A 49,879-nucleotide genomic window follows, 5' to 3' on the forward strand; every position below is an offset into this window, starting at 1 on the left:
TAATACTCCCAGGAGAATTGCCACAAACAGAATCCCCAGAGAAAAAACTACTATATTTATAATAGTATTATTGATCCGTTGATTCAGGGGCTGTAGAGAAATACCCACATTAACACTGCCGGCTTCCATAAAATCAGCTTCAAAAGGAATGGATACATTTAGCACCGGCACTCCCTTATCAGTCCTTGAAACAATAGCGGTAGTGGCGGAGGTCAGAGCATCAATTCCGCCTTTCGCAGGCTTTGTTCCAGTAGCTGAAGAGGTTGCTTCAAGAGAAGTATCCCCTGAAGCAGTTGCTCCGGTAATTGCATCTGTTCCACTGGCACTCCCATAATCAGAGGAAGCAACAACATTATACCGACTATCTGAAAGGGAAATATAAAGCAGATTGCCATTGCTCGCTTGCTTTAATCCGAAAAATTGCTCAGATATCCGATTAAGGTCCGTAAGCTTACGTTCCAAAAGCTCTTGACGTATAAAAGCAGCCATGGCTCTGCCGTCATTTTCCATCTGCTGCATCACCGTTTCTCTGACCTCATATATGGCAATACCCGTAAAAAGAAAAGAACTTATCAGAACGATTCCTGTAAAAATGCTCAAAATTTTTTTGAATAAAGAATTGAACACATATAATCCTCCCCCGTATGCTTTTATTCTAGCCAAACCGTATATAGATTTAAGCCTTATTAAAAACCAATTTCATTTATTATAGACCAGTTTCGTTATTAATGAAAGCAAAAGATTGTTAACAAATAATTAATTTTTATAATATATATCTAAGTTTTTCTATGTTAATCTCTTCTTAAGTATCTTCCGTGAAACCTTTGTGATAAGGCATATTTTATTATCCTACTTCGTACTATCTTTTAAATATGCCGGCATAAAAATGACGTCAACCGGATCAAATGGTTGACGCCACGAAATTTTTTTCTTTCTAAATTTATATTATTTTTGTCCCAAATTCTTACGTTTCTTATTTTCAAGTTTTCGTATTTTTGTTTTTATTTCTTCCGTACAGGAATCCAAACTTCACTATAAGCGTAATCTTTTTTATCTCCATTCATTTTAGTAAAAGAAAAAACAGGAGCATTGATTACTTCGTAATTGGAAGAAGGAAGCCATTCTGAATATATTTTTGCCATTGTTTCTTGTAACGCAGAGGGGAATGATCCTTCATTTGGAAATACTGCCCAAGTATAGGCTTCGACTGGAACCTTTGCTAATTGATCACTTACTTGATTTTCAGTCGTTAAAATACCTATCAGATGAGTTAAATCTCCTTCTTCTTTTAAGAAATTAGCATCAGCCTCATAAGAAGCATTGACAATTTCATAAGGCTCAATATTTTGAAGAGAATGCATTTCTTCTTTTTGTTCATCCGTTATGCTTTCTGCAAGCTTTACAATCTCGTTATTAACACCTTCAAATTGTATAGGGACACGTTTACTTACACCGACTAAATTAAACGCTGGTTTGTCTTCAATTCTAAATTCCATAGTGATTCCTCCCTTGACGGTTATTATGAATGAAAGTTTGGGAAACGATTTGCTTATGCCTTTTTTTATTACATCTGAGGGTAAAAGCCCACTCCACTTTTTAAATGCTCGAGTAAAACCGTCCATTGACTGATAACCATATTTCAAAGCAACATCCGTTACTTTTTCTCCATGCAATAAATCCATACTTGCTTCCGACAATTTTCTGTTTTTGATATATTCACTAAGGGTCAACCCTGAAAGATAAAAAAATATCTTTCTAAAGTTATAGTCAGAAACCCCGGCATATTCAGAAATTATTTCAAGAGACAGATCATCGGTTAAATGCTCTTCAATATAGTCAATTACATGATTTAATTCGTTTAACATTATCTCCCTCCTTCATATCTAGATAATACCAAAGCTGCTTTTACTATGCTCGACTTTTTTAACATAAAGAATATCGAATCGTTATAGATGCGGTAACAATGCTTTCCTACCTTTGATCAACCAAGCCTGAACCATCTTTCGATTGATCTATTATGGAACACTCCTTACAGCCTGCTTAATATTTCTTATTCAGATAGTTAAAAATTAAAATCCCTATGGTATATTGGAATGCAAAAAATCCGGCTAAATATGCTATTATCAGCGTTGAATTTTCTATTATATTAAGACTGCCTATTATAGAAAAGATTACAACCGACACAGAGATTACAATCAGTCCAATAATATATGCATATCTGCCGGACTTATCCCGCAAAATTATTTTTCTTTCGTCTTGCAATTCAATTTTCTCATTCTCAATTTTTTCTTGATATTTGTCTTTATTTCCCGGTCTGGTCCAATAATAATATTTCCATAAGATAACTGCTCCACTGCCAATCCCTGCTCCTGTCCACCCAAATAATAGGCTTTCTAGTCTTGACTCAAAATTCAGCCCAATAACTAAGCAAGCAATTCCTATAAACAAAAACATCAGCCCTATATATAAGTTACTCTTTTTCATTCTCCCCTCTCCCTTCATAAATAAATATTTCCTCGATTGATTTTTGAAAGTAAGCTGAAATTGCAAAGGCTAATTCCAGCGAAGGGTTATACTTGCCTGTTTCTATAGAACTAATTGTTTGTCTGGAAACTTTAAGCGCCTTTGCCAAATCTTCTTGATTAATGCCAATAAGCTTTCTAAGCTCTTCAACTTTATTCTCCATGTAACCGCCCCTTTTTATGACAAGGTTCCTTTACATCTATTGTAAAGATTTTATATCATTTTGTCAAGTTTCCTTTACATCTATATAAAACCTTTTTTCGCATTATTGAACACCTCATGAAAAACTAAATATACTTGCTCGCTTCACGGATACTGAGCCGCGTCATTTTATCCTTGTGCTTATTTGTAAAATTACGAGGCCAGATATTGATACTCACGTTCCGGCTGTTCCCATCTCTTGAAAATAAACACCCAATCAATAAACATCCTATTTATGGCATTGTGGTAGGGTCAATAGTAATTTTCAGCAAATATAAATCTATCCATTTGTTGCCTATAATATCCTGCAAATTCTTACTAAAGTCATTATCAGTGTTCAAAAATGCTCTCAATAATAAAGTAAGGGTATTATCCCTTAAAATTATCAAGAGCAATACCCTTACTTTATTTTTTTGCTTAATCTTTCAGACACTTGTTACTGGTGATGAATATGTATACTAAGTTAATGCACTCATAAGCAACCCGAATAAAATACTATAAATTACCATTTCCATCTGAAATTTCAATAAATATTTTTTTATTAAGTAATCTTTTTTAAAATAGACAAAGCCTTCTATGTTATCTATAAATGGTGATACAGCAGCTATATGAGTATATATAAACATCAGGCTGCAAAAAAAAGTAAATTTTAATGTAAAAGGGAGTTCCCTGATAGTATTTAATACTGGAAAGAGTACAATTGACATTAAAAGTCCCCTCAAAATTTGAGCAGGCAAAAACATTATTTGAACATGTTTACTTTCTTCCGGGTCTGACATATCCCTTAAAAAATTACAATGTCTGTTTTTACTTTCATAAATATCTTTACTGATTTTTAAAGCCAATACCCCTGCAACAATATATGACACTCCATGAATCACGATAAATAACAGACTAAACTTTATATAATTCATCTTCTCTGTCCTCCTTCCTTATTTAATCACTTTTATTCCTGTGCCCATAAGTATTCCTTACTCTTGATATATAAGCCTCTTCAAGCTTTTCACTAATTTTTAACTTACTTCTGGCTGTATTCGCCCATTTTGTCCTTTATATTCGCCTGGGCTGCTGCTAGTAAAATAGACCAATTGACCTTTCTTTGCATTATGGAACACTTTATTGGTAAAACAGTATATAACGTCGACTTTATTTATAAGCTATGCGGCTTCGCCTTTATCTGCTTTAGTACACCGTTCTTCCTGGTCATTTGACGCCAGCCGATATTTCCGCCTATTTTGTACAGGAATCGCGGCATCTTCGGTGTTACGAATACATCTTCACACTCTTTTGAGTTTTCAGCCGTTATTGCGTCTCCCATATCGCGCAGCGCGGCGTATACGTTGTCCACAGGTCCTTTTTTCATTTGCGCAAGCACTCCTCCGCAGCCAATGCCGAGACCGTATCCATAGCCCGCCCCTATTCTCTTTACAAAAGTACGGGTCATTTTTAAAGCGAGGCTATTGTGTTCCGCCTCGTAAAAGCCGCAGTTACATATGGTGTAAACCGTTGGAAGTGATGAGCCACAGGCTTTTGCCGCCTGCTCAATCTGCGTTAGCAGTTTCAGAAGCGAAGCGGGCAGCGAATCGACATAGAGCGGAAATACAATAAGCAAATCGTCGGCCTTTAAGATATCGGCTATGACCTTATGAGCGTCTTCCCGCCGTATAAGCTCAACGGCCTGGAATGTGTCTACTATGGTACCTATATATTCTTCCAGTATTTTTATTAGCATGCCGGATGTGCTTTCTGCCGATTTCGGGCTGCCGTTTATGGCTACTACACGCTTCATGCGCTCACCTCCTCTGTGAAGATTCTCTTAAGCGCCTGCAAAACATCCTGGCATTCACCAGCACTTTTCGCCGTAAGGCAAAAATGTTTCTGTGGACGCAAGTTGAGAGCGTTGCGCTCGGACAGCTCGCGAAAAATTTCAAGCTCGCTTTCCAAACTATCTCCGTACCCAACAGCTATCCACCAAGGGAATCTGCCGTAGCGCATCCTATGGTGCATTTCGTCGCGATAAATTTCAAAATACGGCAATATATTCGGGATACTGCGGTCGAGGAAAGCCTTTAAATCAGGGGCAAAACCGCCGTAAGTAATATGGGTAAGCAGTACCACTGCATCCGAACGCATAAATATGTGGGATATGTCGTTCGCGCAGTCATTTGTGATGACACAAAGCCCTGGAGTCTTGACCCAGCAGCCGAAGCAGCCGATGCATGGCTTTATTTCATCGCTGTTCAAAACGATTGTCTGTACCTCGCAGCCCACCTGCTTAAGAGTTTCTTCCGCGTGCAGGCTCAGGTTGAAGCCGCTCTCTGTGCCGCTTTCTCTATCGCAGAGAATAAGTATCTTCATAATCATCGCTCCTTTTCAATTTGCTCGATGCAGTGTTTTGCCCATTCAGCCGTCGCTCGCGCATTGGCTGCGCCGAAGTCCAGCGTCATCAGCCAATATTTGCTCTTTTCCACCCCATCCGGCATAACGCGCGCGTATTCTTCTATATTCCTGCGTATGTCGGAACAATTATCTTCAAGCTCGCTCAGGCATTGCTCCAGGCATTGCCTGAGCATAACAAGCGTCGCTTCAGTGTCGTCCGCGCCGAAGAATACGCGCATAAGCAAAGAATTATGCGGATTTTTCAGTGCTGGCTCAGCCTTGCCCAGCCAGTCCGTAAAAGCTTTTCTTCCGGCTTCCGTCACGGTATAAACGCGCTTGTTCGGACGGGTGTCCTGGATAACGCTTCGTGAGGTAACCAGTCCGTCAGATTCCAAACGACCGAGCTCCCGATAGATTTGACTGCTCTGCGCATGCCAGAAGTTGTTAAGCGAGTCCTCGAAAATTTTGGTCAAGTCGTAGCCTGTGCTTTCTTTGTACGCCAGCAGTCCCAGAATTCCATAAGGTAAAGACATTTTATTCACCTCGTATTATATTATACTGGTATAATATAATACGAGGCGGTATTTTGTCAAGCGCAAAATATAGAAACAGGATACCACGCAATTGAATGCGCAATACCCTGTCTGTTGTTGATTGAATCCCTCCGTCAAGCTGCGCCTGACATCTCTCTTTAGCTTTAAAAACTACCCCTTTATCGCCGCCTGGACCATGGCAAGCAAAATAGGCCTATCCCCGGTTTTTTCATATTATGAAACGCTTTTAAACAAATTGGGATTTGTAAGTTTCCGGTTATGCTCAAACCAAGAAGTTACTCTAAAATAAATAATTCTTCTATGGTCGTATCCAATAATCTAGCCATTTTCATAGCTAATTCCAGCGTAGGATTATATTTGTTGTTTTCTATTGCAATAATTGTTTGCCTTGAGACATTTAATAAGACAGCCATATCTTCTTGTCGTAAACCTTTGTCTTTTCTTAATTGCTTAATATTATTCTTCATTTTTATATCCCAGAAAAGACTATCCAGGCGCCAATCGAAATAATAATTGCAGCGACAATTACACCTACTACGATAATTTTAAAAATTGGAGTAGCATCTTTATATTCATCATCAACTTTTACAGCTCTTTTTTGTAACACGAGTTGTGATAAAATTAGTACAGAACTGGTAGTTACTAATAAAAAGCTGGGTACTGAATTGAGAGATGTGTGTTGTGTATACACTTTGAAAGATTCGTAGAAAGACCATATTGCTAGAACCAATAAAACATAAATTAAAGCATTTCTTTGTGCTTTAAGGGCAATGTCCTTCTCCATTTCATCCATTTTACGAAAGCCTAATTTTGAAAAAAATGATTTCATAATATACCTCCGAATGTAAATAACTCTTAACATTTATTATATATATGAAAGTCAAGAATGTCAAGAACGTTTTACATTGGTTGTTATAAGAAATTCTCTGCATATTTCATCATACAGAGAATTATATAAATTATCTCCCCGATAAATTCTTATTTATCAAGACTACTATACAGCAATTTGTGATAATCTAGTTGAACAAAATGAGAAAACAGGGTAATGCAGGTTATTTCACAAATGAATCAATATGTTCTTCTATATAATTAAGAGGTATATTATTGCTTTCTTTGTCTATTAACACCTCATACACCTCATAAACAACATTTTGCGGAATTTGTGTATGTTCTAATATCAACTTTGCATAATTTTCCATTACTACCTCCGATTATTTTACTATACTTCTTTTCCAATTATCCACTGAATAGCTTCTTTCAATTTTCGCTTCAAAGCAGTATCCGTTTTGGCTTCCTCTATAGTATCGAATGCACTGTCCTGCTCGACTTCAAGCTTCTCATTGCAGAGAAAGACATAAATTAATTTATCATTCTCATACTGGCATATAGCAAGATATTTTACTGGGACTGGTTTTACTTTATCTAAATCACAAGATTTTTCTATAAGTTTGCAACGACCTGCTTTGATTAATTCCTGAAGATATCCCAAACAATTTAAGTAATCGACTGGACTATAAAATGAATCCCTTAGAATTATATCCTTACAGCTTTCACACATTATATCACCTACGGCATTCAGCTTTCATTTTCTTATAGACGCTTGAATAATCTTCTTGAGCATAATACCTGAAACCAATCTTTTTTTCTGAGCCGGCACTAAGCACTTCTGAAAGTTCTATGTTTTCAATTAACAGCTTTGCTTTATATTCACTTATATCTGGCTCGTATTTCTTTATACCTAAAACTGCTAACGGCTTATTTTGACACCTCATGACCCAAGTAGCCTTACCCCCAGAAATATATGGCAAATACCGCAGTTTAATAAACATATCAATAAAATCACTCAATTTCATAGATAGACCTATCTCAGTTTTTTCGCATTATAGAACACTTTATTTTCTTTTAGCTTTAACATACTCAATAGCTTCCTTACCGGACATGTGCTCAATATCAATTGCAATCATATAAGCCTGCGTACACCCGAATATTTCCTTATGCTTAGCTTCATCCGGCTGGTCTGCCGAATACTTTTCAACTAAGGCCTTCATGGCCTCCAACCATTCATCCCCTTCGACAAATCTTACTTTACCGAAAGCAATAATACTCCGAAAATATGAAGTGAATCTTTCGCTTACGATTGTATCTTCATCTATTACTGCAAAAGATACTTTTGGGTTTTTCGTAATAGCATCAATTTTATGTCCGGCTTTCGCTGAATGAAAATAGATTTTATCATTGAAATAGACATAGCTAAGCGGTACCGCATATGGGTAATCTTCATCACCCAAGCAAGCTAAAACACCATTTGTACATCTATCCATAACAGCCACGGTATCTTCCTTTGATAATAATTGCTTACCTCTTCTCATTTCTCTAAACATTGCTTATCTCCTCTCTTTTAACACTGCTTAAATATCATTATCTAATGAGCAGATACAAATTTCAATCCAATAATTCCTATCACGATAAATCCAATAAAGACTAGCCTTATTAAGTCAGCCGGTTCTTTAAACAGAATTATTCCTAAAATCACAGTCCCAACCGTGCCAATTCCTGTCCATATTGCGTAAGCTGTTCCTAGCGGAAGATTTTTTAAAGCTAATGATAAAAAATAGAAGCTTGCTATCATCCCCAATATGGTAAGCACACTTGGTACAAATTTTGTAAATCCTTGTGAATATTTCAAGCCGACTGCCCAGCAGGTTTCAAGAAGACCTGCTATAACTAACAATGCCCATTTCATGTCCTTTACTCCTTTCTCAAATAAAAATTAAAAGCCCAGAAGATACTCTAAATATCTCCCAGGCTTTTATCCTTCCGTGAACACAGATGAACTGTGCGTTTTATCTCGGACCAGTCCAGTTATTTTATCAACTGAGGAACCCTATAAAACATTAAAATATATAAAATTTTCTTTTAAGATAGTACCATAAGTCATTAACTATTTCAAGCTTTATTAGCGATTGGTCTTCGATGCTAACGCCGCCTGTGCTGCTGATAATCTGGCGATCGGCACCCTATATGGTGAACAGGAAACATAGTCGAGTCCGATATCATGGCAGAATTCGACAGATGTAGGCTCCCCGCCATGCTCGCCGCATATTCCTAATTTGATATTTGGTCTTCCCTTTCGTCCCAGCTCAACAGCCATTCTCATAAGCTTTCCTACACCTTTTCTATCTATGGCCTGGAATGGGTCTTTATCAAATATTTTCTTATCCATGTAATCTTTTATAAACTTACCGGCATCATCTCTTGAAAAGCCATAGGCCATCTGAGTCAGATCATTTGTCCCGAATGAGAAAAATTCTGCATCCTTTGCTATTTCATCTGCTACCAAAGTTGCCCTAGGCACTTCTATCATAGTCCCGTACATATATTTCAAATCGATTCCGGAATCATTTATAAGCTCATCGGCAAGCTTTGTTACAACTTCTTTAAGAAAAGCTAACTCTTTTACATCACCTACCAGAGGTACCATTATCTCAGGTTTTACATCTATCCCTTTTTCCTTTTTAACTTGAATAGCCGCTTCAATTATTGCCCGGGTCTGCATCTCTGCGATTTCAGGATAGGTTATTGCCAATCTGCAGCCTCTATGCCCCAGCATCGGATTGAATTCTTTCAATTCTTCAACTCTGGCTTTTAACTTTTCATGTTCAACCTTCATCTCATTTGCCAGATCGATTATATCTTCATCATCATGAGGCAAGAATTCATGAAGCGGGGGGTCCAGCAATCTGATGGTAACAGGTCTGTCTCCCATAGCCTCGAAAATACCAATAAAATCTTCCCTCTGCATTGGCAGTATCTTTTCCAATGCAGCTTTCCTCTGCTCAATATTGTCCGCAATGATCATCTCTCTTACGGCAGGAATTCTGGCTTCATCAAAAAACATATGCTCAGTTCTGCATAATCCTATGCCCTCTGCGCCGAATTTAACGGCTTGAGCTGCATCTTTGGGTGTATCCGCATTAGTCCTGACCTTAAGCTTTCGAACTTCATCAGCCCATTCCATCAATTTGCCAAAATGCCCGCTCATTTCAGGTTCATGAGTCTTTATTATACCCTCATAAACATTTCCGGTGCCTCCGTCTATCGATATATATTCTCCCTCTCCGTAGGCTTTGCCGTCAATGATGAATTTCTTATTTTCTTCATAAACCTTTATAGACTCACAGCCTGCTACACAACATTTGCCCATCCCTCTTGCGACAACCGCAGCATGTGAGGTCATGCCTCCTCTGGCGGTAAGTATGCCCTGAGCCTCTATCATCCCTTCTATATCCTCCGGCGATGTTTCTTGTCTTACAAGGATCACCTTCTCGCCTTTTTTAGATGCTTCTACTGCAGCTTCAGCAGTAAAATATATCTTTCCGCTGGCGGCTCCGGGGGAAGCAGGGAGACCTTTGGCTATGGGCTTTGCCGCTTTTAAAGCCTTTTCTTCAAATGTAGGATGCAGCAACTGATCAAGTTGAGACGGCTCTATTCTCATAATAGCTTCTTCTTTGCTTATCTTTCCCTCTTCGACCATCTCTGCCGCTGCTCTGACGGCAGAAAATGCAGTCCTCTTGCCGTTTCTGGTCTGGAGCATATAGAGCTTGCCCTTTTCAATGGTAAACTCTATATCCTGCATATCCTTATAATGGTTCTCCAAAAGATCAGCGACCTGTACGAATTGGTCGTATATTTCAGGCATCACTTCTTTAAGCTTTTCTATGCTTTGAGGAGTTCTGATACCGGCAACAACATCTTCTCCCTGGGCATTTATCAAGAATTCACCGAAAAGCTTTTTCTCTCCTGTTGCAGGGTTCCTTGTAAATGCAACTCCCGTACCGGAGTCATCTCCCATATTCCCAAATACCATGGATTGCACATTTACTGCCGTACCCAAATCATCAGGTATGCCGTTAATTTTTCTATATATTTTTGCTCTTTCATTATTCCAGGATCTAAATACTGCTTCAACAGCAAGAACTAATTGCTCTTTGGGCTCTTCCGGGAACTCGCTTCCAATTTCATTCTTATATAATGTCTTATACTTTGATACTACTTCCTTTAATGCTTCAGCATCTAAATCAGTATCGTATTTTGCTTTCCTGGCTTCTTTTACAGATTCCAATATACTATCAAATTTATATTTTTCTATAGACATTACTACATCGCCAAACATTTGAATGAATCTTCTATAGCTATCGTAAGCAAATCTTTCATTTCCCGTAATTTTGTGTATGGCTTCAACGGTATCATCATTCAGGCCTAAATTCAATATGGTATCCATCATGCCAGGCATTGAAAATTTGGCTCCGGATCTCACCGATACCAATAATGGGTTGTTTCTATCTCCGAATTTTTTATTTATCTTGTTTTCCAGCTCAGATAATTTTTCAAAAATTTCATTCAATAGTTCAGGCCAAATCTCCTGGCCTTTTTCATAGTACATATTGCATGCTTTTGTGCTTATGGTGAAGCCTGGAGGCACGGGCAGGCCTATATTGGACATCTCTGCTAGGTTCGCTCCCTTTCCCCCCAGCAAATCCTTCATTGCGGCTTTACCCTCATTAAAGCTGTATACAAGTTTATTCATCAGTTTTCTCCCTTCATAATCCTTAGTATAATACTAGCTGTTTCTTCTATAGCTTTATGGGTTACATCAATAACCGGACAACCGATTCTTTTCATTATCTTCTCTGAATAATCCAATTCCTGAAGAATGCGATCCATGTTTGCGTAGTTTGCTTCAAAACTCAAGCCCAGAGCTTTAAGCCGCTCCTGCCTTATAGCATTTAATTTGTTAGGGCTTGATGTGAGACCGAATATTTTCTTCGACGAGATATCAAATATTTCCTTTGGGGGCTCAACTTCAGGCACTAGAGGAATGTTTGCAACCTTTAAGTTCTTGTTTGCAAGATACATGCTCAAGGGTGTTTTAGAGGTTCTGGAAACTCCCAAAATTATTACATCTGCTTTTTTTATGCCCCTCGGGTCTTTCCCGTCATCATATTTAACGGCGAATTCAATGGCCTCTACCTTTTTAAAATATTCTTCATCCAATTGTCTTATAATCCCGGGCGTGTATATCGGTTTAGCTTTAGTTATATGAGAAATGGCATCAATAACCGGTCCCATAATATCGACATAAATAATGCCTTGATCCTTCGCTTCATTCTCCAGATATTCTTTTAGTTCGGGTATGACCATGGTATATACTATAATGCTGTTGTGAGCCTTGGCCTCACTTATTATTTCTTTTATTGTCTGCTTTTCGCTGACATAAGGTATTCTCCTTATCTCACTTACGATACCTCCATATTGTGCCGCTGCAGCTCTTGCTACCTGCTCGGCTGTTTCTCCTATTGAGTCTGACACAATATAAATTATTGATTTTTCGTCTAACATCATAATCCTCCTAACTTATCGTTGCACAAATCGAAAAAAAGTCTTGTAATATTGGTTTTTGATACTTTTCCGGTAATCTTATAGCCTGTCTTCCCATTTTCAGCACACACCTGTTCTACAACCGGGACGCTGTCCACTTCATGAAGAATTATCTTTGCAGCAGCGTCATAGGCACTATCGTCATCCTTTACATAGGCTATATTAGGCATTCTGGTCATTATTATCCCTACAGGCACCTTATGTATATCCGTTTTTCCCAAGGCAATCTTCAAAAAATCCTTTCTTGATGCAACACCGGTCAGCAGACCTCCGCTATGAATATATATCGTACCGACATCTTCCAGGAAAAGCGTGACTATTGCATCATAAACCGTTGTATCTTCCGATACTATGACAGGGCTTGATTTTATATTCTCCACCTTTAGATTTTTGATAAAATCAGAGATCATATTATTTACAGACTGGCCGGAATACAAATATCCGACTTTAGGTCTTGCCTCCAAAAAGCCTGACATAGTAAGAATGGTAAGATCCGGTCTTAGGGCTGCCCTAGTCATGTTAAGCTGCTCAGCTATATGCTCGCTGGTGATAGGTTCATGTTTCTTCACTAACTCAATTATTTGTTTTTGCCTATTAGTTAATTCTATAGGGTTCACCCTCTTTCATAGAAATATAGAAATTAAATTTCTTTGCTAATTGTGCTATACTATTTCATATTTATATAGCACATATAAGTATATTATCATAAAAAAAACTTGTTTTGCAATATTGATTTCAATATTGTATATAATAAATATTAAAGGTACGCATTTATTTTTATAAATGCATACCTTTTGTACAAAAAACTACCTGCTGACTACGATGACAGATAAATCGGCAAATCTCATCATCATGCTTTCTATGTTTTTAAGCAATGCGAGCCTGTTTCTTCTGATGCATTTGTCATCAACCATTACCATAGTATTGTCAAAGAAATTATCTATGGGGGCTTTCAAAAGCATCAATGACTTCAATGCATTGTAGTAATCTCTCTTTTCCACAGCATCTCTAAACAGCTTGCTGACCTCAGTATAGGATTCATACAGTTCTTTTTCAGCCTTTTCAGCCAGCAATTCCCCATTGATTTCCAAACTGTCGGCTTTTGCAGCCAGATTGCTCACCCTGTTAAAAGAGCCTGCTATGCTCAGAAAGTCTTGCTGGCTCTTCCAATCGGACAGCTCTTTGATCCTTAGCAGAGCATCCTGTATATCAATCAATCCGGTCTTTAAAACCGCATCAATGACATCATAATCATATCTTCTGTCCAGCAAAACATTTCTCAGCCTCTGCTTGAAAAACTCGTTGATATCGTCTATAACATTCGATACTTCGGCTTTAATTATCCCTTTATTATAGAAAGGTTTGATTGCATTTTCAATAAGGCTCTTAAGATTTATATGAAGTTCTTGATCCAGAATGATATTTATGATGCTTATAGCCTGCCTTCTTAAGGCATAGGGGTCCTGAGAGCCTGTAGGCTGTATGCCGATTGAAAAACAGCCGCTTATTGTATCAATTCTGTCGGCTATGCTCAATACTGAACCAATGATTGAGGCCGGCATGGCGTCGCCTGCATTTCTCGGCATATAATGCTCTTCTATGGCATTTGCGACTTTAGCATCCTCCCCCTGAACAAGGGCATATTCTCTTCCCATTATCCCCTGCAGCTCATCAAACTCCTTGACCATGCTTGTAACCAAATCGGCCTTTGCCAGATAAGCTGCCCTATCTAATTTATTCTTGCTATCCCGGTCTAGATTCAGGCAATCTGCCAGATAGGCTGAGTTGTTCATTATATTTCTTGTCTTATCATAAATAGTTCCAAGTGTTTCCTGGAAAACCACATGCTTTAGCTTTTCTACACAATCATCTAAAGATACCTTCTTATCTTCTTCATAGAAAAATCTTGCATCTGATAGCCTGGCTCTCAGCACCTTTTCATTGCCCTGTCTCACAACATCGATAAAGCTGTCATCGCCATTTCTGACCGCAATAAAATTGTTCAATAGCTCTCCTTTTTCATTTTCTATCGGAAAATATCTTTGATGCTCCTTCATAGGAGTTATTATAGCTTCTTTAGGCAGCTTGAGAAAATCCGATTCAAAGCTTCCCAATAAAGCAGTCGGGTATTCCACCAGGTAAACTATTTCCTCTAAAAGCTCCTCATCCTTTATAAGCACTCCGTTCTTCTCTTTTGCGATTTTCTCGCATTGCTTTTGTATGATTTCTCTTCTCTCGTTTTGATCTACTATTACATATTCTCTTTTAAGTATATCGAAATAGTTTTCTGCCCTATCGATCTCCACCTTATCTTTCGACAGAACTCTATGCCCTCTTGTAAATTTACTGCAGGGTATGCCGTCTTTATCAAACTCTATCAGCTCGTCACCATAAATTGGCATTAGCCAGCGCACCGGTCTGGCAAATCTAAAGCTCTTGTTTCCCCATTTCATGGATTTTGGAAAGCTGATGGAGGTTAGAATTTCCGGAAGCAGCTCTTTCAATACTTCTTTCGCAGCTATGCCCGAGACATGCTTTCTGCCGTATACGTATTCTGTACCGGATAATTCTTTAATATATACATTTTCCAGACTTAATCCGTTTCCCTTTGCAAAACCTAACAGGGCTTTGGTGGGATTGCTCTCAGCATCATAAGCCGCTTTTTTTGAAGGTCCCTTTAATTCTGTTTCTAAATCTTCTTGCTTTTCATCCAAAGCTTTTACATATAATACAAGTCTTCTTGGAGTACCATAGGTCTCAAGGGACTTAAAATTGATTCTATTTTCCGTAAAAGACTTTTCGGAAACTTCTTTTAATTGCTCTAAGGTTTTATTCATAAACTTTGCCGGGATTTCTTCAGTGCCTATTTCAAATACCAAATCTCTGCTCAACTTTTTCTCCTCCTTCTCATTCTTTTTCGCAGGCCGCTGCCTTGCTTTTGAGAGGATAGTCCATCTCCTCCCGCTGTTTCAGATATCCTTGTGCAATCATCCTTGCCAGATTCCTCACTCTGGATATGAATCCTGTTCTTTCGGTCACGCTTATGGCTCCTCTTGCATCCAAGACATTAAAGGTATGAGAGCATTTAAGCACATAATCATAAGCTGGAAGTATAAGCCCTTCGCCAATAACTCTCTTAGCCTCAGCTTCGTATGAGTCAAAGAACTTGAACAATAAATCAGTATCAGCCACCTCAAAGCTGTATATCGAATGCTCTACCTCTGCTTTCTTAAATATATCCCCATAGGTTATCCCATTAACCCATTCAATGTCAAAAACATTATCGATTTCTTGGATATACATGGCGATTCTCTCCAGTCCATAAGTCAGTTCCGCAGATTCCAGTTCACAGTCAAATCCTCCGATTTGCTGGAAATATGTAAACTGCGTGATCTCCATGCCGTCCAGCCATACCTCCCAGCCTAAACCCCATGCTCCTAAAGTCGGTGCCTCCCAGTTATCTTCAACAAATCTTATATCATGCTTTTTAGGGTCTATCCCCAATGCCATAAGGCTTCCCAGGTATAAATCCTGTACATTATCAGGAGAAGGCTTTAATATAACTTGATATTGATGGTGCTGATAAACTCTATTCGGGTTTTCACCATACCTGGCATCGGCGGGCCTTCTGGAAGGCTCTACATAGGCAACTCTCCAGGGTTCAGGGCCCAATGCTTTAAGAAAAGTATACGGGCTCATGGTTCCCGCTCCTTTTTCAACATCATATGGTTGTGCAATGATACAATTCTGCTTTGCCCAATAATTTTGCAGCGTGAGAATTATCTCTTGAAATGTCATAAATTTTCCTCCTTACAATCTCATTTAGTAAAAAAAATAAAACCTTCCATCCCTGTAAGGGACGAAAGGTTATCTTCCGCGGTTCCACCCTTATTGGCCGGCTGATGCCGCCCTCTTGTTAATTCAGCTCAGGAGTGCCTTTACCACAAGCGAATGCTGATTTTCACCGGCCATCAGCTCTCTAAAATTCAAGTTATAGCTACTACTCTCCATCACAGCCAATAAAATAATTCTTGTAATATAATCTAGCAAAACCAAGTTATTTTGTCAATAGCATTTAGGGCAAGTCCGTATCAATTTTAGGGCAGCAATCCTCACCAGTATTGCTATTGGTCATATTTTGCGTGGTATTTTTTACGTCTTCGGCAAAATCTTTGACTTTATCGGCTGCATTGACTATAGCATCATTGATAACACTATTTACATTTACTGTATCTTTATTTTGCCTTTCAACTTCAATGGTGCATTTGGTCAGCAATGCGGCAGCAGTTCCCAGGGCAGTTATCTGAGGCATAACTACAGCACTTATAGCCCCCGCTGTCACCGGTATATCTAGGATTACGCTGTCATCCTTTTTTACTCTTATTCGATTTACATTGCCTGACTTTACCACAGTTTTCAGTTTATCTATAACTTCACTGCCTTTTACAGATACTGATTCTGTCCAGTTTCTTCCGCTTGATTCTTCAATACTTATTAAGGCATCAACCACATTGCCGTCGGCTTGTGTTAGTGCCTCCCGGGCTTCCTTATATGAAACGCCGGTCCTGTCCCTTATTATGTCTATCTTATCCAGCGTGATATCCATTCTGCATTCTCCTTTCATTGACCATTTATAATTATTCTCTTTCGAGATTTTTTATGTTATTGATAAAATCCATAGATTTAAATCTTTTGTCCAAATGTTTTTGGACAAAAGCATCGATGATTTTATCAATCTCTATAAAAATAGTATTATCAATTTTCATCGTATTTAATCTCGAAATAGGTGTGGACAATAAAAGACCAAATGTTTCCAAAGTGCCTGGACTCAATTTAACTGCATTTTTGTCGGCTGTAAAACAGCGGCTGCACAAAGCTCCTCCCAAGTCGACACTGAACTTCCACAAGCTTTCTTCATTACCGCAATTTGCACATTTTAAAATCAACGGCCTGAAGCCGCTTAAATCCATTAGTTGCATCTGATAGGCACATGATAATATGCCTATAGGGATCTCATCATTGGATAGATAATATAAGGTTCTTGACAAAAGAAGAAATAATCTTTCACTTTGCATATCTTCATCTGTCACTGTGTCTGCCAGTTCAGCAAAATAAACGGCATAGGAAAGCTTTAACAAATCATTTCTGATATTATAAAAGGATTCCCTAAGCTCTCCTGTGCTTACATGATAGAAATTAGTCCCCTTGTACAATATCAGTTCACTAAAGGCAAAAAGCTCGCTGCTTGGCAAAAGGCTGCTCTTTGGTCTTCTGCAGCCCTTTGAAATAGCCTTGATCTTACCTTTGCTTCTTGTCAATATAGTCAGTATCCTATCCGCCTCATTAATGTCTGTATATTTTAAAACAAGACCTTGTGTCTTAATGATTGCCATATTACACCTCTAATTATAACCTAACGCCTTTAGAGCCGATAAGCTGTCCCTCCAATCTCTTTTAACCTTCACCCAGAGCTGCAGGTTCACTTTACAGTTCAATAAATTTTCTATATCAACTCTTGATTTGCTTCCGATGGCTTTAAGCATAGACCCTTGTTTTCCTATTATTATCCTCTTATGTGATTCCTTCTCACAATATATGGTGGCCTCTATATCAATTATGTCTTTATCTTTTCTCTCTTTCATGGAAGTCACTTCAACTGCAGTGCCGTGAGGAATCTCTTCTCTGGCTAGCAGAAGTATTTTTTCTCTTATATATTCGGCGACGATAAACCTTTCAGGAACATCCGTTATCATGTCTTGTGGGAAATACATAGGTCCTTCAGGCAAGAACTTCACTATTTCCTTTATCAAGTCATCTGTATTATTCCCCATTTTAGCGGATATGGGCACTATGCTGTCAAATATATTTTCATATAGCGTAATCTTTGCCAGAACGCCTTCCAATTCTCTCTTTGATATTTTATCAATCTTATTTAATGCCAATATTTTTCTCGTCTTAACATTCTTAACAGTATCAAATATGAATATATCTCCGCTTCCAATCTGAGCAGAGCAATCGATCAGAACCACAGTTACATCAACACCCTTTAAGGATTGCACAGCGGCACTTACCATATATTCACCCAGCTTATGCTTGGGTTTATGTATTCCCGGTGTATCTAAAAAAACTATCTGATGATCCTGTTGCGTCAATATACACCTTATAGTATTCCTAGTAGTTTGGGGCTTATCGGATATAATATTTAACCGCTCGCCCATAAATGTATTTATAAGTGTAGATTTTCCCACATTAGGTCTTCCTATTATAGACACAAAGCCTGATCTAAAAACGCTATCCATATCATCTCCTCCTTCCATCATTTTATTTTTAATCCTTGTTCCGGATGATCAATTGCCGATATTTCTTCTAAACTTCCTTGATTGCCTCAAATTCGGTAAATGCGTAAGGCAAAAGATCGCTCAATTTATATGTTACGATTTTATGTCCATCTGTAAAAATAAGCTTCAAATCCAACCCAAACTCAGACATAAATTGTCTGCATATACCGCAGGGATAAGTAATATCATCGCTGCTGCTGACAATTGCAATGGCTTCAAATTCTTTCTCGCCTTCTGAAATCGCTTTTGTAAAAGCTGTCCTCTCAGCGCATATCGTAGCGCCATAAGATGCATTTTCAATATTACATCCTGTATATATCTTGCCGGATTTACCGAGAAGTGCGGCTCCGACTTTAAAGTTGGAATACTTTACATAAGCTTTCTCTCTTGCTTCTTTGGCTTTCTCAATCAAAAAGTCATAACTCATCTAATCACTCTCCGAATTCTATTTTGACATACTCCGGAACTACTTGAATCCAGGTTACGCCTTTATTGACAAGGATTTCTTCCCCTTTTACATTTTTATATATAGTTTTGCCGCTTCGGCTGGATTTGTTCCATTCTATTTCAATAAGCTTTCCGCCCGTTAAGAGATAGCCTCTGTTCTTGCCAATATTACTGATTTCCAGCCTTCCAACCTTATCCACCACTTTTACCCCTGCTCTTTCGACTATAATATTTGTTGCTTTAATATCTTTTTTAGATTCCTTATCCTTCATATTATCGCCGTTTATCTGCCTATAATATACTTTTTCTTCTTTATTATATATATATGAGACCTTATATCTTTTATCATAATTTATAACAATTTTTTGTCCATTTCCGCCATCAGGTATTACAAAATCATCGTTAAAATTGAAGTATTGAGGGGCGGTTTTATTTTCAAGCTTTTTGTTCAGTGATACCTCCCTCATCATCCTTGTATTGGTATATAGATTATGGGGCATTTTTCTGTCAGTCGACCGCCAAAAAACCGGAGTACCTACCAGATCATTATATGCATCTACTTTTAATGTTTTAATATCGCTTAATGCCTGAGGGCTGCCTCCGCAGTGAACATAAATAGAACCGTACTCTAAAGCCTTATCAATAAAATATGGTCTTGCACTCCTCACAGGTCCGATCTTCTCCGAAGAGATATGATGGTATATGGCCATATACCTGGTGATATTGCCTTCTACAGGCATTTCATAAATTATGTCGGCTTCACTCAAGCCGGATTGAGGTCTGGCGCTTATCTCATTATCTATCATTACGGCAATAGGCCTGTATTTTATTTCTGCTTCATCCGTCACTCCCAAGCCGGTAAGAGAACAGGCAAATTTATTTTCCTGAGCCGGTTCTTCTATAGGTCCATTTTCATCCGTTGTGCTTGTTTCCGTGTCCTCATCCGGCTTTGCCGGTTCCGCTTTAGGTTTACAGGCAGACGCTAATATTCCAATTATTGCAATAATTATTAAGAGAGCCCTCAAGGATGACTTCATTCTAACCCTTCTTTCATATTAATTTAATTTGTCATGCTAAATCTTCCCACAAAACAGATGATCTATCAGTTAATCCAAACGGTTTATTTATTTCTATCTGCTGATTTTCAATATATTCAAAATATCGTCTTGCTTCTTGAACATTAATATTTCATCTTTCTCATCTTCATGATCATACCCCAAAAGGTGCAGCATTCCATGGACCAAAAGGAATGCGATCTCTCGTTCCTTGCTATGCCCATATTCCTCTGCCTGCTCAATAGCTTTTTCTACAGATATGACTATGTCACCTAACGGCCGTTCCCCCTCGAAACGATCTGCCGGGCCATCCTTAGGCTCATCTTCAAACTCCAGCATGGGAAATGATAAAACATCTGTAGGTTTATCGATATTCCTAAATTGCTTGTTAAGAGACTGTATTTCTTGGTTGTCTACAAAAGATATGCTGATTTCAAAGTTTTCATTCCATTCCTCATAATTCAGTACGCCTTTTACAATCCCGCTTACAAAGCTCTCCATGTCCTCAGCAGCTTTCAATATGCTCTGGCGATTATCAATTAATACTGTCAATATATCCACTCCCATTCTCACTGATATTAATCTTCTTTAAGGTTCTCAGGGTATTCTATCCTTTCATGAAAGATGCCCGCCAAAACCTTTACAAAAGCCTGGACAACGCTTTCCATATCCTTCAGGGTCAAGTTGCATTCGCTGAGTTGATTGTCATTTATTTTTTCAAAAAGTATTTTCCTTACTCCCTTTTCTACCCCATCCTTTGTAGGCTCGCTCAAGGATCTGATATAAGCTTCGGCGGAATCTGCCAACATAACTATGGCAGCCTCCTTGCTCTGGGGTTTCAATGAAGGATAGCGGAATTTGTCTTCCTCCACCGCATCTTCGCTTTGAGAAGCTATGGCCTTGTGATAAAAATAGGCTACCAGAGTATTTCCATGATGCTGCCCTATTATATCGATAACCTTGGACGGCAGCTTATACTTTTTGGCAGTTTCAATCCCGTCTTTTACATGAGAAATAATGATCGATGCACTTAAGCTGGGAGAAATTTTATCATGAAGATTTTCTTGGGTTAATTGATTCTCTTTAAAAAAATAAGGCCTTTTGAGTTTTCCTATATCATGATAATATGAGCCGACTCTGCAGAGCAAGGCATTCGCTCCTACCTCTTCCGCAGCAGCCTCAGAAAGGTTGCCTACCAATATGGAATGATAATAGGTCCCTGGGGCTTCTATCAAAAGCCGTCTCAAAAGCGGCTGATTGGGATTGGATAGCTCAAGAAGCTTCATCGGTGTTATAATGTCGAATACCGATTCAAAAAAAGGCAGCAAACCGATTGTGAGCACTGAAGTAAAGATCCCGCCAACGATACCATAGCTGACATCATAAATAAAGGATTTGGTCTCGATATTATTAATCAGCCCGAAGCTAAAGATAGACAAAGCATTTATAAATGCCACCGCTAATCCGGCATAAATAACCATGCTTCTATGATGGGTTTTTGAAACTATTATAGAGCCCAAAATCCCTCCAAGCAATATAGATATCATCAAAGCGTTATTAAAATCTGTGACAAATCCTACTATTATAGTCATCAATACGTTTACTATAATGGCTATTCTGGTATCTGCGAGAATAGTTATAATAAATGCACAGGCAGGTATAGGCATTATATAAAACGAAATGTGTTTTGTTCCAACTGCTATCAATAGGATAATAACAATGATAATGCTTGTCAAAAGCAATGCCGAATTGCTTGTCCAAACATTGGGACAAAAACGCCATACATATAAGCAAAATATTATCATGGAAACCATTATTAAAGCCCCATATGATAAAATGATCCTTAAATCATTGCCGCTTTCATCCTTTAGAAGCCCATAGGCCTTCAGCAGTTGTATCTGCTGACTGTTAACTTCTTGGCCCTTGCTTATGATCCTTGTGCCTTTTTTTATCAGGATCTCATCAATATCAGCCCGGGCTTCACTTTTTCTCAGGTTTGTTTCTGTTTCATCATAAAAGAGATTTGGCTTTATTATAGTCATAGCGATTTTTGAGCCTACATCGTTCAGCTTGCTTCTTTTAGGCAGCTTTGAAAAGAAATCGGCTATTTCCTCTTTTTTGCTTTCAAGCTGCATTTCGCTGAGCCTTTCATTCAATATCTGATTGATAAGGTATTTAACATTCTCCTTAACCTGCAGCAAATCTTGCTGAGAGCAATTCAGCAATAATATATAGGCTTCCTTGTCTAAAACTATGGCAGGACTATTTTCTAAGCTTTCAAGTTTTTGCTCTATACTCAACTCTTCCAGACTTCTTTGCTCCTCCAGCTGATTGAAGAACATATTGATTTGTTTTTCAAGCTCTATTTGCACAGTCAAATCTACTCTATAAATAGGCTGCACCATATTTTCGGCTTCTTTACGCTTGATTTCTGTCGCCGCCTTATCAACCATATTAGCCGGTGCATCAATATCAATATCCGCAATATCCCCAATATTCAAGATATACTGTTTTGGAGCTGCGGTAATTATTAAGACTATATATATGATTAAAAACATGGAAATCAGCACTGAAGCTTTCGTGAGGTTATTATTGGTCCAAGCATTCACTGGCTTAAGCTTCTTTTGTTTATCCATAATTCACCTCCACGCTTATTCGATAAAGGATTCATTGTTTCCCGCATTCTCTTCCTCGTATTTTTCATAAGCTTTTATGATATGCTGTACAAGCTTATGTCTTACAACATCTTTCTCTCCTAAATGAATAAAATCTATTCCGTTTATGTCCTTTAATATATCCTCTACTTCCTTTAATCCCGAAAATCTGCCTCTGGGCAAATCTATTTGGGTGACATCTCCTGTAATAATAGCCTTTGATCCAAAACCCAACCGGGTCAGAAACATCTTCATTTGCTCGGGGGTAGTGTTTTGGGCTTCATCCAAGATGATGTACGAATCATCCAAGGTTCTGCCTCTCATATAGGCTAAGGGCGCCACCTCAATCAAGCCCTTTTCCATGTTTTTTTGGAAATTTTCCACTCCCATTATATCGTACAATGCATCATATAAAGGCCTAAGATAAGGATCTACTTTGTCTTGCAAGTCTCCGGGAAGAAAGCCCAGCTTTTCTCCGGCTTCAACTGCAGGCCTTGTAAGGACGATCCTGTTTACTTCTTTATTTTTAAAGGCTTTGATTGCCATTGCCATCGCCAAATATGTCTTTCCGGTACCTGCCGGTCCTATAGCAAATACTACTTCATTATTTTTTATTGCATCAATATACTTCTTTTGCCCAAGGGTCTTGCATCTTATTACTTTTCCTCTGGCTGTCGTAATGATTACCCCGATGAGCTCTGCTGTTTTTTTATCTTCACCGTCACGGACCAGCCTGATCGCATAATCAACGGTATGACTGCTTATGCCTCCTTCATCGTCAAGCTTCTTTACCAGCATATCTATAACTTTATGAGCCATGGATGCATTATCATCATCTCCGATGATTCTGAGCTCGTCATCTCTCAATATCACGTCTACACTGAATTCATTTTGAATTAATGATAAGTTCTGATCAAAATCTCCGAACAATAGCTTTGTTTTGTCCATATCCATTAATATAACCTTTTCCTCTGATGTGCCGCTTGTCAAACTATACTCCTCCTACTTAAGTAAATCTAATTTATCTTTGCTTTAGTTCCTATGTTTTCCAGAGCCTCAACATATATTTTGCCTATTACCGATTTTTCATTAACAAAATAGTCTATTTTACTCTCAATAATAGCCGCGTCTTCAGGAATTTGCAGTTTTATTCTTGCATTCAATCGTTCCTCACATCTAGCCTTTGCCATATCTTCATTCAATCGTATATCTAAAGGCTTGAGCTCTTCGTACCTGGTAATGATCAACTTTATAGGGAAAACATAACTCCCAAAATTTAATAAATATATTTCTCTGTCACTTTTATTATATTCTTCAAAAGGTATTTTCTTATTCCTCTCGTACTTTTTCTTTATTATTTCTATCGCGTAGGTATTAAAGGCTTTCCCTGTTTTCTTATATTCGATTTGTTCAAAGGGAATTTCCTCCGCCTCTTCATACCACGTCCTTGCCTGAATCTCAGCTATGGAATGGACATAGCGATCTGGCAGATTGCCCCTTATTATGGTACCGGACACCAAAACTTGGCCTTTTTGCACGGTATCTCCATCTTTCACCATACCGTCACCATTGAGAACAAGAATTTTTTCTATAACACCATTTTTAGCGGCAACAATATCGCATGGCTCCTCCCTGCCTATAGGCTGCTGCTTCGGTCCCTTCTCTACAATAGTTACAAAGGCTTTTGTACCCTTTATCTCTAAGCCGATCCATGTCAAGTCCGGCATCTTTATCAGCATGCTATTTTCGATTTCTCGCTTGTCTATCCTTCTCTTGCTTATTCCGACCCTTAAGCCTGCGATGTTCAAATTATCGATAATAGCTTGCTCGTCTAAGCTTTTCAATCCATGAATCTCAATCATCCATATATAAGAACTTAAAAGATATAAAAAAACAAATAATGCACCCAGTCCAAAGAAAAACCATTTCCTTTTTTTCACTGTTTTCATTTTGAAAGGTACACCGCATTTTTCTATTATTTTAATATTGCTGTCAGTTTTTCTGACTATAGTACGAAGCCTGGAGAAATCTTTAAGATTTATTTTTGCTTTTATAGTCGTATAGTCTATTTTTTCTATATCCCAGATATATATGCCGTTTACTACAGCTAAGTTAATAAATCGTTCAATCTTAACGCCTTTTATTATTATGATAGCATATCCGCAAAAATAATTCCATAATCTCAGAATAAACAAAGCATCACCCCATCAATAGCTTACATTGCTTATATTTCCTGTTATTATAATCTCCTCTTGAATTATTGATTTGATAGTCAGTCTCTGTCCCGAAACTGTCAATACCCCACATCCTGTGTTTACTCTTATCTGATTATCGCAATAGCTTATGACCCCCTTATGATTTTCAATTAAGACACTATCGGTGCCCAATATTGAAATCTTAGGTATGTCTAAAGTAATATCTTTAGGCAGCTCCAAAGCATCTGATATCTTTTCCTTTATCTTATATGACTTTGAATTCATAACATACACCTCATAATAAATTTATGACAAAGCCCACTCTTTAGAACAAAAAACACATGAGGTTTTCACTCATGTGTTTTTAAATCAGATCGTCTTATCTTCTTCTCAGCGCCAACGGTTTATCAAGAACCTCTGACATTATTATGGCATGCTGAAGCTCCGATAATCCTGCATCATAGGTTTCTTCAAGCCCGCCTAAAGATTCATTTTCAATAGGATTCTCCTCTGCAGCCCTGTAAGAATTGCTTCTGTTATCATCCCAGCTTGCGCCCTGCAGTACTGTCCTATTATCATATTCAAAACCGCTGCTATATTGGAGATTTGCTTCCGGAGCCATATTTCGATCCTTATGGTCCGCGTTCTTAGTTTTTTTCGCTGATGATGGCATTGGCTTCTTCTTTTGATTGGCTTTGCCTATAGTGCCTATGATATTGGCAATAATAGAAATCAATATAAAGATCCATATACTTTTCAATATGCATTCCCTGCCTTTATCCTAAACTCCGTACAGGAATTTACTTTTTATCTTTAATTGATGCATCACTGCTCTTGCCAGATTTCGATATTGAATCTCTCATCTGAGTATCAGCTTGAATGTTTTGCATATTCAGATAGTCCATTACGCCCATTTTACCTTGTCTTAAGGCTTCCGCCATAGCTTTGGGCACTTCAGCTTCGGCTTCCACAACCTTTGCCCTCATCTCCTGAACCCCTGCCTTCATCTCCTGCTCCTTTGCTACTGCCATAGCGCGCCTTTCTTCAGCTTTAGCCTGGGCTATCCTTTTATCTGCTTCAGCTTGGTCTGTCTGGAGCTGGGCGCCTATATTCCTTCCCACATCTACATCAGCAATATCTATTGACAAAATCTCAAAAGCCGTACCGGAGTCCAGGCCCTTGTTTAGTACGGTCCTGGAAATTAAATCGGGGTTCTCCAAGACGGCCTTGTGGCTTTCGGAGCTGCCTACTGTCGTTACTATTCCCTCTCCTACCCTGGCGATTATCGTCTCTTCACCGGCTCCGCCTACCAGCCTATCGATATTGGCCCTCACCGTAACTCTGGCTTTTGCCTTGACTTCAATCCCGTCCTTGGCAACAGCTGCTACTACAGGTGTTTCAATAACTTTGGGGTTTACACTCATCTGAACGGCTTGAAGCACATCTCTGCCTGCCAAATCTATAGCCGCTGCTCTCTCAAAGCTCAGGTCTATCTGAGCTCTCTGAGCCGCAATAAGAGCGTTTACTACTCTATCAACATTTCCCCCTGCCAGATAATGAGCCTCCAATTGGTTGACAGAAACCCCAATACCTGCTTTCCTGGCCTTTATCAGCGGATTGACTATCCTGCTGGGAATTACCCTTCTGAGCCTCATTCCTACCAAGTTAAATATACCTACATTTACGCCTGCAGCTAGTGATGAAATCCACAATCCAATAGGTACAAAGCTCAGGAATATGGTTATTACCAAAATGATAACAAACAGAATTAAAATTGGTGCTAACAAATCCATACTAAATCTCCTCCTCATATTGTTTTACTATAATTTTCATGCTTTCAACTTCCGACACAATAATTTTTGCCCCTTTATCTATGAATTCACCTTGAGATTGAGCATTAATTCTCTTGCCGTCAATCATTACTACACCCGAAGGTCTGAGAGGTGTTTCCGCGATACCTGTTTTTCCTATAAAGGAATCATCCTTTTTGGAGCTCGTATAGCCTTCTTCTTGTTTTTGCTCTGTATCTAGTATAAGAAATTTCATAAATTTACTGCCATAACCTAATTTATACATTATTACAATTACTAATACAAATAGCGCTATTGTGGCAATAATAAGCAATAAAGCCTCATAGATGCTTGAAGTGATCATTGCCACACTGATGATAACACATATTATCCCTGATACCCCTGCTACTCCAAAACCGGGCATCAAACCTTCAATAGTAAGCAGCACCAACCCAAGCACATATAAAAAAACCGTCAGCGCATTCCAATCGCCAAACAAAACATTTACCCCCTTTAGATTCGTTGAGTATATTATAAACTCAATTATGAAGTTTATAATATATTAATATTATTATACACCAGTGTTATAACCATTTCTATCAATAATATATTTTTACTACTTCTTTTCCGAATAAATCTAATTTTTCTGCCAGCAACTCCAGAATTTCAGTCTTAATACCTAAAGCGTCTGAAAATTCTTGTTTTTTATGCGCCGGATTAACCGCCCTTCCGATATAAAGGTTTATATGGGTACATCTATCAAGCAGCATTCTTGTAAGCTTAGATGCACCGTCATTATATCTATATATAAGATTATATTGCTCCATAGCACCTTTATTAATATCTTTAAGATTTTTCAATACCTTGTTTAAAGTGATGATACCTTCTGTAACAAGGTCAATCCCTGCAATATATGCTATAGGAGGTATATCAGGACTTTCATATTCCAAAATAGTTTTTATTGGCTTTTTTATGCATCTGCTGACAATATTTGCAGTAGTTCCGCCGCAAACAATCTTAGCTCCGGGACAGTCCATAAAGGACTTTACAGCAGCAGCATCCATAGAAGGATCAGAAGGAGGACCTGCCATGATTGACAAATGGCTTGGCTGCCTGATCTCCGCAGCCACAATGGTGGTATCATCCCCCGGCTCACCTTGATAAAAGCTGCTGCAAGCGCTTATTATCTGTCCTGCCAGCATATTTACGGAAGGGTTTTTTCTAACGTTTTTTTGTATATACTCCAGCACATTATCATATTGCCACCCCATATTCAGTATTTTGCCTACTCCCGCATGAACTACGCCGTCGCTGAACATGACAAAAATATCTTCTTTAAATATTTGCAATTCTGATTCTCTGATCCTCTTTCCATGAACGATTCTTTCTTTCCAGGGCAGGCAAACAGCTTCCCTGGCTCTAAAAAATGCTATGGAAGGATTGTCGAATTCCACTATATAAGCATGTCCATCATTAAATATTTGCAATATGGTAAATGTAGAATATGCCACTTGCCTTACACTGCATATAGGAAGAGTCTGTGTAATAGTATCGACGGCTTCATCAATGGAAGCCCCTTCTTTAAGCATAGTGCCAATTATTTTAGAGGTAAGTGTTGCTAGAATGTTGGCTTTGACGCCACTTCCTAAACCATCCGACAGTATAATTATTACGGACTCCCTTGTCCTTATTACTTCAACCTTATCACCGCAAAGCTCTTCATTGTGCTTGTTTAAGCTGCGTACAGACACGTCAACAAAAAATGCCATTTAACTTTCCTCACTCTTCAACATAATATCCTTTAGCTTGCTTAACGAAACCTTGGTCTCCGCCGTGGTTTCGCCCAAAAGGCTAGCTATTTGCTGTGCTACATACATTTGTTTATCTATTACATCTTGAGCCAGCTTAATAGATTCGTTCTTGACCTTGAAATCTTTTTCTTTCTGCTTTTCTTCCTCCGTTATATCTTTAAAAATGCCTAAAATAAGCCCATGCTCGTTCAAACGTACTATTGTGGCTTGGGTTCTTATTCCGTAATTATCAAAGCTGATTTTCTTAGAGAGCAAGCTCTCTCCCGATTCCATTAAGCATATGAATTCATATACATCAAAATAATCATAGGCTTTTTTCCCTATTATATCAGCTCGGCTAAGGCCGAACATCTTTTCGGCAGATTTATTAAATTCCTGTATCTCAAAATCTTCGTTTATTGCCATTATTACATTAGGGGTGTTGCTTATTATTATGTTCGAAATAGATTCTGCTCTTTCCTTCATATATGGAAGACACATATACAACTCCGCTTTCCCCTGATATACCGCTATGGCTTTCTCTCTGCATGAATTATATCCGCATGCACCGCAGTTAAATTCCTTTTCCTTGCCGGTTTTCCCTATTTTCCTCAATATTCCTCTTATCTCATCTTCAGTGGGCATTTTGGCATCAGGCAATTTCCCTGAAAATACCTTGTCCAGCTTTATTTCATCACCCTTATTTTTATTCGCAGCTCGGCTTTTAACCGCAAATTCGATGAGTTTTCTTCTTTCCTCAAGAATACCTTTCTTTAATTTATTGCATCCTGAACCGTTGAGACAGCCACCCCTGCAGGCATTCATTTCTAAAAATGCACCTTTAAGCCCTTTGCTTGAAGAGAGATATTCCAATATATCCATGCATTCATCTATTCCGTCTATACTCATAGTTTTTTGAATTTCCCGATCCAATCCCATGCTCATGAGGACTCCGCCAGGCATGGGATAAAATCTGCTGCTTCCCGGTTCTTCATTATCAAGCTCCGCTTCCCGGCATTGGGATATATCTATATTTTCCTCTTCAAACCACTGATAAAGCTCATCATAGGTCAATACAGCATCAACAAATCCTTCACATTGCGGCTCTTCACTCTCATGCTTCTTAGCCACGCAAGGGCCTATAAATATAACCCTGGCATCCATTCCCAATCTCTTCTTTATCATCTTGCCATGGGCTATCATAGGCGATACTACCTCAGCCATATTGCCGACCACTTCAGGATAGTATGTTTGAATCAAGTAATTAATAGTCGGGCAAGCCGTAGAAATAACATTCTCTCCAGGCCTCGCTTCCACAATCTCTTTATATTTTTGTGAAACCAGTCTGGCGCCTGCTGCAGTTTCTTCAACAGCAGAAAATCCAAGCTTTTTAATCGCTCCTATCAATCTTTTCGGGTTATCGCTCAGGGCAATAAAGGATGGAGCAAGACTTGCAACAACCGTAAAACCCTGAGAAATAAATTCTTTGACTTTTCCAATGTCACTTCTAATATACTTGGCATTCTGAGGGCATATTTTTAAACAAGTGCCGCATACAATACACATATCCTCTATGATTTGAGCCTGTTGATCCTTAATCCTTATTGCTTTAACAGGGCAGTGTCTGACACATTTATAACAGTTTTTACAATCAGTCTTTGACAATTTTATTGCGTTCATATTATTCACTCTCCAGAATAAATGTCCTAAAAAAACTTTCCACATTTTGAGGATTAACGCTATTGATATATCTGTCTCCTACCTTGATCACAACACCATCAGCGCAATGTCCGAGACAGAAGGATGCCTTTAAGTCCACTTGATCATCCATAGAATATCTGGCTATAAGCTCTTGCAGGCTCTTTATCACCTTGTATGAGCCCTTAATATGACATGAACTTCCTATACAAACACTAATCTCTATCATTTCTTTCACTTCCTGTCAGTTACTATAGTTAATTATTTAACAATTATATTGTAACAATTATCTCTCCATCTTGTCTATAGTTGAACGAGACTTCATTCAGAGGGGGGATTAAACACCCACTGAATCTTAATTCAGTGATTAACAGGTTTTATATTTTTGAGCTAAAAGAAAAGCCTCATTGAAATATTTAACAAATCAACAAGGCTTTTCTTGCAAAGTTCTTAAGCTCCAGTGCTTATTAAGGAAATCCAAACTTTTTTATGCATTATTATAAAACCTGAAATCTATAGATTTCAGGTTTATTAATCAGAATTAATCTAAATGCTTTTTAACTAATTCATTTACCAATCTTCCATCCGCCCTGCCTTTGGTCTTAGGTAAAAGAGCCTTCATCACCTTTCCAATATCCTTGGCGCTTTGAGCTCCAACTTCAAATATTGTTTGTGAAACAATGCTGTCTAACTCATCTTCACTAAGCTGCTGAGGAAGGTAGGCCATCAAAATATCAATTTCTCTTTTTAAATCCTCCACCAGGTCAGGTCTATTGCCTTTTTCGAATTCCGGTATAGAATCCTTTCTTTGCTTTACAGCCTTTGCAATAACTTCAAGAATAGCTTCATCGTCCAGTTCTGTCTTTTTATCCTTTTCAATCTGAAGTATTCCTGCCCTCACCATAGTGATGGCATTTTTTCTCAAGGTGTCTTTATCTTTCATTGCAGCCTTCATATCATCCAGTAAAACTTGCTTTAGAGACATTTAAACCATCCTTTTTATATAAAACTTTATTTAAATTTTCTCTTTCTAGCTGCTTCAGATTTCTTTTTTCTTTTTACACTAGGTTTCTCATAATGTTCTCTTTTTCTAACTTCAGCCAACACTCCAGCTCTAGCACATTTTTTCTTGAAACGTCTCAATGCGCTTTCCAAAGATTCATTTTCACCAACTTTAATTTCAGACATCTAACTCACCCTCCCTCCGCTGGTAACAATCAATAGGTTAAATTTAACTGCATAAAAAGTGGGATAAATTAAACACATATTTTATTATACAGTACATGCTAATCAGGTGTCAATAAAAGGTTTGACTAATTTAACCGGGAGGCCATTGTAAAAGCCTGCCGCCTAAAAGGTGAAAATGTATGTGAGGAACTGTTTGTCCTCCATTCTCTCCGATGTTGTTTACTACTCTGAAACCTTTTTCATCAATGTTCAGATCTTTTGCAAGCTTAGAAGCGACCTTGAAAACATGACTTATCAGCAGATATCCATCTTCATTTAGATCCATAATAGATCGGACGTGAGTTTTGGGGACAATGAGCACGTGAACCGGAGCTTCCGGGTTAATATCGTTAAATGCCAGCACCTTATCATCCTCATATACCTTGCTGCATGGTATTTCACCTTTTATTATTTTACAAAAGATACAGTTTTCCATAAAAATATATCACCTCCCTAAATAGGCTTAGAGAATTATTCAACAAAACATTTAAAAATCCTTCTAGATACTAAATCTTTTCCAAAATGCCCAACATCATGTCTTTATTTATACCTTTAATTTTTGTGCTAATTATCTTACCCTTAATATCATATGCAGCCTCAGCCATTACTCTTATATAATTATCTGTCAATCCTTCATAATAATTGCTGTTTCCATCGATTTTTTGCTCGAAAAGTACATTTAAAGATTTACCTATAAAGCTATTCATAAACTTCATTTGATTTTCTTTTGCAATATTAGATATAATCTTGCTTCTCTCTTCCTTCACCTTCGGGCTGACCTGTCCTTTAAACTTTGCAGCCGGGGTTCCTTTTCGGGGTGAAAATTTAAAAATATGCATGCTGCTGAAGGAAACATCTTTAACAAATTGCACAGTTTTTTCAAACTCCTCTTCCGTCTCTCCCGGAAATCCTACGATTATATCTGTTGTTATGCCCACATCAGGATATATGCTTCTCAATTTTTTTACGACTTCCATATATTCCTGTGTGGTGTACTTCCTGTTCATCCTCTTCAATGTCTCATCACAGCCGCTTTGCAATGACAAATGAAAATGCCTGCAAAGCTTGTTCAGATGAGGAAGCCTGCTCAAAAAATCATCATCAAAGGTTTTAGGCTCAACAGAGCTCATTCTAAGCCTTTCAATGCCATCCACATCATGGACCATCTGTATTATATCTATCAGTCCGATATCTCCCAGATCTCTTCCATAAGACCCCACATGAATGCCTGTTAATACTACTTCTTTATATCCGCTGTCAGCCAGAATCTTAACCTCTTCTATTATGCTATCCGGTTTCCTGCTCCTGATATGACCTCTGGCATAGGGTATTATGCAGTATGTGCAGTATTGCTCACAGCCTTCCTGAATCTTTATGAAAGCTCTGGAGCGGCTTTTATAGTGCTTAATATTCATATCTTCAAATTCTTCTATCTCCATTATATCTCCCACAACACTGATCTTGTCTTCAACGTTTTGAGCATCTTCCACCAGCTGTACTATTTTGGAACGTTCATTTGTTCCCAGAACAAGCCTTACCCCATCTATGCCTAAAATTTCATCAGGGGCGATTTGAGAATAACATCCGACCACTGCGATAAAAGCCTTTGGATTATATTCCAAAGCCCTCCTTATTATCTGCCTGGATTTCCTATCTCCCATATTGGTTACAGTGCATGTATTTATTATATAAATATCTGAATAACCATCATATTCTACGATTTCATAGCCCGCATTTTCAAATGCTTCTATCATGGCTTCAGTTTCATATTGATTAACCTTGCAACCCAAAGTATAAAAAGCTACTTTATTCAATGTTTTTCCCCCAATATATTTACATCTCATCAAATTCATACATTATACAGCTTAAAACAGCAGAGCCTGCGGTTTCGGTTCTTAATATTCTGGGTCCAAGCGTAACAGGGACAACGCCTTTGTCTAATGCTGACTTTATCTCGAAATCTTCATATCCACCCTCCGGTCCGATGAAGATTCCAATACTTTCTGCTTTTTTACCATGGATACTCATTTTCAGATTATTATTTTTCTCCAATTCATAAGGTATGAGAGATATGTCAAGCTCCTCAGCTTCTGCCAAAGCCTCATCAAAGCTTTTAGGTATAGCAATCTTAGGTATAATGCCCCTGCCGCTTTGCTTGGCTGCTTCCTCGGCAATTCTTTGCCATCTCTCAACCTTTTTTATTTCATCCTTTTCACTTGACAGTTTAACTACGGTTCGGGCAGTTTCAACGGGGACAATCCTTCTCACGCCGATTTCCGTACACTTCTGAATGATAACGTCCATTTTAGTGCTTTTGGGAATACCCTGAAAAAGCACCGCATTTATCCCAGGCTCTCCATCAGATGCTCTGCTCTCCAGTATTCTTGTCCTAACCACATATTTATCGATGTTTTCAATTACAACCTTATAATCCATGCCTTGACCATCACATACCACTATATCATCACCAGGCTTAATCCTTAATACCCTCGATATATGGCTGACATCGTCACCGGTAATAATTATGTTTCCCTTTTTAATATTATCCTTACTAATAAAAAATCGATGCATATTAATCCCTCTTCGCAGCTATTGCGCACCATTCACCCATCTGCTCTATTTCCAAAATATCAAATCCATACTTTTTCAATTCTTTAATCACTTCATCCTGCCTGTCTAAGATTATGCCGGATGATATGAATACTCTCCCGGGCTTCAGGAACAACAATGCTTGAGGAGTAAAATCCATAATGATATCAGCTATTATATTGGCAACAATCAAATCCGCCTTCGCTGATGCTGCATCCAGGAGGTTACAATTCTTGACCTTGATTTTATCATCTTCTTTATTGACAGATACGTTCTCCGCAGCTACTTTACAAGCTACGCCATCCAAATCTACACATAAAACGCTATGAGCTCCCAATTTTGCCGCAGTTATTCCCAATATGCCTGATCCGCAGCCAACATCGTATACCTCATAGCCTTTTTTGATATAGCGTTCCAACAGCTTTATGCACATCAATGTGGTTTCATGATTTCCTGTACCAAAAGCCATGCCAGGATCGATTTCAACCACTATATCATCGTCCTGCCCGTCATAACTCTCCCAGGTAGGCTTTACCACAACCCTTTCTCCTGCCTTAAAGGGTTTAAAGTACTGCTTCCAGGCTGTCGACCAATCTTCTTCTTTAACAATCCTGGTTGCCAGTTCGCCTTTGCCTTTATCAAGGCCAAAATCAGATAAGGAATCGACTCTCGATTGAATGGTTTCAAGCAAAGCTGCCGAATATATGGTTTCCGGAAAATAACCCTTTACTTTAACATCTGTTCCCATGGCCTGAATCAATTCAGGTTCTACATAATCCCAATCCGTCTTATTATGATTCAGGGATATAAAATCATTGGGATCTTCTATAGCAACTCCTGCAGCGCCTTCATCCTCCAGGATGTAGGACACTGCTTCGCTGGACTCTGTAGTGGTAAAAACGCTTATTTCTATGTAATCCATATTTGCTCTCCTCAATAATAGAATAATTCAAAATACTTATCATATTATATATAATTATATATTCTTTTACAATATATTCAGATCAGAGTGCAATCCAAATTTATGAAAAAAGCAGCACCTAGTGCTGCTTTATTTTCCAAAGGCATCCTTAACTTTACCGAAAAAAGATTTTCCCAGATCACCAGTGTTCTCACCGCTTACGTCTGCAAATTGTCTAAGAAGGTCTCTTTGTTTTTCGTTCAGTTTTTTGGGTATTTGAACCTTGACAGTAAAATATAAATCGCCTTTAGTGTTGCGCTTCAGATTTTGCACACCTTTGCCTTTGAGCTTAAAGGTCGTTCCTGTTTGGGTCCCTTCTTCCAAGTTATAATCAGTATCCCCCTCTAATGTGGGCACATCGATCTTGCCGCCCAAAGCCGCCTGAGCAAAGGTTACAGGCACTTCACAGAACAGGTCTGAACCATCCCTTTTAAATACTTTATGAGGCCTTACCTTTAGATATATATATAAGTCCCCGTTTGGGCCGCCTTTAAGCCCCGGCTCCCCTTCGCCTCTTAAGGTAAGGATAGAGCCATTATCAACACCTGCAGGTACATCAAGGGTGATTTTCCTCGTTTTCCTCACTATTCCTCTTCCAAGGCAAGTGGTACATGGATTCTTTATTATTTTTCCTTCTCCGTGGCATTGTTCACAGGGGCGAACATTTACAATACGGCCAAAGGGCGAGTTTTGAATATGCCGCACCTCTCCTGTGCCTCCACAGGTTTTGCAGGTTTCTGCACCGGTTCCATCTTTGGCTCCGGTGCCATTGCATACCGTACAGGTCTCATTTCTAGCGATATTTATCTCCTTCTTTACTCCAAAAGCAGCAGCTTCAAAGTCTATCTCCAGCTCATATTTCAGATCACTGCCCCTTTGGGGTCCGGATTTTCTACTCCTTCCCGAAGTAGAAAATCCAAAGCCGCCATCTCCGAATATTGTGTCAAATATATCTCCAAAACCGCCAAAGCCGGAGAAGTTTCCAAAGCCTTCAAAGCCCCCGCCGCCAAAGCTGTTAGGATCAAAAGCAGAATGCCCGAATTGATCATACTTAGCGCGTTTGTCTTTATCGCTTAATACTTCATAAGCTTCATTAATCTCTTTAAACTTATTCTCTGCATCCTTGTTGCCTTGATTAACATCAGGATGATATTTCTTGGCCAATCTTCTGTATGCTTTTTTTATATCATCTTCAGAAGCACTCTTATCTACTTCCAAGACCTCATAATAATCTCTTTTTGTTGCCATGCTAACACCACCTTGCAGAGGGGTAAATACTATTTATCCTCATCAACTTTATAATCTGCATTTATAGTACCGTCATCGTTTTGTGCTCCAAAATCCTCTGGATTCGGGCTTCCTTGACCTCCGGCAGCCTGATATATCTTGGATGAAATGTCATAGAAAACCTTAGTAAGCTGTTCGGTGGCTTCCTTAATGCGGCCATTATCTGTACCCTTCAAAGCTTCCTTCAAATTATTCAATTCAGCTTCAATCTTTGATTTATCTTCCTGGCTTACTTTATCGCCCAAATCTTTAAGCGATTTTTCTGTCTGATATACCAAGCTGTCTGCCTGATTTCTTATTTCAACCTCTTCTTTTCTCTGCTTATCTTCAGCCGCATGCTTTTCAGCTTCTTTTACGGCTTTGTCTATTTCATCATTGGACAGGTTGGAGCTGGCAGTTATGGTCACCTTTTGCTCATTGCCGGTTCCCAGATCCTTTGCTGATACATGAACTATACCGTTTGCGTCTATATCAAAAGTAACTTCAATTTGAGGTACTCCTCTTGGTGCAGGAGCTATGCCTGTCAGTTGGAATCTTCCTAAAGTTTTGTTGTAGGCAGCCATCTCCCTTTCACCCTGAAGAACGTGAATTTCTACGCTTGTCTGTCCATCAGCAGCTGTCGAGAATATTTGGCTCTTTTTAGTCGGTATTGTCGTATTTCTTTCAATCAGCTTGGTGAATACTCCGCCGAGAGTTTCAATACCCAAGGATAGCGGAGTCACATCCAGCAGCAATACATCCTTAACCTCTCCTGTCAATACCGCAGCCTGAATTGCGGCACCCAGTGCAACACACTCATCCGGATTTATACCTTTATAAGGCTCCTTGCCGGTCAGTCTCTTAACTGCATCTTGAACAGCAGGTATCCTTGTAGAACCTCCGACTAATATCACTTTATTGATCTTATCAACTGACAAACCTGCGTCTGACAAAGCCTTTCTTGCCGGTTCCATAGTAGCTTCAACAAGGTCATGTGTCAGCTCATCAAACTTTGCTCTTGTCAAGTTGACATCCAAATGCTTCGGGCCGGTTGCATCTGCGGTTATAAACGGCAGATTAATATTTGTCTGAACTACGCTGGAAAGCTCAATTTTAGCTTTTTCTGCAGCTTCCTTCAATCTTTGCATTGCCATTTTATCATTTCTAAGATCTATTCCATATTCTTTTTTAAACTCATCCGCCATATAATTCATGACTCTTGCGTCGAAGTCATCCCCGCCCAGCTTGTTATTCCCGCTGGTTGCCAAAACTTCAAAAACTCCATCACCAAGTTCCAGCAGGGATACATCAAAGGTTCCGCCGCCTAAGTCAAATACCAATATTTTCTGGCTTTCTTCCTTTTCCAAGCCATAGGCCAGTGCAGCAGCAGTAGGCTCGTTGATTATTCTCAATACCTCCAAGCCTGCAATCTTGCCCGCATCCTTAGTCGCTTGCCTCTGACTGTCGCTAAAATATGCCGGAACTGTGATTACAGCTTGATTAACAGTTTCTCCTAAGTAAGCTTCGGCATCCTGCTTGAGCTTTGAAAGTATTATTGCCGATATTTCAGGTGGGGTATAATCTTTTCCATCTATATTAACCTTGTGATTGCTTCCCATTTCCCTTTTGATAGACATAACCGTCCTATCAGGATTTGTTATCGCCTGCCTTTTAGCAACCTGGCCAACAAGCCTTTCACCGTTTTTTGAGAAACCAACTATAGAAGGAGTTGTTCTATTGCCTTCTGCATTTGGTATTACTACAGGCTCACCGCCTTCCATCACAGCTACACAAGAGTTGGTAGTACCTAAATCGATACCAATGACCTTTCCCATTTATATTCATCCTCCTAAAAAAAATTTTACATTATATTTAGTTCTTAATTGCTACTTTAACCATTGACGGTCTAATAACTTTTGTTTTGAGCATATAGCCTTTTTGAAAAATTTCCTTTACTTGATTTTCATCTTCCTCATCGGCCTCCACCTGCATTACAGCATGATGCCTATTAGGATCGAATTCACAGTTTAAAGCTTTGATTTCCTCCAGGCCGTTCTTGTTTAGAGTCATCAGAAAATCCTTATAAATCATGTTTAAGCCTTCAACATATTTGCTGTCCAAATCGCCTGCTTTAAAAGAATCTATAGCTCTTTCAAAGTTATCTATTATAGGAAGAAGCTGACACATAATATCTTCTAAGGCGTTAAAGAACATTTCTTCTCTTTCCTTTGCTACTCTTTTTCTGTAATTATCAAAATCCGCCTGGAGCCTCAAATTTTTATCCTTATACTCCTCTATAACAGCTTCGCATTCCTTGATCTTATCTTCTCCAGCTTTAATCTCTTCTTTCAGTTTCTCATTTTCATTCGACAACTCTTCATTTTGCTGTTCACAATGTACTTCTTCATTTTGCATGTCAAAATTGTCATTATTCTTCAAATCATTGTCCTGCTTTTTTTTCATCTTTCAACCCACCCATCAATCATATTATTAAAAATATTTTACCTATGTTTTAATTATCTGTGTCAAAATATCATTGAGGTTTTGTGTCAAGCAATCCACTATTGAAATAACCTTGGAATATTTCATTCTGGTAGGACCCAATACTCCTATAGATCCTATTATCCTGCCGTTATAACTGTATGTTGCAGTGATCAAGCTACAGTCCTTCAGCTGGTGAACCTTATTTTCCTTGCCTATAATAACAGAAGTATCCTTAGATACATCGTTTAATATATCAAACAGCAGCTCATTTTCGTCAAGGACATTTAAAAAGTCCTTGGCTTTTTGTATATCGTTATATTCAGGCAGCTCAAGCAGATTAGCCGCTCCATCATAATATATCTCTGCTCTTTCCGAATATTTCAGAGCTTGCAATAATTCCGGCAAAACCTTCGCAAATATCTGTTCATAACCGCTTATTCCATTATCCGGATCAGTAAAATCAATTTTCACCAGATCTTCGATCGATAAGCCTAATAGCTTCTCATTTAATATCCTGGATATTTTATCAAGAACATCAACTTCAATATCAGTTTCAGTTCTGAGCACGCTGTTTTTTATTATCCCTGCGTCGGTCACAATTACAGCCAGTATATTATTGCTATCCACCTTGATAAGCTGCAAATGTTTTAAACAGGTTTTTTTGAATTGGGGCGCCATAGCAATGGAAGCATATTTAGTCATGCCTGATAATAATTTTGATGCATGCTTAATAAGCCTGTCAATCTCGCCTATAGTATCCAGGAACTCCTTCTTGATAAATTCATAATCCTGTTGATTAATGGTCTTCTGGCTCATCAATTTATCTACGTATAATCTGTATCCTTTGTCTGACGGTATTCTGCCGGCTGAAGTATGAGGCTGCTCAATATAGCCCATATCTTCCAAATCAGCCATTTCATTTCTTATAGTTGCCGGACTTATATCTGTGAGATATTTTTTGGATACTGTCCTTGAACCTACCGGCTCCGCAGTATTGATGTAATCTTCAATTATAGCCCGTAGAATAAGCTGCTTCCGGCTTCCGAGTGACATAAACCTCACCATCCTTGTTAGCACTCTTCACTACTGAGTGCTAATTCTGCTTTTAAAATATCACTGTAACATTTTTTTGTCAATAGCATTTTGAAAAATTTGTTTTCACTGCATGAATTCAACAAATACTCTGTTCGATAAATCCTGTCCCTTATGCGTCAATCTCACCCTATCATCTTGTATTGTTATAAGGCCCTCTTTAATCAACTTAGATAGGGCATTGCCATATTCCTCAATGAAATTGATCTCATATTTAGCATTAAAATCGGATATGCCTATGCCTGAGTTTAATCTCAGCCCCAATATTATTGTCTCCCACATATCTTCCCTGATGCTTATATCTTCATTGCCTTCGACAGCTGCTTTTCCTGCCTCAATATTTTTTATATACTCATCTAAGCCGCTGAAGTTCCAAAATCTCTTGCCGTCAATTTTAGAATGGCTTCCGGCGCCTACACCCGCATACTCTCCGTTTTTCCAATAAATCAAATTATGCTCGCAGCAAAATCCTTCTTTGGCAAAGTTTGAAATCTCATACTGTTTTAAACCATAATTCTTCAATACAGCTTTTGCAGCTTTATACATATCCCTATCCATATCTTCATCGGGGGCATTTAATATGCCTGATTTGATTAAAGAATGAATAGGAGTATTCTCCTCGACTATCAGGCTATAGCATGATATATGCTCAGCTCCCAGGCGGCATACATTGTCCAATGTTTCAAGCCACATATTCAAGCTTTGACCCGGAAGTGAAAACATCAGGTCAACATTTATATTATTAAAGCCTAAGCTTCTAAATAGGCTGAAGCTTCTCAAAAAATCCTCACGCTTATGGATACGCCCTATGGTATTCAGCAGTTCATCCTGCCAGGCCTGTAAGCCTATGCTTATCCTGTTTATTCCTGCAGCTTTGTAAATATCTATTTTAGCTTGATCAACAGTACCGGGATTGCATTCGATTGTTATCTCCGCTTCCTTTTCAATATTTTTTTCTATGGTTTTCATTATTTTTGCTATATTCTTAGGATTAATAATGGTGGGGGTTCCCCCACCAATAAAAATGGTTTTAAAATTGTAGTTTTGCTGATCTGAATAATATTTTAATTCTTTAATCAACGCATCAATGTACGCATCTTCATATATAGCCTTGTCATCATATGAGTTAAAATCGCAATAGATGCATTTCCTCTGGCAAAACGGTATATGAACATATAGTCCAATGCTTTTTTTCATATGATTCACCTAATCATTAAGCTTCAGAACCGACATAAAGGCTTCCTGCGGTAATTCCACGCTTCCGACCTGTCTCATTCTTTTCTTGCCTTCCTTTTGCTTTTCCAGGAGCTTTTTCTTTCTGGAAATATCTCCCCCGTAACATTTTGCCAGGACATCCTTCCTCAACGCCTTGACCGTTTCTCTTGCTATTATCTTTTGACCTATGGCAGCTTGTATAGGTATTTCAAACATCTGTCTGGGAATTACATCCTTGAGCTTTTCAGCCATAGCCCTTCCCCGGTTATAGGCTTTTTCCTTGTGGACTATAAAGGACAGAGCATCGACAGTCTCCCCATTCAGCAATATATCAAGCTTAACAAGGTCTGATTTTGCATACCCCTTCAGCAAATAGTCAAAAGAGGCGTATCCTTTTGTCCTTGACTTCAGTGCGTCAAAGAAATCATATATAATTTCATTCAGGGGCAGTTCATAGTTTATTATTGCTCTGGTTTCTTCCATATACTTCATATCCTTGAATATGCCCCTTCGGTTTTGACACAATTCCATTATTGTTCCCACATATTCGGTAGGGGCCATAATAGAGGCCTCAACTATAGGTTCTTCCATATATTCGATCTCTTGGGGAGATGGCATATTGGTAGGATTCGATACTTCCTCCATTTCTCCATTGGTTTTCGCTATATGGTAAATTACGCTGGGAGCGGTTGTGACCAAGTCCAAATTATATTCTCTTTCCAGCCTTTCTTGAATTATCTCCATATGAAGAAGGCCCAAAAAGCCGCATCTGAAACCAAATCCCAAAGCCACGGAAACTTCAGGTTCAAACAGCAAAGCCGCGTCATTGAGCTGCAGCTTTTCCAATGCATCTCTCAAATCATTATAATCTGCTCCATCAGCAGGATAAATACCGCAATAAACCATCGGAGTTACTCTTCGATATCCGGGCAAAGGTGAAAGACATGGATTTTGTGCATTTGTTATAGTATCGCCCACATGTACGTCTCTTACATTTTTAATGCTTCCTGTTACATATCCTACTTCACCTGCCAGCAATTCGCTGCAAGGCACCATTGCGGGCTTTAATGTTCCCACTTCTACAACCTCATACACGGCCCCATTGGACATCATCTTTATATTCATTCCCGGGCTTATTTTACCGTCAAAAACTCTTATATAGGCAATCACACCCTTATAGCTGTCATATAGGGAGTCAAATATCAAAGCCTTTAAAGGTTCATCCTCGTCTCCGCTTGGATGAGGTATATACTTTATTATTCCTTCCAAAACTTCTTCTATCCCTATGCCTTCCTTGGCAGATATAAGAGCAGCGTTTTCCGCATCCAGGCCTATTACATCTTCTATCTCTTTCTTAACAAATTCAGAATCTGCGCTTGGCAAATCAATCTTATTGATCACTGGGTACAGTTCCAGATTATTGTCCAAAGCCAGATATACATTCGCCAGGGTCTGAGCTTCTATCCCCTGGGTCGCATCCACGATTACTATTGCTCCCTCGCATGCTGCCAGGCTTCTCGATACCTCATAAGTAAAATCAACATGTCCCGGAGTATCTATGAGATTAAATATATATTCTTCTCCGTTCTTTGCCTTATAATTGAGCTTGACAGATGTAAGCTTAATGGTAATGCCTCTTTCTCTTTCTAAATCCATATTATCTAAAACCTGAGATTCCATATCCCTTACCGCTATTACTCCGGTTTTTTCAATCAATCTATCTGCAAGGGTCGATTTACCATGATCTATATGGGCAATAATGCAAAAATTTCTTATGTGTTTTTGCCTGTCCTTTATCATATGGACTCCTCCTTATACAACTCAACAAATATACTTTAAAATCTTTTAAATTATAGCATAAATCATTTTACCATAAAAGTATATAATATGTAATCCCATAAAACATATAGGCCCTTGAAGTCATTCGGGTTCAAGAGCCTAAATCATTCACTATTTTATTATAAGCATCTTTTGACCAGTGCAGCGCATCATCAACAGCCTTGATGATGTATTCAATATTAAACATATAAGTTTCACCGGCAATATCTATTCTGACATCTGCTTTATTTTCAAGTTGAAAAAACACTGCATGCTTTCCGTCTTTTTTTACCATAATGGCAGAAGTTTTTACATCGGTCACATATATCATAATAACAAAAAAAGCAAAGCACATGAATAGAGTCATTGCGTCTCTCATTTTCTTTCTTCTAAGCTTTTTCTTTATTAATCTTTCTTCAGTTCTACTCACAGTTTTCACTCCTGCAGTTCCATAAGTACCTCTCCCATTACATTACCCATAAGCTCAGCAGAATAATTCGCCTCTTCTGCAGTGTTGAGCATACAGCCTATCTCAATCAGCATTGAATAGTTGCTGAAATATTGATTGTATTTGCTGTTAGCTCTTTCGGTTTTTAAATACAGCCCAGGGTATAGTTTATCCATTTTTTTCTTTATATATGCTGAAAACTTCTCTAATTCCTTATAGTTTGGATTTTTTTTGCCTATAACCAGCATTATCCTTGCAGCTTTCTTGCCATTTATAGTAGCAGTATAGTCATTTTTTCTGGCTGCCCTATGCTTGTCGTCTTTAACTGTAAAGGCATCCCTATGTATATCCCATACAAATTTTATCGAATTATATTTACTGGTCTGCTTTTTAATGGTCATCAAAGAATTTGCATAAGAATATGCATAAGAATCTTTATCGTGATAAGTCTTGTCATGGATTACCTTATACTTATATTTATCCTGAAGCACCCTGGCTAGTGTACTTCCCGTAGAAACCACATTATATTTTTCAGTCAAGGTATGATAATTAGATGCCGTATTGGGCATATAGCTCTCTGTCGCATGGCTGTGATATATCAATATTTGCGGAGACTTATTCGATAACTCAACTTTTTCCGGGGATTGTATATCAGCATCATATTCCTCATTTTCACCGGCTATGGCCTTTGCATCCTCGCCTGCTTGCATTTCCTTAGCCTTATACTCATCTTCTTCGCTGAAAAAGATATCTCCCTCAGGAGCATCAGAAAAGCTTTTTATCTCCGGTAGCTTTTTTCCCATGGATTGAGCTGCAATCAAGCTTTCATCTATATCTCCAAATCCTGAATAGGTCAGCTTTAAAAAGGTAAAGGGGTCTTCTAAGAGCTTAGCAGGTATTGATGCCACAGTGTCCGAAATAAAGCTGTCGATTCCTGCCGCTTTTTCTCCCCTGTACCCCTCATAAGCTGCTTTCAAAGCTGGTATGGAGTTATTTAGAATAAAAATAAACAAACTGTCGCTATTGTTTTTATCTATATCCTTATATGCATCTTGACTGCTAAAGACCTCTGCAGGCTCTTCGATGCTTTTATTCACAGTCAAAAAGATCAAGAGGATACAGCATAAAAGCAAACCAAGCCCCCAAAAAGCTTTATTCCTAGATCTCCTTTGTAAACTCAAATGTCTACACCCCACTTTACTCTGTATGAAGCTAAATAGAGAAATGTATTATATTCTAACTTATATGCCGGCTAAATACTTTTATGATAAAAACATAGATCAATTTAAAAATCTGTGTACATCATCCATGTGTATGCCCGGATGCAATGAAATATTCAGCCCGTCTGCTATTACATCAGAAATATCTTCTATAAAGTCATCTATCTCCTTGGGCGTTACCATTAAATCTCCCATACGGGGCGATAAGACTTCATTTATTAATGTCATCTTCTCTTCCCGGTTTATATTTTTCAGCATTTCATAAAAGTTCCTCTCTTTTCTGGCTTCTTTTATAAGATTATCGATGACCAGGTCTATTGTGTCATTTGCCATGGTCGCCGCATCCACTACAGTGGGCACACCTATGGCAATAACCGGTATTCCCAAGCTTTTCTCACTCAGTTCCTTCCTGTTATTTCCCACTCCCGAGCCCGGGTTTATACCTGTATCTGCGATTTGAATTGTAGTATTGACCCTTTCCAGTTTTCTTGAAGCCAAGGCATCAATTGCAATTACAAGATCAGGCTTAACCCTATTGACTACGCCGAGTATTATTTCGCTTGTTTCTATACCGGTAATGCCCAATACACCGGGAGATAATGCACAAACCGATCTCACGCCTTCATCTATTTGTTCCGGTAAAAATTCCGTCATGTGCCTGGTGACCATTATCTTTTCTATGACTTTAGGTCCTAAGGCATCGGGAGTAATATTCCAATTGCCTAAGCCTACCACTAAAATCACTGAGTTGTCATTGAGCTTAACAAGGCTTATCAGCTCTTTAGCCAATGCTCTGCTTACATCCTCCATCAAATCGATATCCTTTTCCTTCAGCCTGGGAACTTCCAGCGTTATGTAATTTCCGACAGGCTTTCCCATTATCTCTGAGCCGGCTTCCTCCTCAATTTTAACCCTTGTTATTTTTATATCTTCGTTACCGTCATTATCTACAGTAACTCCCGGGATGTCCTTTTTACCCTTATCCTCTTGTATTTCCTTAGCCTCTAAAGCTAAGTCCGTTCTTATATTAATCATTTATTTCCCTCCATATAAATCGTTTGTTTTTATATAATTAATTTGTTGTGCTGATATATTCCTCTGCCGGGTTTAAAAATCAACGCTAATCTCCGCTAATCCGGAACAACAAATTAATTATCAGTATTATATGCATAATATAATGACACAATACTTTTTAGTATGCCCTTGCATTTTGCCATGCCGTGTGATAAAATACCATTTGTTAATTGATTTTTGAAGGAGGTGAATGTATTGGCTAATATTAAATCCGCAATTAAAAGAATAAAAGTTGCAGAGTTCAAAACTCGCAGGAATAAGATGATTATTTCCTCCTTGAAAACTTCAATAAAAAAATTCGAAGATTCTGTAAAGGCCGGAAATCTTGAGGAAGCTCAGAACCTTTATAGAAAGGCTGTCAGCATGATCGACAAGGCTGCCGCTAAAGGTTCACTTCACAAAAATACTGCTGCAAGAAAAAAGTCCAGACTTTCAAACAAGTTGAAAGCTGCAATGTAATATATAAACCCTGGCATTTTGCCAGGGTTTTTACATACTTATTCGTCAAACAAGGAAGCAAATAGCATTTCAAATGAAAGACGCTCACCTGATTTTCCCGTCTTTATATCTTTTTCACATGTCAAACACCTTTCCAAAGCTTTCTCCAAGCCCGTGTAGTTCATTTTATCAGTGTGCTTCACATACAGCTTAACGGTGTACTCATGTATTTTGGTCTTTTCGGATATACTTTTTGCATCCAATCCGCGACTTCTTAGCTCCTTTATCCTGATCAGATTTTTTATACCTTTTGATATCATAGCAAGAATACTGAAGGATGATTCTCCGCACAGAAGCATATCATTATATATTTTCAAGCTTTTTGAGATATTCTTCTCCCAGCAAGCATCGATCAGCTTAAAAATATCATTCTCCAAGCTCTTGGGAAATAGTTTTTCTAAATGCTCTTTGGTGACAGCTTTATCTTGACCGATATAAGCCAGAGCCTTGTTTATTTCATTTTGAACATGATATAGGTTCATATCGCTGTTCTTGTCCAAATAGCCTGTATTAGCAGCAAAATACTCCAAGTCCATAGGCTTAATTTCTTTTCCAGCTCTTGTAAAATGCCCCTTAATCCATTGTACTAAATCGCTTTTGCTGATTTTGCCGAATTCATAGATTTTCCCAATTTTATTTATATCCTTATATAGCTTTTTCCTTCTGTCTGCCTCAGCATAGTTTACAAATACAAGACATGCTGTATCCGGCAATTCGGATATAAAACCAAAGCCGCCTGCTTTATCTGATTCCTTTGATCCTTCAGCTCCTTCTTCAGAAGTTTTTTTTGATTTCGAAACAAGCCCTGCAAAGTCCTTTACTATTATAAGTCTTTTATCACCGCCGAAGGGCATAGTGCTGCATGCATTTATAAGCGCCGATAAGTCAAAGTTATCCTCTTCAAAAATAGTAAGGTTTATTTCCGGAAAATCTTTTATTAAATAAGCTGTCATCTCTTCAACTGCTTTATCTAAAAGATATGTCTCACTGCCGTGCAGCAAGTAAATATTGCCTACATCTCCCGATTTAAGACTGTTGATAAAAAATCTGTACATTTTATCCCTCCTGCCTTATATGTATATTATCGTCTTGATTCCACTAAATTCATTTAGCAGTTTGTGAATCTCTGTTGTGCTGTCTGATAACGATTGCGAAAGCTCCGGGACTAAGACTTTGTAAGCTTGCATAGGGTTGCGTCAAAACTCGCTTTGGCTCAAACAGTTGACGCAACTATTCCTATACTTCGCTAACAAACTCTAAGCCCCTTCACATTGAACGAGACTTCATTCAGTGGGGTTCCAACTCCACTGAATGTTAGTCGAGTCCATACTGGACTTAGCCGCCCTTAGGCACACGCCGCCTATAGCGGTGTGGGTCTTAGGGCGAATTAGTTCAGTGCTGCACTCTTTTATCAGTTAGCACAACAAATGCGCCAATGAGCTATTGCAGTAAAATCTTATCTTACACTATCTATTTTTAGCTTTAATCCATCGGATATTATTTTGATCGCCCCGTTATTATCCGTTCTGTATATCTTTGATCCGACTTCCTCAATATTCTCCATGGCTTCGTGGGAAGGATGGCCGTAAGTGTTTTGTCCCACCGATATCAGAGAAATCTTGGGAGAGACTTTTTCAATAAACTCTTTTGAAGAAGAAGTGGAGCTGCCATGATGGGGTACCTTTAGCACTACAGAATTTATGCTCTTATCCGCCAATGCCATCTCAGCTTCCTCTTGAATATCACCTGTAAACAGCATGGTAAAATTCCTATAGTTCAATCTGAAAACGATTGAGTTGTTGTTTTCATCCGATGAAGTTCCCACCATAATATTTCGTTGTGGCGATAAAATATTTATGAATACATCAGCCTCCAATATCAGTTTATCATTTTCATTGACATAAAACAGCTTTGAACCTTTTCTTTTCGAAATATCTATAAAGCTGCGAAGGCTTTCATTGTCAAAGCTCACTTTGGGCAGCACCACATTCCTCACTTTAAACTCAGAAGCAACTTTGATGAGCCCTTCCAAATGATCTTCATGGCAATGGGATAATATAACCGTATCCAGCCCCCATACTCCGAGCTTCCGCAAGGCAGGCACCGTTATCTTGGAGCCTATGTCGTAGTAGTAGCTTCCCTTGGCCGCGGAACCTCCCCCATCCACCAGAATGTTTTTACCCTTAGGAGTAGTTATCAATATTGCATCTCCCTGTCCCACATCTAATAATACTACTCTCATATCTTTATTTGTAATATATTTTATGCAAAGAAGAGTGATGAGAAAAATTGCGGCCACATAAATATGAAATTTCCACTTCCATAAATGATAGCCTATCCCATTGTCCCTATTGATGATAAACATAATCGATAAGTAGTATATGCCATAAACATATATAGGCAAAGCAGAAACAGAAAATCCGGCAAAAATCATATCTGCACTCATATTTACTATTTTCAATAAAAATGATATCAAATAATAATCCGAAGCTAATACATAGATAGAAAGTGTCGGAAAAAACATGCCTATTGCTACACCTGCAAAACCTATTGCCAATATTGCAAAGGTCAATGGTACAGCTATTATATTTATAAAAACATTAACCGCGGAAAAGTATTGGAAATTATGGATCAATATAGGGCTTATCCCGATCTGGACAGCCACAGACAAAGAAACGGATTTGATGATTGGTGCCGGTATGTGGATATTTTTTATTTTTTTATATATAGGATTATATAAAAAAACTATTGAGTAAATACAGCCGTATGAAATTATAAAACCTAAATTATGAATAAGCATTGGGTTCAAAATAAGCATTATAATTGCGGCAAATGACACAGAGGACAACAAATCATATTCCTTATTCATATTTTTGCCCGCAATAATAACCAGCATCATTATTAAAGCCCTGACTGCCGGCGGCGGCGCACCTATAAGCATGACATAATATATGATCAGGAATCCGCTTAAAAACCCTTTGACTTTTTTGTCTAATCTTAATATATCAAACAATTTATTAAGCATAAGGGCAATAAAGGATACATGCAGCCCCGAAACGGAGAGCAAGTGAGACAGACCTGTTTTTTGAAAATTGATCATGTCCCTTTCATCGATCCATTGCTTATCACCCAGGATTACTGCATTAAGAAAAGCTGCTTCTTCCCTGGGCATAGATGAATTTATTATGTGTGCGATCCTATTTCTAAGGCCATATAAAAAAATCACTTTATAATTGTTTTCTGATCTATTTATAAGCTTGTTATCTTTTGATAAAAATTGATTGTATATCCCCATGCTCCTGTTGTATAAACCATAGTCCTGATCTCCAAAGTTTCTCCTGCTTATAAAACCAACTGCTTGTCCTCTTGCGCTTACCACATCTCCTGCTTTATAAATGGCCTTGCCATAACTCTTAAACAGTATTCTTTCTTTATAGTTATATATTTTTTTATCATCTGATACGGCTCTTGTTTCTGCGTTATAAACAATTCCGCCGCTTTTTTCAATTCCGTTATCTAAAATAAGAGCTTCTATCTCTATGGTTTTATCTCTAAACCTGACCAGCTTGCTTTCTAAAGAAGCAAACCAGACATATTCTCCCATGCCGATAAATAAAATCAAAACACAGAAAACAGCCAGCTTTGCTTCGCTTTTTCTATATATAAACAGTAAAATCAAAGCAAAAAAAAGGCTGATTAAAACAACTAGCATTGCAGGATTTATTATATAAGATAGTGATATGCCCAGAAATAAAGAGAAGGCAATATAAAACAATACATTATCCATAGATTTATTACTCCTCATTTAATCTATTGCGTTGCTACAGTATTATACAGATCTACGCAACGAATCGATTTGGGTAATAGTATCAATATGGAAATTATAGCATAAAAAAAATAAAACTGCCAAAGGCAGTTTTACATG

The 49,879-nt window shown here is 38.3% G+C and carries 54 protein-coding genes, 1 riboswitch and 1 other annotated feature (1 of these 56 running past the window's edge); of the genes, 1 reads left to right on the forward strand and 53 read right to left on the reverse strand.

Annotated features, from left to right (window positions below):
- The 51 genes from LJD61_RS20590 to gpr all read right to left on the reverse strand — a co-directional run.
- On the reverse strand, window positions 1-627 hold the 5' portion of the coding sequence (locus LJD61_RS20590) for a HAMP domain-containing protein (protein WP_255228349.1). The gene continues 462 nt to the left of window position 1, outside the view; only the first 627 of its 1,089 coding nucleotides appear in the window; its start codon is at window positions 625-627; the stop codon falls past the left edge of the window.
- A 374-nt stretch (window positions 628-1,001) separates the two neighbouring features.
- Window positions 1,002-1,865, reverse strand: a complete 864-nt coding sequence (locus LJD61_RS14925; protein WP_255228350.1) for an AraC family transcriptional regulator — start codon at window positions 1,863-1,865, stop codon at window positions 1,002-1,004.
- Between the two features lie 175 nt (window positions 1,866-2,040).
- Window positions 2,041-2,484: a hypothetical protein gene (locus LJD61_RS14930; protein ID WP_255228351.1), complete on the reverse strand. Its 444-nt coding sequence runs from the start codon at window positions 2,482-2,484 to the stop codon at window positions 2,041-2,043.
- On the reverse strand, window positions 2,471-2,686 hold the full coding sequence (locus LJD61_RS14935) for a helix-turn-helix transcriptional regulator (protein WP_255228352.1): 216 nt from the start codon (window positions 2,684-2,686) through the stop codon (window positions 2,471-2,473). The genes LJD61_RS14930 and LJD61_RS14935 overlap by 14 nt, the downstream gene beginning before the upstream one ends.
- A 496-nt stretch (window positions 2,687-3,182) precedes the next feature.
- Complete coding sequence (locus LJD61_RS14940; protein ID WP_255228353.1) at window positions 3,183-3,638, reverse strand: hypothetical protein; 456 nt, start codon at window positions 3,636-3,638, stop codon at window positions 3,183-3,185.
- A gap of 236 nt (window positions 3,639-3,874) precedes the next feature.
- Window positions 3,875-4,513: an NAD(P)H-dependent oxidoreductase gene (locus LJD61_RS14945; RefSeq protein ID WP_255228354.1), complete on the reverse strand. Its 639-nt coding sequence runs from the start codon at window positions 4,511-4,513 to the stop codon at window positions 3,875-3,877.
- Entirely contained in the window at window positions 4,510-5,082 is a 573-nt protein-coding gene (locus tag LJD61_RS14950) for a flavodoxin family protein (protein ID WP_255228355.1), read from the reverse strand. Before LJD61_RS14950 ends, LJD61_RS14945 begins: the two co-directional genes overlap by 4 nt.
- A 2-nt stretch (window positions 5,083-5,084) precedes the next feature.
- Entirely contained in the window at window positions 5,085-5,636 is a 552-nt protein-coding gene (locus LJD61_RS14955; protein ID WP_255228356.1) for a PadR family transcriptional regulator, read from the reverse strand.
- A gap of 296 nt (window positions 5,637-5,932) precedes the next feature.
- A complete protein-coding gene (locus LJD61_RS14960; RefSeq protein WP_255228357.1) occupies window positions 5,933-6,124 on the reverse strand; it encodes a helix-turn-helix transcriptional regulator in 192 nt (63 codons plus the stop codon).
- Window positions 6,125-6,126: 2 nt separating this feature from the next.
- Entirely contained in the window at window positions 6,127-6,486 is a 360-nt protein-coding gene (locus tag LJD61_RS14965) for a hypothetical protein (RefSeq protein WP_255228358.1), read from the reverse strand.
- A gap of 223 nt (window positions 6,487-6,709) precedes the next feature.
- A complete protein-coding gene (locus LJD61_RS14970; RefSeq protein ID WP_255228359.1) occupies window positions 6,710-6,856 on the reverse strand; it encodes a hypothetical protein in 147 nt (48 codons plus the stop codon).
- Window positions 6,857-6,876: 20 nt separating this feature from the next.
- On the reverse strand, window positions 6,877-7,215 hold the full coding sequence (locus tag LJD61_RS14975; RefSeq protein WP_255228360.1) for a hypothetical protein: 339 nt from the start codon (window positions 7,213-7,215) through the stop codon (window positions 6,877-6,879).
- Between the two features lie 4 nt (window positions 7,216-7,219).
- The gene (locus tag LJD61_RS14980; RefSeq protein WP_255228361.1) at window positions 7,220-7,510 is read right to left on the reverse strand and encodes a hypothetical protein; all 291 of its coding nucleotides are present in this window, start codon (window positions 7,508-7,510) and stop codon (window positions 7,220-7,222) included.
- A 39-nt stretch (window positions 7,511-7,549) separates the two neighbouring features.
- A complete protein-coding gene (locus LJD61_RS14985; RefSeq protein ID WP_255228362.1) occupies window positions 7,550-8,038 on the reverse strand; it encodes a pyridoxamine 5'-phosphate oxidase family protein in 489 nt (162 codons plus the stop codon).
- Between the two features lie 41 nt (window positions 8,039-8,079).
- A complete protein-coding gene (gene sugE / locus LJD61_RS14990) occupies window positions 8,080-8,400 on the reverse strand; it encodes a quaternary ammonium compound efflux SMR transporter SugE (protein WP_255228363.1) in 321 nt (106 codons plus the stop codon).
- Between the two features lie 53 nt (window positions 8,401-8,453).
- A riboswitch (guanidine-I (ykkC/yxkD leader) is annotated at window positions 8,454-8,556 on the reverse strand.
- Window positions 8,557-8,613: 57 nt separating this feature from the next.
- Complete coding sequence (gene ppdK, locus LJD61_RS14995; protein WP_255228364.1) at window positions 8,614-11,244, reverse strand: pyruvate, phosphate dikinase; 2,631 nt, start codon at window positions 11,242-11,244, stop codon at window positions 8,614-8,616.
- Window positions 11,244-12,056, reverse strand: a complete 813-nt coding sequence (locus LJD61_RS15000; protein ID WP_255228365.1) for a pyruvate, water dikinase regulatory protein — start codon at window positions 12,054-12,056, stop codon at window positions 11,244-11,246. The genes ppdK and LJD61_RS15000 overlap by 1 nt, the downstream gene beginning before the upstream one ends.
- Complete coding sequence (locus LJD61_RS15005) at window positions 12,056-12,712, reverse strand: helix-turn-helix transcriptional regulator (RefSeq protein ID WP_255228366.1); 657 nt, start codon at window positions 12,710-12,712, stop codon at window positions 12,056-12,058. The genes LJD61_RS15000 and LJD61_RS15005 overlap by 1 nt, the downstream gene beginning before the upstream one ends.
- 189 nt (window positions 12,713-12,901) lie before the next feature.
- Window positions 12,902-14,986 (reverse strand): glycine--tRNA ligase subunit beta, encoded by a 2,085-nt coding sequence (glyS, locus tag LJD61_RS15010; RefSeq protein WP_255228367.1) that lies wholly within the window; start codon window positions 14,984-14,986, stop codon window positions 12,902-12,904.
- A gap of 16 nt (window positions 14,987-15,002) precedes the next feature.
- Window positions 15,003-15,893, reverse strand: a complete 891-nt coding sequence (gene glyQ, locus LJD61_RS15015; RefSeq protein ID WP_255228368.1) for a glycine--tRNA ligase subunit alpha — start codon at window positions 15,891-15,893, stop codon at window positions 15,003-15,005.
- Between the two features lie 54 nt (window positions 15,894-15,947).
- Window positions 15,948-16,118, reverse strand: a binding site (T-box leader).
- A 52-nt stretch (window positions 16,119-16,170) separates the two neighbouring features.
- Window positions 16,171-16,701, reverse strand: coding sequence for a DUF4342 domain-containing protein (locus tag LJD61_RS15020; protein ID WP_255228369.1), 531 nt, complete (start codon window positions 16,699-16,701; stop codon window positions 16,171-16,173).
- Between the two features lie 31 nt (window positions 16,702-16,732).
- Window positions 16,733-17,488, reverse strand: coding sequence for a DNA repair protein RecO (gene recO, locus LJD61_RS15025; RefSeq protein WP_255228370.1), 756 nt, complete (start codon window positions 17,486-17,488; stop codon window positions 16,733-16,735).
- 9 nt (window positions 17,489-17,497) lie between these two features.
- Window positions 17,498-18,394, reverse strand: a complete 897-nt coding sequence (era, locus tag LJD61_RS15030; RefSeq protein WP_255228371.1) for a GTPase Era — start codon at window positions 18,392-18,394, stop codon at window positions 17,498-17,500.
- 67 nt (window positions 18,395-18,461) lie between these two features.
- The gene (locus tag LJD61_RS15035; RefSeq protein WP_255228372.1) at window positions 18,462-18,860 is read right to left on the reverse strand and encodes a cytidine deaminase; all 399 of its coding nucleotides are present in this window, start codon (window positions 18,858-18,860) and stop codon (window positions 18,462-18,464) included.
- 4 nt (window positions 18,861-18,864) lie between these two features.
- Window positions 18,865-19,917 carry a DUF3048 domain-containing protein gene (locus LJD61_RS15040; RefSeq protein WP_255228373.1) on the reverse strand — a complete coding sequence of 351 codons (1,053 nt, stop codon included), beginning with the start codon at window positions 19,915-19,917 and terminating at the stop codon, window positions 18,865-18,867.
- A gap of 93 nt (window positions 19,918-20,010) precedes the next feature.
- Window positions 20,011-20,487, reverse strand: coding sequence for an rRNA maturation RNase YbeY (gene ybeY, locus LJD61_RS15045; protein ID WP_303740784.1), 477 nt, complete (start codon window positions 20,485-20,487; stop codon window positions 20,011-20,013).
- Between the two features lie 26 nt (window positions 20,488-20,513).
- Window positions 20,514-22,571 carry an HD family phosphohydrolase gene (locus LJD61_RS15050; RefSeq protein WP_255228374.1) on the reverse strand — a complete coding sequence of 686 codons (2,058 nt, stop codon included), beginning with the start codon at window positions 22,569-22,571 and terminating at the stop codon, window positions 20,514-20,516.
- A 15-nt stretch (window positions 22,572-22,586) separates the two neighbouring features.
- The gene (locus tag LJD61_RS15055) at window positions 22,587-23,579 is read right to left on the reverse strand and encodes a PhoH family protein (RefSeq protein ID WP_333783138.1); all 993 of its coding nucleotides are present in this window, start codon (window positions 23,577-23,579) and stop codon (window positions 22,587-22,589) included.
- Window positions 23,580-23,605: 26 nt separating this feature from the next.
- Window positions 23,606-24,784: a sporulation protein YqfD gene (yqfD, locus tag LJD61_RS15060; protein WP_255228375.1), complete on the reverse strand. Its 1,179-nt coding sequence runs from the start codon at window positions 24,782-24,784 to the stop codon at window positions 23,606-23,608.
- A gap of 12 nt (window positions 24,785-24,796) precedes the next feature.
- On the reverse strand, window positions 24,797-25,069 hold the full coding sequence (gene yqfC, locus LJD61_RS15065; RefSeq protein WP_255228376.1) for a sporulation protein YqfC: 273 nt from the start codon (window positions 25,067-25,069) through the stop codon (window positions 24,797-24,799).
- 94 nt (window positions 25,070-25,163) lie between these two features.
- Complete coding sequence (locus LJD61_RS15070) at window positions 25,164-25,544, reverse strand: hypothetical protein (protein ID WP_255228377.1); 381 nt, start codon at window positions 25,542-25,544, stop codon at window positions 25,164-25,166.
- A 40-nt stretch (window positions 25,545-25,584) separates the two neighbouring features.
- The gene (floA, locus tag LJD61_RS15075; protein WP_255228378.1) at window positions 25,585-26,577 is read right to left on the reverse strand and encodes a flotillin-like protein FloA; all 993 of its coding nucleotides are present in this window, start codon (window positions 26,575-26,577) and stop codon (window positions 25,585-25,587) included.
- Window position 26,578: 1 nt separating this feature from the next.
- Complete coding sequence (locus tag LJD61_RS15080) at window positions 26,579-27,073, reverse strand: NfeD family protein (protein WP_255228379.1); 495 nt, start codon at window positions 27,071-27,073, stop codon at window positions 26,579-26,581.
- Between the two features lie 100 nt (window positions 27,074-27,173).
- The gene (locus LJD61_RS15085; protein ID WP_255228380.1) at window positions 27,174-28,343 is read right to left on the reverse strand and encodes a SpoIIE family protein phosphatase; all 1,170 of its coding nucleotides are present in this window, start codon (window positions 28,341-28,343) and stop codon (window positions 27,174-27,176) included.
- A complete protein-coding gene (locus LJD61_RS15090; protein ID WP_255228381.1) occupies window positions 28,344-30,044 on the reverse strand; it encodes a [Fe-Fe] hydrogenase large subunit C-terminal domain-containing protein in 1,701 nt (566 codons plus the stop codon). It abuts the gene before it with no gap.
- Between the two features lies 1 nt (window position 30,045).
- Window positions 30,046-30,291 (reverse strand): (2Fe-2S) ferredoxin domain-containing protein, encoded by a 246-nt coding sequence (locus LJD61_RS15095; protein ID WP_255228382.1) that lies wholly within the window; start codon window positions 30,289-30,291, stop codon window positions 30,046-30,048.
- A 312-nt stretch (window positions 30,292-30,603) separates the two neighbouring features.
- The gene (locus LJD61_RS15100) at window positions 30,604-31,047 is read right to left on the reverse strand and encodes a GatB/YqeY domain-containing protein (RefSeq protein ID WP_255228383.1); all 444 of its coding nucleotides are present in this window, start codon (window positions 31,045-31,047) and stop codon (window positions 30,604-30,606) included.
- A 26-nt stretch (window positions 31,048-31,073) separates the two neighbouring features.
- Window positions 31,074-31,250: a 30S ribosomal protein S21 gene (gene rpsU / locus LJD61_RS15105; RefSeq protein ID WP_255228384.1), complete on the reverse strand. Its 177-nt coding sequence runs from the start codon at window positions 31,248-31,250 to the stop codon at window positions 31,074-31,076.
- Between the two features lie 130 nt (window positions 31,251-31,380).
- Complete coding sequence (locus LJD61_RS15110; RefSeq protein ID WP_255228385.1) at window positions 31,381-31,725, reverse strand: histidine triad nucleotide-binding protein; 345 nt, start codon at window positions 31,723-31,725, stop codon at window positions 31,381-31,383.
- 70 nt (window positions 31,726-31,795) lie between these two features.
- A complete protein-coding gene (gene mtaB / locus LJD61_RS15115; protein WP_255228386.1) occupies window positions 31,796-33,103 on the reverse strand; it encodes a tRNA (N(6)-L-threonylcarbamoyladenosine(37)-C(2))-methylthiotransferase MtaB in 1,308 nt (435 codons plus the stop codon).
- 19 nt (window positions 33,104-33,122) lie between these two features.
- Window positions 33,123-33,860 carry a 16S rRNA (uracil(1498)-N(3))-methyltransferase gene (locus LJD61_RS15120; RefSeq protein ID WP_255228387.1) on the reverse strand — a complete coding sequence of 246 codons (738 nt, stop codon included), beginning with the start codon at window positions 33,858-33,860 and terminating at the stop codon, window positions 33,123-33,125.
- A gap of 1 nt (window position 33,861) precedes the next feature.
- Window positions 33,862-34,800: a 50S ribosomal protein L11 methyltransferase gene (gene prmA, locus LJD61_RS15125; protein ID WP_255228388.1), complete on the reverse strand. Its 939-nt coding sequence runs from the start codon at window positions 34,798-34,800 to the stop codon at window positions 33,862-33,864.
- A 129-nt stretch (window positions 34,801-34,929) separates the two neighbouring features.
- Window positions 34,930-36,087 carry a molecular chaperone DnaJ gene (gene dnaJ / locus LJD61_RS15130; protein ID WP_255228389.1) on the reverse strand — a complete coding sequence of 386 codons (1,158 nt, stop codon included), beginning with the start codon at window positions 36,085-36,087 and terminating at the stop codon, window positions 34,930-34,932.
- 29 nt (window positions 36,088-36,116) lie between these two features.
- Window positions 36,117-37,940 (reverse strand): molecular chaperone DnaK, encoded by a 1,824-nt coding sequence (gene dnaK / locus LJD61_RS15135; protein ID WP_255228390.1) that lies wholly within the window; start codon window positions 37,938-37,940, stop codon window positions 36,117-36,119.
- A 37-nt stretch (window positions 37,941-37,977) separates the two neighbouring features.
- Complete coding sequence (gene grpE, locus LJD61_RS15140) at window positions 37,978-38,568, reverse strand: nucleotide exchange factor GrpE (protein WP_255228391.1); 591 nt, start codon at window positions 38,566-38,568, stop codon at window positions 37,978-37,980.
- 42 nt (window positions 38,569-38,610) lie between these two features.
- Window positions 38,611-39,642, reverse strand: coding sequence for a heat-inducible transcriptional repressor HrcA (gene hrcA, locus LJD61_RS15145; RefSeq protein ID WP_255228392.1), 1,032 nt, complete (start codon window positions 39,640-39,642; stop codon window positions 38,611-38,613).
- A gap of 105 nt (window positions 39,643-39,747) precedes the next feature.
- Entirely contained in the window at window positions 39,748-40,878 is a 1,131-nt protein-coding gene (hemW, locus tag LJD61_RS15150) for a radical SAM family heme chaperone HemW (RefSeq protein WP_255228393.1), read from the reverse strand.
- Window positions 40,879-40,887: 9 nt separating this feature from the next.
- Window positions 40,888-42,696 (reverse strand): translation elongation factor 4, encoded by a 1,809-nt coding sequence (gene lepA / locus LJD61_RS15155; RefSeq protein WP_255228394.1) that lies wholly within the window; start codon window positions 42,694-42,696, stop codon window positions 40,888-40,890.
- Window positions 42,697-42,826: 130 nt separating this feature from the next.
- Window positions 42,827-43,144 (reverse strand): hypothetical protein, encoded by a 318-nt coding sequence (locus LJD61_RS15160; protein ID WP_255228395.1) that lies wholly within the window; start codon window positions 43,142-43,144, stop codon window positions 42,827-42,829.
- A 5-nt stretch (window positions 43,145-43,149) separates the two neighbouring features.
- Window positions 43,150-44,295, reverse strand: coding sequence for a stage II sporulation protein P (gene spoIIP / locus LJD61_RS15165; protein WP_255228396.1), 1,146 nt, complete (start codon window positions 44,293-44,295; stop codon window positions 43,150-43,152).
- 147 nt (window positions 44,296-44,442) lie between these two features.
- A complete protein-coding gene (gene gpr, locus LJD61_RS15170) occupies window positions 44,443-45,417 on the reverse strand; it encodes a GPR endopeptidase (RefSeq protein ID WP_255228397.1) in 975 nt (324 codons plus the stop codon).
- 234 nt (window positions 45,418-45,651) lie between these two features.
- On the opposite strand from gpr, the gene rpsT reads away from it, so the two are divergent.
- A complete protein-coding gene (rpsT, locus tag LJD61_RS15175; protein WP_255228398.1) occupies window positions 45,652-45,915 on the forward strand; it encodes a 30S ribosomal protein S20 in 264 nt (87 codons plus the stop codon).
- A gap of 38 nt (window positions 45,916-45,953) precedes the next feature.
- Here rpsT and holA read toward each other — a convergent pair whose 3' ends face one another.
- Window positions 45,954-47,009: a DNA polymerase III subunit delta gene (holA, locus tag LJD61_RS15180; RefSeq protein ID WP_255228399.1), complete on the reverse strand. Its 1,056-nt coding sequence runs from the start codon at window positions 47,007-47,009 to the stop codon at window positions 45,954-45,956.
- 401 nt (window positions 47,010-47,410) lie between these two features.
- Window positions 47,411-49,741, reverse strand: coding sequence for a DNA internalization-related competence protein ComEC/Rec2 (locus LJD61_RS15185; RefSeq protein WP_255228400.1), 2,331 nt, complete (start codon window positions 49,739-49,741; stop codon window positions 47,411-47,413).
- Between the last annotated feature and the right edge of the window lie 138 nt (window positions 49,742-49,879).

This window comes from Lutispora saccharofermentans (assembly GCF_024363565.1).
Taxonomy (GTDB): Bacteria; Bacillota; Clostridia; order Lutisporales; family Lutisporaceae; genus Lutispora; species Lutispora saccharofermentans.

Coding starts and splice junctions, on each gene's coding strand:
- recO (WP_255228370.1), bottom strand. CDS start 17,488: ATGGCAATCATTAAGACACAAGGTCTTGTTTTAAAATATACAGACATT.
- LJD61_RS15040 (WP_255228373.1), bottom strand. CDS start 19,917: ATGAAGTCATCCTTGAGGGCTCTCTTAATAATTATTGCAATAATTGGA.
- hrcA (WP_255228392.1), bottom strand. CDS start 39,642: ATGTCACTCGGAAGCCGGAAGCAGCTTATTCTACGGGCTATAATTGAA.
- floA (WP_255228378.1), bottom strand. CDS start 26,577: ATGGATTTGTTAGCACCAATTTTAATTCTGTTTGTTATCATTTTGGTA.
- LJD61_RS14980 (WP_255228361.1), bottom strand. CDS start 7,510: ATGAAATTGAGTGATTTTATTGATATGTTTATTAAACTGCGGTATTTG.
- LJD61_RS15050 (WP_255228374.1), bottom strand. CDS start 22,571: ATGGATAAACAAAAGAAGCTTAAGCCAGTGAATGCTTGGACCAATAAT.
- rpsU (WP_255228384.1), bottom strand. CDS start 31,250: ATGTCTGAAATTAAAGTTGGTGAAAATGAATCTTTGGAAAGCGCATTG.
- LJD61_RS14925 (WP_255228350.1), bottom strand. CDS start 1,865: ATGTTAAACGAATTAAATCATGTAATTGACTATATTGAAGAGCATTTA.
- ppdK (WP_255228364.1), bottom strand. CDS start 11,244: ATGAATAAACTTGTATACAGCTTTAATGAGGGTAAAGCCGCAATGAAG.
- LJD61_RS15085 (WP_255228380.1), bottom strand. CDS start 28,343: ATGGCATTTTTTGTTGACGTGTCTGTACGCAGCTTAAACAAGCACAAT.
- LJD61_RS14960 (WP_255228357.1), bottom strand. CDS start 6,124: ATGAAGAATAATATTAAGCAATTAAGAAAAGACAAAGGTTTACGACAA.
- era (WP_255228371.1), bottom strand. CDS start 18,394: ATGGATAGCGTTTTTAGATCAGGCTTTGTGTCTATAATAGGAAGACCT.
- dnaJ (WP_255228389.1), bottom strand. CDS start 36,087: ATGGCAACAAAAAGAGATTATTATGAGGTCTTGGAAGTAGATAAGAGT.
- LJD61_RS14935 (WP_255228352.1), bottom strand. CDS start 2,686: ATGGAGAATAAAGTTGAAGAGCTTAGAAAGCTTATTGGCATTAATCAA.
- LJD61_RS14940 (WP_255228353.1), bottom strand. CDS start 3,638: ATGAATTATATAAAGTTTAGTCTGTTATTTATCGTGATTCATGGAGTG.
- LJD61_RS14955 (WP_255228356.1), bottom strand. CDS start 5,636: ATGTCTTTACCTTATGGAATTCTGGGACTGCTGGCGTACAAAGAAAGC.
- LJD61_RS15120 (WP_255228387.1), bottom strand. CDS start 33,860: ATGCATCGATTTTTTATTAGTAAGGATAATATTAAAAAGGGAAACATA.
- dnaK (WP_255228390.1), bottom strand. CDS start 37,940: ATGGGAAAGGTCATTGGTATCGATTTAGGTACTACCAACTCTTGTGTA.
- LJD61_RS15035 (WP_255228372.1), bottom strand. CDS start 18,860: ATGAGTTATGACTTTTTGATTGAGAAAGCCAAAGAAGCAAGAGAGAAA.
- yqfC (WP_255228376.1), bottom strand. CDS start 25,069: ATGAATTCAAAGTCATATAAGATAAAGGAAAAGATATCAGATGCTTTG.
- LJD61_RS14970 (WP_255228359.1), bottom strand. CDS start 6,856: ATGGAAAATTATGCAAAGTTGATATTAGAACATACACAAATTCCGCAA.
- LJD61_RS15185 (WP_255228400.1), bottom strand. CDS start 49,741: ATGGATAATGTATTGTTTTATATTGCCTTCTCTTTATTTCTGGGCATA.
- LJD61_RS15100 (WP_255228383.1), bottom strand. CDS start 31,047: ATGTCTCTAAAGCAAGTTTTACTGGATGATATGAAGGCTGCAATGAAA.
- hemW (WP_255228393.1), bottom strand. CDS start 40,878: ATGAAAAAAAGCATTGGACTATATGTTCATATACCGTTTTGCCAGAGG.
- LJD61_RS15095 (WP_255228382.1), bottom strand. CDS start 30,291: ATGATAGAGATTAGTGTTTGTATAGGAAGTTCATGTCATATTAAGGGC.
- LJD61_RS15000 (WP_255228365.1), bottom strand. CDS start 12,056: ATGTTAGACGAAAAATCAATAATTTATATTGTGTCAGACTCAATAGGA.
- LJD61_RS14930 (WP_255228351.1), bottom strand. CDS start 2,484: ATGAAAAAGAGTAACTTATATATAGGGCTGATGTTTTTGTTTATAGGA.
- LJD61_RS15020 (WP_255228369.1), bottom strand. CDS start 16,701: ATGGATATCACGCTGGATAAGATAGACATAATAAGGGACAGGACCGGC.
- LJD61_RS14945 (WP_255228354.1), bottom strand. CDS start 4,513: ATGAAGCGTGTAGTAGCCATAAACGGCAGCCCGAAATCGGCAGAAAGC.
- LJD61_RS14985 (WP_255228362.1), bottom strand. CDS start 8,038: ATGTTTAGAGAAATGAGAAGAGGTAAGCAATTATTATCAAAGGAAGAT.
- LJD61_RS15110 (WP_255228385.1), bottom strand. CDS start 31,725: ATGGAAAACTGTATCTTTTGTAAAATAATAAAAGGTGAAATACCATGC.
- holA (WP_255228399.1), bottom strand. CDS start 47,009: ATGTACAGATTTTTTATCAACAGTCTTAAATCGGGAGATGTAGGCAAT.
- prmA (WP_255228388.1), bottom strand. CDS start 34,800: ATGGATTACATAGAAATAAGCGTTTTTACCACTACAGAGTCCAGCGAA.
- lepA (WP_255228394.1), bottom strand. CDS start 42,696: ATGATAAAGGACAGGCAAAAACACATAAGAAATTTTTGCATTATTGCC.
- LJD61_RS14975 (WP_255228360.1), bottom strand. CDS start 7,215: ATGTGTGAAAGCTGTAAGGATATAATTCTAAGGGATTCATTTTATAGT.
- sugE (WP_255228363.1), bottom strand. CDS start 8,400: ATGAAATGGGCATTGTTAGTTATAGCAGGTCTTCTTGAAACCTGCTGG.
- glyQ (WP_255228368.1), bottom strand. CDS start 15,893: ATGACATTTCAAGAGATAATTCTCACGCTGCAAAATTATTGGGCAAAG.
- LJD61_RS15090 (WP_255228381.1), bottom strand. CDS start 30,044: ATGAACGCAATAAAATTGTCAAAGACTGATTGTAAAAACTGTTATAAA.
- grpE (WP_255228391.1), bottom strand. CDS start 38,568: ATGAAAAAAAAGCAGGACAATGATTTGAAGAATAATGACAATTTTGAC.
- LJD61_RS14950 (WP_255228355.1), bottom strand. CDS start 5,082: ATGAAGATACTTATTCTCTGCGATAGAGAAAGCGGCACAGAGAGCGGC.
- gpr (WP_255228397.1), bottom strand. CDS start 45,417: ATGATTAATATAAGAACGGACTTAGCTTTAGAGGCTAAGGAAATACAA.
- LJD61_RS14965 (WP_255228358.1), bottom strand. CDS start 6,486: ATGAAATCATTTTTTTCAAAATTAGGCTTTCGTAAAATGGATGAAATG.